The sequence below is a fragment of the Fibrobacter sp. UBA4309 genome (assembly GCF_002395745.1).
Taxonomy (GTDB): domain Bacteria; phylum Fibrobacterota; class Fibrobacteria; order Fibrobacterales; family Fibrobacteraceae; genus Fibrobacter.
Genome location: NZ_DGUN01000046.1, coordinates 1 through 57671, shown reverse-complemented (window position 1 = coordinate 57671; position 57671 = coordinate 1). Strand labels below are relative to the sequence as shown.

The following is a 57671-nucleotide window of genomic DNA, read 5'->3' as shown; positions in this document are numbered from 1 at the left end:
TACGGCTGGCGTGGTGCGAACATCAAGATTATCCGCAACTTCCATCGCGACTTTGCCCCGGTGACGATTGTAAAGCTAGAACGCAACTACCGCTCCACGAGCAATATCGTGAAGGGCGCGGGCTCCGTGATTGCGCATAACATCCGCCCCGCCGAAATGGAGAAGAAGGTCTTCTCGAAAGAAGAGGCGGGCGACCCGATCCGCGTGCGCCACATGATGGACGACCGTACCGAAGCCCAGCAGATAGCGGAATTCATTCGTAATGCGGGTGTCGATAATTACGCGAAGACGGCAATCTTTTACCGTACCAACGCACAGTCCCGCGTGATTGAAAAGGCGCTTAACGACGTGCGCATACCTTCGGTCATTTTCGGTGGCACCCGATTCTGGGACCGCAAGGAAATCAAGGACATCCTCTCTTACTTACGTCTGCTCGCCAACGAAAAAGACGATGCTGCCCACCTGCGCGTCATCAATACGCCGCCCAGGGCTATCGGCAAGACATCCGTCGAGACGGTCCTTTCTCGAGTCCGTAACGGCGAAGGCAATTTCTGGCAAGTGCTTTTGGCCGAGGCGAACGGTGCGGGCCGTGCTGCCCCGAAACTCAAGGTATTTACCGACTTGATCCAGTCGTGGAAAGAATTGCTGAAGGCGGGCGAGACTCCGCTCCCGATTCTTGCCGAGCGGATTATCGCCGATACGGGCTATAAGGAATTCTTGCGCAAGGATGACGAACTCACTGCCGACGAGCGCATCGCGAACATCGACGAAATGGTGAACGCCATCCGTGAATTCGACGAAGATCACCAGGATGCGACCCTGGACGCCTTCTTGCAAGATATCTCGCTCTTGACCGATGCCGACAAGAAGGTCGACGATTCCAAGGGGGCGGTGACGCTCATGACCATCCACATGGCGAAGGGCCTGGAATTCAATACCGTGCATATCGCCGGCTGTGATGACGGCATTTTCCCGCTCATTCGCGAAACGTCGATGCTTTCGCCCAAGGAAGGCCGTGAACAGCTGGAAGAAGAACGCCGCCTGTTCTACGTGGGCTGTACCCGCGCCGAAAAAAAACTTTATCTGTACCATGCGGAACGCCGTTTCTTCCAGGGGACTATCCGCCCGTTCGCCCCGTCGCGGTTCCTCAAGGAACTCGACCCGTCGGTGGTGGAGTTCACGCCGTGCATCGATACGCGCTCGAACGATACCTACATATCTTCTTCCGGATTGCGTTATAACAAGCCTCCGCAGATGGGACCCCGTTCTGGTGGTTTCAGCCGTCCCGCTTCGGTGCCGCCGTCCATACGCAAGAACGACCAGCGCATTGTCTACCGCAATCCCATCAAGGTTACGCCCCCCAAGCCCGCTGTCCCGAGCGGCCCGCGCATCGTGTACGACGAGTATAGCGAGAATCCGTATCATCCGGGAGTGCGCGTACGCCATTTCAAGTATGGAGTGGGTACGATTGTCCGTTGCAGCGGGACTGGCGACAATGCCCGCGTGGACGTGCGCTTCAACGGCGATAATGCCGTAAGGACGATTATTTTGAAGTACGTTTCCCTGGAAATCGTCGGATAATTTGCTATCTTGTTCTTGTAACTAACGAGGAATTATGCTCGAACGTGAAGATGTTTTGAAACTGGCGAAGCTTTCGAGGCTCGAAGTCGCCGACGGCGATATCGATTCCGTGAAGGGGCACTTGGACAAGATGCTCGACCACATGGAAGCCCTGAAGGCTCTCGATCTGTCCAACGTTGAACCGATGACCGCCGTGGACAACGGCGCCACCATCCTCCGCGAAGATGTCCCCGTGCAGGGATTCTCCCTGGACCAGGCATTCGCGAACGCCCCCGCTGTCGAAAACGACCATTTCGCCATTCCGAAGGTTATCGGCGGCTAAAGCACGGCCTTTGCGCCCTTATTGATTTTATGACTGCAGTTCACTGCATCGTACCCGCACGTATGGGGTCTTCTCGGTTTCCTGGGAAGCCCCTTTTTAGACTGTGCGGCAAGGAAATGATTGTCCGGACGCTGGAACGAGCTGCGCTTGCCGGCTGTTTCGAAAGCATTGTCTGCGCTACGGACAGTGAAGAGATTGCCCGTGTCGTTACCGCCGCCGGGTTCCGCGCCGTCATGACCGGCCCTGCCGCCACGGGGTCTGACCGCGTGGCCGAGGCGGCCCGTATTTTGAATCTCGACCTGGTGGTGAACCTCCAGGGGGACGAACCCCTGGTGGAGCCTGCCGTGCTCCGTGCGGTGGCACAAGACCTTGCCGCGCACCCGGACTGCTGGGTGACGGTGGCCTGCCCGCTCAATCCGGCGGAGGCCGGGCTCAAGACGGTCGTGAAAGTCAAGGTCCAGGATGGCCTTGCCGTCGATTTCACCCGCGTAGTTCCCCCGGAGGAGGCTCTGCGCTGGTTCCAGCATCAAGGGATTTACGCCTATTCCAGGCGCTCCCGCGATGAATTCTCCTCCTTGCCGCAGTCCCCGGTGGAACTGGAGCGCTCGCTCGAGCAGATGCGCATCTTGGGCCTACGCCCCATACGCATTGTAGAAAGTTCTTACCCGAGCATCTCTGTGGACGTGCCATCCGACGCGGAAGCGGTGGAGGCCTTGATACATGAACGTAAGCTAGAAGGATAAATTCCATGATTTATCAAAATGCAAGGCTTGCTTCTTGTATGCTACATCCGGTACGAACCTTGTTGAAGGCGGTGCCGGATGAACTCTGCTGAGAAGAATGTCCTGTTTATTGCCGTCGCCCTGTTTATCGTGGGGCTTGCCTACCGGTTTATACCGTGGGGGTTGCCCGCTATCGAGCAGGTGGAGGTCGTTACGGCTGCCGAAACCCCTGCCCGTACCGAAATTACAGATAAAGTAATTGCCAGTGAAGAGGTTGTGGCCGGGATCGACGATTCCGGTTCCGTCCAGAAGAAAAAACGCTCCAAGAGGCAAAAAAAGAAGGGCAAGGTGGTCCGCCTTCCGGTCCATATCAATGCCGCCGGGATAGACGAACTTTGTGCCCTGAAGGGGGTCGGACCCAAGCTCGCGGAGAAGATAATTGCCTTTCGGGAGCAAAATGGACCGTTTTTGGGCCCCGGAGACCTCGAAAAAGTGCCCGGAATAGGCAAGAAAAAGGCGGAGGGTATACTCCAGGGGGTAATTTTTGATTAGTTTTAGGGGGTACAACTTTCATAAGTCGTTGAGTATATGAGTGATACGAAGATTTACATGGGTATTGAGGTAGGTGACGCCTCCCTGAAAGTGGCCCTCCTGGACTCCGCCGAAAGGCGTGTCCTGAAGACGGCCGTCCTCGAGACGGAGACGAGCCCCATCGATGACATCTACACGTTCGAGACGGTCCTCCAGACATGGATGGATTCCAGCCAAGTCGAAAACGTGGAGGCCATATCGGTTGCCATTCCGGCCTTCCGCTCCATTATCCGGCAGGTCTATGTGCCGGCGGAGGCGGCTTCGCATCTGGACGAATACCTTCAGTGGTACCTGGGACTTATCACGAATGCCGAAAAAGGTGCGTATGTCGTTGACTACAAAGTCTTAAGCGGTAATTCGAGCCTGGGCCTGACCGTACTTCTTATCGCGGTCCGCCGTCAGTGGGTGGATGCCCTGCGCAAGGGTTTCCGCAGCAAGGCTCTCGCGCCCAAGGCTATGGAAGTGGATGTGCTTTCGTTGTTGAACCTGATGGATGTGGCAGAAGGCATCAAGGACATGCAGTGCGTCATCAAGGCGGACTTCATGGGCGTTACCATGATGTGGCTTTCCAAGGACAACCTGCAGGGCCTGCGTTGCGTGTCGACCTTGCCTCTCGTGAACAAGTCTCGTGAAGAAGCTTACGAACTTCTTGCCAAGGAAGTCATGAACCAGATTAACCTTGCCAAGGACGAGAATGCCGCTCTGGATATCCACCAGATAAACATTTGCGGCGAGCTTGCCCAGGATCCGCTGTTTGTGGAAGACCTTCGCAAGAGCTGCCCGGACTACCAGTTGGCTTTGATGGATTCCTTCTCCAACCTCCGACTTCCGGTGGAGGAACAGGATTCCGCTGCGGTCCTTTGCTGCGCCGGAGCCATTGGAACGGCCCTTAATGTGATGGAGGGTGTATGATTCGCCTGAACCTGATTGATGCTGCAGAACGCGAGTCCCTGATTAGCAACGTGAACCCGGTTCACGTGACGGATGTTTCCGCACAGGTCAAGACATCCAAGAAGAAGGCCTTGATAGGCTTCTTGTCTTTCCTGTTGGTCTTTGTTGTCTTTAGTTGTTTCCTCAGTGTCTTTGGAGTTCCCAAGCCGTTGCATGGCGCTCTCCCGAGTCAGTATCTCGACTTGATCGGTGCCGAAGACCCGAGCCGTTCTGCCTTGACCTTGAGTTCCGGTCAGACGACCACCGCAGGTGGTTCGCTCGAAGCCCAGATTGCCGAAGCGAACGAAGCTATCAGGCGTCGTGAAGCCCTTACGGTAAACCAGGTGGTGGGCGAGGTGAACCCGACTGTGCTGTTTAACAACAAGCGCACGGATTACACGCAGTTCCTTCCGATGGAAAAGGTCTCGTTCCTGCGTACGGCTGTGGCCCAGTTCCTGACATTCTTGAACACGGCGTCTCCGGACGATGTCGGATTCTCGGACTGCGTGTTCCAGGCTCCGAATTTCTACTACCTGCGCGGTGTTGCCGCCAAGCCCACTTCCCAGCGAAACTTCCTGGAACGCGTGAAGACGGTGAGCTCGGAATTCAAGACTCCACCCATACCGGAAAACGCTCCGGCTACCGATATTACGGCGTTCGGCAAGTTCAACGTGACAAACGTGAACATGAATGCGGTGACCCGATTTGTCCCGGCAAAGGACCTGGTCGAAGAAATCAAGAGCCTCAAGGCGTTGGCTAGTTCGAACAAGGTTGTCTTGAATGGCTTGGATAAGCCTGTTGTCGAAGACTTCGGCGTTTACAAGCGCTATGCCTACCAGGTGTCTTCTACCTGCGACTATCCGGATCTCCAGCTGTTCATGGTGGCCTTGGCAGAATCGCCGATCCGTGCCGCCGTGCAGAAGATGGAACTGAAGTTCGTGAAGAAGAACATGCAGACATCGATGCGCATCGAGATGTTTGTCGCTCCGTAAAATATGCCGATTCGCATTACTGGTGGAATGTTAAGGGGACGCAATGTCCCCTCTCCAGAAACATCTAAGACCAGACCGACGGGCTCGCGTACGCGCGAAGCTCTCTTCAATATTTTGCAGGGAGTGGAAGGCTTCCGCATGCTCGACCTTTTTGCGGGAACGGGTATCATGGGCATCGAGGCTTTGAGCCGCGGGGCCGCAAGCGTTGTCGCTGTCGAAATGGCGCATAGCCAGGCACGTCTCGTGTATCAGGCGTATAAGGTGCTGTCCTTGGAAAAGCAAATTACTTTATACGAAAAGAACGCGTTGACACTGGACCGCGAAACTGTTTGCGGGGAAGGCGGCTTTGACCTGGTCTATGCCGACCCTCCGTTCAAGGATATGGAATATCCGGACCTGCGCAAGTTTTGGGAATGGCTGAATCCCGGTGGCGTAGCCGTATTCGAAGCCCCGAGCCGCAATTTGCCCGCATGGGTCAAGGAAGCCTCCGACGCAGGAACCGTGCAGGTCCGCCGCTACGGCGAATCCTCGCTGGTGATTTACAGGGCGCCTGCGACGTAACTATTAACTATATTTAGGGTATGCAAAAAATCGCCGTATTCGCCGGGTCTTTTGACCCGTTTACCGTGGGCCATCTGGACATTGTCGCGCGGGCGTCCAGCCTGTTCGACGAACTGTACGTGCTCCTTGCGGTGAATGCGTCCAAGAAGAACCTCTTTGACGAAGCTGCCCGTGCAGAGATGGCGCGCAAGGCGGTTGAAAATATCCCGAACGTGAAGGTGGATTGCTTTGACGGCCTGACGGTCGATTTCGCGAAGCGTGTCGGTGCGAAGTACCTGGTGCGCGGCATCCGGGGCGCTGCCGATGTGGAATACGAACAGACGGTCGCCTGGAACAACAAGGTGCTTTGTCCGGAAATCGAGACGGTATTCCTGTCGAGCGCACAGGAACATTTGGCAGTGAGCAGCTCGGTGGTGCGTGAACTCTTGAAGGCCGGCATTGCAAAAGATGAAGAAGGCCACAAGTTGCTCGCGAAGTATGTGCCCGAGGCTGTCGTTCCCATGGTTGTTGAAAAATGTAGATGAAGTTGACCTATGAGACCTTTTCGATTCCTACCTAAAATCCTTCGCGTACTGCTGATTGTCAACACAGTGATTTTCGGCCTCGCCTTTGTGGGCGGCAGCCTTCTCGGCCTGCACTTGAATATTCCCGGTTTTGGCGATGCGAACGTACGCGAATACATCGCCTACCTGGGGGCTTTCTGGCCGTTTGCGCCGGAACAGGCTTGGCGTTTTGTCACATACATGTTTGTCCATGTGGATTTCTGGCATTTTTTGTTCAATATGCTGATGCTCTGGATGTTCGGCAGCGAAGTCGCCGACATGATGGGGAGCAAGCATTTTTCGGGAATGTACTTTTTCTGCGGAATCTTTGCCGCGGTGTTCAGCCTTGCAATGTATTGGCTTGGCATGACGAACGCCCCGATTATCGGTGCGTCTGGCGCCTTGATGGGCATATTCGTCGCATACTACAAGTTTTTCCCGAACCGTATGCTTTTGATGTTCTTCTTTTTCCCGATGCGCATCAAGTACGCAATGTGGTTCATGGTGGCGGTCGACGTGCTCATGGCACATTCCAGCGATGGCGTAGCCCACTTTGCCCACCTGGGCGGCGTCGTGGGCGGATTCCTCTACATGCATTTCTATGAACGTACCCTGCGGAACGGGCACGTAGGCATGGAAGGCTTTTTCGATGCAGTCAAGCGCAAGGCGCAGCGCTCCAGGTTCCGCATGGAAGATGGAGGCCGCACTGGCTCTGCCGAGAAAGCACCCGAAGACAGACCTCTGGAAGGCGAAGTCTTTTACGTGGATGAACAGAAGAGGATGGATGAAATCCTCAAGAAGGTGAGCAGTGAAGGGATCAATTCCCTGACCGATGCGGAACGTCAATTTTTACTGCGGGCGGGCGACAAGCTCCGCCGTCGCAGGGGAGGCTTGTGATGAAAAAAGTTTTAGGTATGGGCGCTGCCCTCGTCGATATTCTTGCAAACGTAGATGACGCCTGGATTGAATCGCAGGGCGTGCAGAAGGGCGGCATGAACATGGTTGACTGGCCGCAGATGGAAAAATTCCTTGCGGCGCTCAAGAATCCCTTGCGCGTACCGGGAGGCTCGACCTGCAACACGATGGTCGGACTTTCGCGCCTGGGAGGCAAGGCCGCCTTCATTTCGAAGATTGGTGACGACGAACTTGGCAAGCTTTTCCAGGAACACCTGAAGAACAATGGCGTGGAATCGAAGCTCGGCATTTCGGATGCCGCGACAGGCTGCGTGTTTTCTGCAGTGACTCCCGATGCCCAACGTTCTATGTGGACATATCTCGGGGCGTCCGATTTCCTCGGAAGCGACGACTTTGTGCCGGCGCTCTACGATGGCGTGGGCCTGCTCTATGCCGAAGGCTACCGCGCTTTCAATGCGGACTGTTTCAAGAAATCGTTTACGCTTGCCCGTAGCCTTGGTGTAGAAACGGCTCTCGATTTCAGCAGTTTCGGCGTGGTGGATGCCTGCCGCAAGACTTTCGATGAACTCTTTGAACAGAAAATGATCGACATCATCATCGCGAACGAGGACGAGGCCTTTGCCTATGCGGGCGTCAAGGAAGAAGCCGCTCTCGATGTCCTTGCGAAAAAGGCTAAAGTCGCGGTGGTGAAAATCGGCAAGCGTGGCGCCCTGATTGCCAAAGACGGCCAGGTGACCCGTGTACAGGCTGGCCCCGCAAAGGCTATCGATACCACTGGTGCCGGCGACCTGTGGGCGTCGGGATTCCTGTACGGCTACATGAACGGCTGGGATATGGAACGCAGCGGCAACCTCGGAAGCGTCGTTAGCAACGAGGTGGTGCAGGTCATGGGCGCCCAGATTCCCGAAGACGGCTGGAAAAGAATCCTCGGAACGTTCTAAATCACATTTCGGGGGCTAAAATGCCTCGCGAACTTCCTTTGACGCGTAAATCAGTATATATTTATGGCGTATAAGGAGGTTGTATGCGTTATCTCAAGGTTGCATTTTTCCTGCTGGCCTTTGCGTCGGCGATGGCCCTGGCCCAAGGCTCCGGTGAAGCCACTTTTATCCGCAATGTATGCGATTCCCTGCTGAACACGAAAGTGACCTTGATTGCGAAATCCATTGACGAAAGTAACTGGTACGGCAATCCGCAAGGCAATGTCAACAACTGGAAAACCGATTCCGTTAAAACGAAGACGCATGCTTCTTACAATACTTTGAAATTGGCGCTCAGTGACTATGCGCAATTCACTGTGCCGTATTCTATTACGGCCAATTGCTATGAGACAAAGGGCAATACTTATGATTACCTGACTTGGGAAAGGGACCATTGGTACAGGGATACCATAAAAAACTATGCCACGTATATTTACGACTCCCATAATGTAAAAAGCATCGGGACTTATGATTCTACAAATGCGAACAATTTCTTGGCTATGGCTCAGAATAAGCTCCCGGATGACGATGCCTTTGGCCCGGGAGAAATCCTAGTCTCAAGACCTTTCGAGCTGAATTTTGAATGGTGGTTTGTCGGACTGAGGTATGAACTCGTATACGACTCCATTATAGATGGAGTGACGAATAGGGTTACCCGGTCTAAATTTACCGGAGCTGTGGCGTACGACTCCCTGACCGCCTTTAGGGCGGCCAAAAGCGCAATGGATCAAAAAGCGCCGATTCCCGATACGATCAAGACAATCCGCATTCAGACGGTCAAGGTGACCTTGGTGGATTCCAGGAAATTGAATTCTCCCTCGGAATCTTCGAGTTCCGTAGAACCGCCAAAGTCGAGCTCTTCTGAAACACCGAAATCCAGTTCTTCGGAACCGCCGAAGTCGAGTTCTGCGGACAAGCCGAAGTCCAGTTCTTCGCAGGGCACGAATCCCGGTACCTCGAGTTCTGCGGACAAGCCGAAGTCCAGCTCTTCGCAGGGCACGGATCCCGGTACCTCGAGTTCTACAGACAAGCCGAAATCCTCTTCGGGTGACTCTTCTCCGATTCCTGTTGTCCGGTCCGAAATGGAACGCGACGAGATTGTCGAAGTCCGCCGCCTGGACGGTTCTGTCGTGAAGAATTTCCGGGCCGAAAGGCCGGGAATCTACTACGTGCGTACTGCGGGCGGCATTTGGCTGAAGAAGGTCGTTTTGCCGAAATAGGCTAAAGTGGTCTTATAAGGCTAATTTGCTATATTTAAAGCATGAAAAGAATGATTAGACTTGCTGCCCTGGCGCTGTTTTTATCTGCCTCAGCCGTGTTTGCCGCAGAAGCGGCTCCCGTGGCGGATTCACTTTCCGCAGCCGGACAGGGCCCAGTGGATGTTATGCAACAGGAACTGGCTTTGCGCGACAGCGTGATGCAAGCCCAGGGAAATGCGTGCTCCATGGAAAAGGATTCCCTCCGCGCCGCCATCGAAGTCGAGAAGGCCAAAAGCGAAAATTGGGAAAAGAGCTACAATACCCTCAAGAAAGACAACGAAGTCTGTGCGCAAGCTTTGGGAATTTCGATTGGCGTGAACGAGCAGAAAAACGAAAAGGCCAAGGAAGATCGCCAGCAGGCTGCGATGATGAGCGGCTCTTCGTTCCTTGGCGGTGTAGGCATTGGCCTGTTGATTATGTGGCTGATTATGAAGTGATTCTTTAGGAAATAGTATGAAGCAAAATTCCGCCTTTGTCTTGAGCCTGCTTTTATGTGCGGGCTTTTGTTATGCAAAGCAAAACGCCACGTCGGCCGGCCCGTTCCAGCTGGGTGGCGTATTGACCCCGCTTTCGACGCTATCGATGAAGACGGCCGAGATTTCGGCGTTCATGCCCGCGAAGAAAGTGCTCTTTGTCGTGGGCGATGCCAAGATTGCCGAGGTGGTCGATCTATCAAATCCCGGCATGCCCAAGAAAATCACGGAGAAGCAGATTCCCGGGAACGCCTCGAGCGTGACGGTCTTTGGCGACCTGGTGGCAGTCTCCATGCTCGAAGACGATGCCTGGAAAGATGGCCAGGTGCAGGTGATGCGCTATACGGACAGCCTGGAAGTCGTTGGCCTGTACAAGGTGTGCAGCCAGCCAGACATGATCAAGTTTACTCCCGACGGCAAGAATCTGCTGGTGGCGTGCGAAGGTTCGCCGAGTACGGATTATTCGGAAGACCCTGAAGGCGGTGTTGCGATTCTGTCCGTCGCCAAGGCTGGCGATGCGGAGTTGTGGAAAAATGCGGAACTCACGGTGGCCCGTTTCGACAAGCTCGATACGGCATCTCTCAAGAAGGCAGGAGTGCGTAGCCCCGGCGTGAAGGGCTTTGTCCGCTCACTGGAACCGGAATACATTACGGTGTCGGATGATTCCAGGTGGGCGTGGGTGAGCCTGCAAGAGAACAACGCCATCGCGAAACTGGACGTGTCCGCCAAAAAGATTGCGAAAGTATTCCCGCTCGGTTACGTGGACCACTCCAAATCGGGCAGCGGTCTCGACGCGGTGAGCAACGGCCAGATTGAAATCAAGAACTATCCGCTTCGCGGGTTGCGCCAGCCCGACGGCATCGCTTCGTTTACGGCGGGCGACAGGCATTTCGTGCTTACCGCGAACGAGGGCGCCCCGGTGAACGATTACAAGGCCTGGACCGACGTGACGGCGCCGATGATGTTTGCGGAACAGGGACGGCTGGACAGGAAAGTCTTTACGGATTCGCTTTTGGCGGAACTGAAGGACCTGTCGGTAAGCAACCTTGAAAAGGGCGGCCCCTACATGTACACGTTCGGTTCGCGCTCGATGAGCGTGTTCGATGGAGAAACGGGGCGTCTCGTCTGGGATTCCGGCGAAATCTTCGAGCGTACGATTGCAAAAATCGCGCCCGGGTATTTCAACTGGAATGCCAAGAAGAACAAGCTCAAGATGGACAAGCGCAGTTCCGACAAGGGATGCGAACCCGAGAACGTGACCGTGGGCGAGGTGAACCGTCGCCGCTACGCGTTTGTCGGGCTGGAACGCACGAGCGGTGTGGCGGTTATCGACATTACGGAACCGCAGTCGCCGCGCCTGGCCGATTTCTACCTGGATCCACTTGACCGCGGACCCGAAGGCGTATTGTTCATTCCGGCCGAAGAAAGCCCGATTGCGGACCAGGCGCTGCTTGTCGTCGGGTACGAATACAGCAAGACGCTTACGATTTATACGGTTAAGTAGACCGCTGATTTCTCATTGCTCACCGATCATGACTGCTTCTGGCCACGGGTGCTTGGGGTAGCGTCCGCGCAGTTCCTTGCGCACCTCGGCGTAAGTGTTCTTCCAGAATCCTGTCAAGTCCCAAGTCTTTTGGATGGTGCGGAAGTTCGGGGCGAGAATGTCGTAGCGGACTTTCAGCTTGCCGTCGGCGATTCTGTGCTCGCCGCGCAGCTGCATGAAGTCCTCGATGCGGGCAGAGATTTCGACGAGGACGCCTTCGATACTTTGTACGGATTTTCCGTCGTCGCTGACGGCGACTTCCTGGTAGCTGTAGCGGGCCCGCTTGCCGTTGGGGAGTACGTAATGGTCGGGGAAGGTCTTGTTTAGCCAGGTGAGCATGGACTTGCCGAAGTAATCTTCCACGATGTTCCTGTAACGGCCTTCGTCGATATCGCGCAGCAGGAATTTCCCGTCGGCGAATTCGTCGAAGATGATTTCCATGTCTTCTTCGTTCATCTCGGGGAGTCCGTATTCGGGGTACAGTTTTGCGGCGAGGCGCATCTTGGTCAGTAGCGTCTGCACGGATTCGGTGAGGTAGCGCCCCGACCAGTTTTCCTTCTCGATTTTTTCGCGCCAGGCGTCGACGGTGAGCTTTTTCAGCTCGGCGAGGACCTTAGGCGAGGCTTCTTGCGTGAGGATTTCCTTGCGGGAAAGTTCGGTGACCTCGACACCGATAAAACGTTCCTGGCCGCTCCTCCACAGGAGTTCGTAATGCTTTTCGAGGTTGTCGCCGCCCAGCATGTCCTGGCTTATAGGCGCGTAAAGGTTCACCTTGAGCTCGGACTTGCTCCCGCCACCGGTGCGCAGCATGGTGAGGGCCAAAATTGCGTAGGGCGGCTCGGTAACTTGCAGGCGGATGATGTTCTGGTTTGCAAGCTTGTACGCATTGCCGCTTGGCGTGGCGAGCCTGTCTGGATATGCCTTGAGGAGGCTGCGGAGAGTGAGGAGTGTGGGATGTGGAATGTGGGATGTGGAATGTGACTGGTGCGTCATTCCGTCGCGGTACTCCCGCAGCTGCCGGAACGTGAAACTCACTTCGCGCGGGATGTTTACCGACTTCGACAACGTGTCGGCGGCAAGCGTGAGGACGTCTTGCGGTACCTTGGACTTTTGCAATGCCTCGGTGCCGGAGTGGATCCAGGCGAGGGCGGCCAGCAGAAGGTCGGGGAGGTCTTGCGGGCCGCTTGCCGAGGCGAGGAGCAGTGCGAGCGGGATGCTTGAAACCGGCGTGCGGATGGCCTTGAGCCCGAGCTCCGTGATGGCTCCATTCTGGAACATTCCGAATTTTTCAAGGAGTGCGGTCGCTGTCTTTTCGCGTGCCTCAGGAATCGCCGTGGGAAGTTGCAACTCCGTCATTTCGGCCTTCGACTTTTGCGTCATTCCGGCCTCCGAGCCGGAATCTAGAATTCTAGATGGCGGGGCGGACGTCATTCCGGGCTTGACCCGGAACCGCCATGACGGTGGCTGAGAACTGCTCTCTAACGCGGCCTTCTGCAGCAGCAGTTCCGACGGCTCGATCTGCAATACTTCGGGAACGATTCCTCCGGGCATCCTCTTTTCGGATTCCTCGCTCCACAGGCGGATGGCGCAGCCGTTCTGCGTACGTCCGCTACGGCCGCTGCGCTGGATGGCGTTCTGCATCGAGATGGGCATGGTGCGCAGTACGTTCACCTTCTCGCTGTCGTCGTAGAGGCTTACGCGCTCGATACCGCTGTCGACGACACCCGTGACGTTCGGGACCGTGATGGAGGTTTCCGCGATGTTTGTCGTGAAGATGACGCGCGGGCGTTCCGTGACTTCGAAGATGCGGTCCTGCGTTTCGCGGTCCTGACCGCCATAGAGTTCCAGGAATTCGGCGCAGTTGTTGCCGAGCGCTTCGGCGGCGGCGCTGTGGCAGCGGGCGATTTCGGCCTTGCCCGGCAAAAAGACTAGCGTCGTCTGCCAGATGTTGTTGCGGTATAGCGTCTTGAGCGCCCGCACCACTTCGGCGTCAAGGCCCACGCCCGAAACGAGCGAGTTACCGGTGGCGGGCGTCTGGTTGATAATCTGTACGGGGAACAGCGGATGCCCGAGGCTAAGGCACTTGACGCCGAGAACCGCTTCGAGTTCGTCGCGGTTCAGCGCCGCCGACATCACTGCAACCCTCGGTAAGGTTGGTGAGCCTGTCGAACCAGTCGAAGGGCTGTCTATCTTTCGTCTTTCGTCTACCAGCGCAGCGGTCTCTCGTCTAAAATACGCGAACAGCAAATCCATGTCGGCCTTGCGCTCGTGGTATTCGTCGAACACGACCCAGTCGGCGTCCATCTTGCCGTGCAGCAGTTCCTGCAAGAAGTTTCCGTATGTCTGGAAAAGAATGCGCGTGCCTTCGCTCTTGCAGCTGTCTTGCCTGAACTGGTAACCGACCGTCTTGCCGCAGGGCTCGCCGTGGAGCTTCGCCGAAAACTGCGCAAGCGAGAGCGCCGCGATACGGCGGGGCTGCAGTACGACGACGCGGCCCTTGCAATGCTTGCTTAAAAAGTAGGGGATGAACAGCGACTTGCCCGAACCCGTGGGCGCCTCGATAAGCAGGTTACGCGACGTGTCAAGCGCCGCTTCCAGCTTTCCCTCTTCTTCCGCTAGTGCTAAATCACTGTATTTCATTATCTAGAGTCGGAAGGCTTTCCCCTACTAGTTTTCTAGTAACTCAAAACTAGTAACTGATGACCGCAGGTCACCTCGGGTACTTCAGCTTTTCGCCGGTGGCCATGTCCACGTAGGGCGGCTTGCCTTCGCGGAACTTCTGGTTGATGACGAGATTCTCGATGCGGCGGCGCAGTCCCTGTTCTGTCTTGCAGAAGAAGTACACGACCTTGTTCGTGCCCGGCACGAGGAACATGGCGAGTTTGTATTTCTGGCGCACGGCGCGGCGGAAGAACATCATGTCTTCTTTCTTGGGAATGACGAGATTGCTGTTTTCCTTGGTTTCGCAAATCATGTCGGCGTCGGCGAGCAACGCCTTGGATTTCTGCTTCAGGGCTGCGAAGTTGGGCTCGGAATTCTTGCGGATGGTTTCGAGGTTGAACGCGCCACCGCCTTCCTTGAGTGCCTTGCGGAGACCGCGGAAGGCGAACACGGCGAGCACGATGACGACCAGCGCGATAAGGTAGGGCCAATAATTTGCGAGAAAGTCTAACATGGGGACCTCGATGGTTCTGTTTTACGACTGCAAATATAGAAAAAAGTGGTTGGGGGCTATGAGGCCGCTGTGCCTCTTTTTTTCTATTTTACTTTCTCGTGATAGATCTTGTGAAAAAGACTTGCCTTCTTGTCGGGTGCTGTGCCTTTGCCGCCTTTGCGGATGCGCCCGTAGAAGGTTGTGCCGACGGTACGGTAGTTTCTTCGATTTCTTTCGAGGGCCTCGAGCATACGAACCCGCGCGTGGTGGAACGCGAACTCCTGAACAAGGTGGGCGAACCGTTCTCAGTCGAGAAGTTCAATGCCGAAAAGCTCCGCCTGCAGGACCTGGACCTCTTTACGGAAATTGAGGTCTCTTGTCGCTCTGCGTCTAATTCCGAATTCCGAATTCCGAGTTCCGAATTGACTTACACCCTCAAGGAAATTTTCCGCTGGATTCCCGCACCTGCGGGCAAGAAGACGGACCGCGACGGCCTGATGCTCGGGCTTGCGCTTGCGAACCTGAACGTGCTGGGCGAGGACATCCGCGCCGAGGTGCAGTACCGCACGACGGTCGACCCGTTCTTCGACAAGAACGAGTATGCGTTCTACGCGAGTTCTCCATACTTCCTCGGTTTCCCGCTCGGGTGGAACTTCGAGTTTCTCGTGACCGACAGCTACGACAACATCCGCGGTTTCCAGGAGAACAGCATCTTGCTTGACCTGGATTTGGACTACAAGGTGCTGCCGCACTTGTCGCTGCTATGGACGGTCGCTGGACGCGATTTGCAAGACGCCGCCTTCTTGCCGGAACTGGGAATCGGTTTCGCTTTCGATTATCGCGACAGCAAGCTCGATACCCGCAGGGGCGTGTATTTTGAGTATATGCTCACGCATGTGGGCGAGGGCGACGACAGCGACAGTGATTGCGACGTGTCCAATGGCGAAAGCTGCCGCGGCATGGGTGGCGAGAACTTCTGGGAGTACCTGACGGATGCCCGCGCCTACTTTACGCTCGGCAAGTTCGTGACGGGTGCGACGGCGCTGGTACGCTTGCGTCCGGGAGACGTGAAATTTTACGATTACTATTATCACGGTGGCGCGAACACCTTCCGCGGGCACGAGGCCGATTCGCTCTCCCTCGGCGTCCACGAGGCGCTCCTTACGCTCGAGGAGAGGTTCGTGCTGCTGGAACGCCGCTCGGCCAGTGTCGCCGGGGTGAACTTCTTTTACGGCGTACAGCTGGTGGCCGGTCTCGACGGGAGCCTCCTGTGGGACAAGGGCCACCCTGGCTGGGACGATTACGAGGGTGCCGTCTACGGTGGCCTGCATCTCGTGATTCCGGCGCTCGACCGCATCCGCTTCGAGGTCGGTTACAGCCCCGACAAGGGCGAACCGGTGTTCTACTTCGGGCTCTTCGACAAGGTGACTTCGTCCCGCTGGCGCAGTAGATGAGACCGCTCGCTCGACGTCTCGGGTGCTGAAACCTCCGGTTACTCGCTCGCTCCCACCTAGGTCGCCATGCCCACCTAGGCGCTAAAGCGCCAAGTGGTCAAAGGTAGCCTTCGACCACTCGTCAATACGAGTCGCCTACGGCTCACGACAAGACAGCTCGTCTGGTCACACTTGACTATTTATTATATAAATGTTAAATTTACGTTAACGTATTGAAAAACAAAGACTTAGGCCAAAGGTGGCCTATGGAGTATAAATGGCGATTAACTATCTGGACCTCCCGATTGGACGTAAGTACCCCTACGAAGTTGACTGCGTCGTGGAAATCGGCAAGGACACGAACCTCAAGTACGAATATGATGAACGCCTGCACGTGTTCCGCCTGGACCGCTGCCTGCTGAGTTCCATGAGCTATCCCTGCACGTATGGCTTCATCCCGAGCACCAAGGCCGACGACGGCGACGCTCTCGACATGCTTATCTACAGCCCCGCCTCCATGATGACGGGTTCCGTTTGCACCTGCCGCGTTATCGGCGCCCTCGACATGACCGACGGCGGCAAGAAGGACTACAAGGTCTTGGGCGTGCCCGTATTCAACCCGCGCCCCATCAAGGATATCGGTGACGTGGACCAGATGTTCCTGCGCATCACCAAGAACTTCTTCCAGAACTACAAGGAGCTGGAAGGCAAGGACGTGAAGATTGGTGACTGGCAAGATGCGAACTTTGCCCGTGAACGCGTTATCGCGGCCCACCGCGCCTATTTCCAGAACCAGGTCCAGATACCCGAATCCTTCTACCAGGAACCGGAAAGCGCGGAGCACCTTCCGCCCGAAGAACTGATCTAGTTCCCGCGATAAGGGAATTCGAATAGCCCGGCCATTGCGCCGGGCTTTCTGTATGGGCCGCACTTGCCGTAAAAAAAAGAGCGGGGCTTTCGCCTCGCTCCTTTTGAAACTGTAGAAGCTCTTACCTGGAGTAGTATTCCACGACGAGCTGTTCCTGCAGCTGGACAGGGATCTGTTCGCGGAGCGGGAGCTTCACGAGCGTGCCTTCCATCTTGCCGGCGTCGACAGACAGGTATTCCGGAGCGGCCGGGGCGTTGGCGATGGCTTCCTTGATCTGCACGTGTTCCTTGGAACGTTCGCGCACGGAAATCACGTCGCCAGCCTTCACGAGACGGCTGGGGGAGAAGCTGCGGACACCGTTCACGGCGAAGTGGCCGTGTGCGACGTACTGACGGGCAGCGAAGATGGTGCGGGCAAAACCCATGCGGTAGACGAGAGCGTCCAGGCGGGTTTCGAGCAAGATCATCAGGTTGTCACCGGCAGAACCTTCGCGGCGGTTGGCTTCCTTGTAAGCCTTGGCCAGCTGGGCTTCAGAAATGTTGTAGGTGAAGCGAAGACGCTGCTTTTCGACCAACTGCTGCTTGTACACGGAAGCGGACTTCTTGCGGTTCTGGCCATGCTGGCCGGGCGCGAAGTTGCGGCGATCGAGAGCCTTTTGAGTCTTCTGAGAAACGGCAACGCCAAGGGAGCGTGCTACTTTACCTTTTGGTCCACGGAAGGAGGACATATTTACCTCTTTGAGGAAGCTCTTTGGTTCAGCTTGCAAGTTGGCAGAGCTTGGCGCGACTTGCAAGATTAGGCTCCAATAATAGCAATTTTGGGGCCTGGTTTCAAGATTTACTGCACGATAATGGTCAAAGTATCGCGTTTTAGCGGGTCTGCGAGGCTTTCGGCGATAAGACGGAACGTGCCGCCTTCGGCATCTTCCTGCGGAATCAGCCTGGAAGAGGATATTTCCTGTTCACCCTTCGTGATGAGGTTCCCGCCATTGTCCTTGCAGGACACGTTCTGCACGCTGAATACGGGCACGGCCGTGAAGCCTTCTTCGTCCTCGTGTTCCACGATATCTATGCAGGGGACGAACCATTTGACGCTCGAACCGGCTCCCGAGGTCATGCTTCGGGACATGGCCGACCTGAACTTGAACTTGTTCAGGTAGACGGTATCGCCGGGCACGATATAGGTGGTGTCCAGTTCCTTGTTGTCCTTGTCGCAGAAGAAGAAGGAGCTGAGGGCGCCATAGTAGCTGACGCGTGTCGAGAACTTCAGGGTCTCGTCGGCATTGTCGTTGCTCAGGTAGGGGCAGGTGCTCAGGTAGTGGAGATACACGGCTCCGTCCTTGGTCGCCTTGAAGCGCGGGCTCAAGGGCGTGACGGACCCGAGTTCCTTGCCGTCCTTGTCTATGACCGTATACGACTTGTTGTTCACGCCGCCGAAGTAGCCGATCATTTCTTGCTGCACGTCGATGGAATCGCCCTTCTTCATGTCGGCAAGCCATACGAACTGTTCCTGGCGCAGGTAGTACTTGGCCTGGGTGTTGCGTTCGCGGACCACTTCCAGGGCGTCGCCAATCTTTTCGATGGAGTCGGGGTCGGCCAGGTATTCGCCCTTGCCCAGTTCTCTAGAATTGGTTGTCGCGGTGAACGTGGCGAACGGGCCGGAAAGGTAGTTCTCGATATTTAGCGGCTTGATCTTGAGCGTCCAGCCGGTGGAATCTTCGGGTAGGAGCAGTGCGTCTATCACGGAATCCGAAGCAACGAGTTCCTTCTCTTCGAACAGGTCAAACGAGTTGATCCACTTGCCCTTTGCCGAGAAGTTGATGCTGTAGCCGGTCTTGGAACTGAACTTGACGTTGATTTCCTTGGGAGATGTCCCGATAAGCGTGATGCCGCGGAGCGTGTCCTTCAGGCCGATGACGACTTCGTTGGTGTCGCCGATGTAGTCGTAGTAGGCCGAGTCGACGTTGACCAGCAGGCGCAGATGGCTGGTCCGGTTGAAGTCGGCGTACAGGTCCAGGTAATAGAAGCCGTCCTTGAACACGACGAACTGGTTCTTTTCCGCTTCGGAGTGTCCCGGAATCATGTAGTTGGAGAATACTTCGGTCTTCTTGGTGCTGTCGTAGACGGGGCGGGTCGTCTTGAGGATCTCGCCGAATTCGCTACGGATGCGGAGCGTATCCTTTTTCATGTCGCCGGTAGAAATTTCGACAGAGATCAGGCTGCCCGCCGGGAACTCTCCGAGGAACATCGAAACCTTGCTGGCGTTGGAATCCAGGCAGAGGACGTCGTCGCTACAGGCGAGCTTGACATAGGTCGTGTCCTTTTCCTTGACGGTGTCGAGTTTTGCCTTTTCCAGGTGGATGTTGAGCGAATCCCCGATTTGCAACGTGTCGTTGTAATCGATGTCCAGACGGGTCGTCAGTGAAGAACTCGACTTGAAGGAATCGTCGGCGAAGCTGGCTCCGTCGTTCTCGTCTTCCCAGGAGTTGGTGTGCTTGTTGTCGCTACAACCGATTAAAGCGGCTGCGGCAGAGAGGGCCAAAATAAAAAGCTTGTTGTTAACCATCATTTTTTGACCTGCTAGTTGAGGATGTAGAATTTCTGTTCTGCGGTGAACGCTTCACCGATAATCTTGAGCGTGTACCTGCCGGTGGGGAAGGCCATCGCCTTGAACTTGAAGTGCGTCTTCTTTTCGCCGGGGAGGTCGCGCGCGGCGACGACCAGCATGCGCTTGCCGAACTCGTTCAGGATCTCGATTTGTACGAACTGCGGATAGCCGACAGTCAGGTCGAAGTCGCAGTCCAGGCTGTAGATGTCGATGTTTACCTTCGTGAGCGTGTAACCGCCGTCCATCTCGTCGCCGGTGACGGACTTGGAGGTGTTGAAGTAGCCTACGTAAAGGGCGGGAGCGGAGTTCTTGCCGTCGTTACGGGACTTGATGAGGGTCTCGCCGGGGGCGACTGCCGTCAAGATGAGCGTGTAGAGGCCGGATTCGTGCTTGCGTTTGAAGAACTCGGTGAGTGTCGGCGTGCGGAGGAACGCTCCCAGCGGTGCCTTCGGGTTCACGGTGATGATGCCCAGGTAGTCGGCGTACTTGGTGTCGATGCCGCCACCGGAATTCTTGCGGATGTTGAACTGGCCGCCCGGCTGGTCACGGAGGTTCGCGGGGGCGTTCTCCCAGGTGAGTTCGTCGTCACGCCAGTCGACGCCGAGCTTTTCTTCGCCGAAGTTCATGTCCTTGGACGTTTCCTTGAGGCCGAAGATGTTCAGCTGCACGGGCTTCTTGATAGAATCCGTATCGAATTCCAGCTTGAGTGCTGCATCGAAGAGCGGTCCCGGGAGCGCGGACAGGTCGAACTTCAAATAAATCTTTCCGGCTTCGTCCTTGACGTTCGCAATCCGGAGGTTCGCATCCGAGTTGTGCGGGCTATAGTTGTCGAACTGCGAAATCCACGTATCCATGCCGCGGCCGCTGGGGATGTTGTCGCCGGAGTTGTCGAGAGTCGTGTAGCGCTTGTCGAAAACGTATATCTTGGCGGTGTCGGCACCGACTTCGTACCCGTCGTTGGCGGTGAACGTCACGTTGTACCGGCCGCTAGAGGTGAACGACACGTCCGTTTCGTAACTCGATGTGTCGGAGAACGTGGCCTTTCCGGGGCCGGAAACCTTCTTCCATGCCACGGGGACTCGGCAGAGGCCGTCGCCACGACCGTCGTCTTCGACATCGCCGTGCAACTTCAAGGAGTTGGGCTGGACAAGCAGGAGTTCCTTGGATACCTTGGCAATGGGTTTTTCGTTGGCACCCTGCTTGGGGGCGTACCCTGTATACAGGACCACCATGGATCCACCACTTTCGTTCTTGACCTGGTCTGCGCCCATCAGCGAATAGATGGCGGAACCCTGGCGGGATTCCTCGACAATCTTGGGGTAGGGGTTGCCGCGGGTGAGCGTTTCCTTGAGGCCAGCGATGGAGAGGTGCGAGTTGTCGTTGATGAACATCGGGCGGTTCTTCGCCTTGTCGCTTGCAATCACGTGGACTCCGAGCAGCTCGGCAAAACCCTTGTTGAAGTTCTGCAAGATGGTGTTGCCGTCGCGTGCGGTAAGGCCGAGGATCCACATCGTACCGCCGTTGTTCTGGATCTTGGGACCCTTCGTGTCGCCGCTCATCGTAATCTGGCGGCCCCAGAACTTCTGGTAGTTGATTTGGATTGTCCCGACGGACACGTCTTCCATGTAGACGTCGCCCGTGCCGACTTCGGCGGATTCGAACGACTTGAACATCATGTTCTTGAGGAGTACCGCACGGCGGGATTTCTGGATGATGCCGTTGCCGAATTCGGAGAAGCGTTCGATGGTAAGCTCGTTGAAAGCACCCTCTTCGATAATAAACTTACCCTTGCCGTCGATGCGGCCTTCGGTACCGATAAGCCTGCGGACGCGGTTGCGGATATAGATGTCGCGGTTGATGGTCCAACGGCCTCCGGGCGGGAAGTAGATGGTTTCGGCGCCGTCGTCGATAGCGTCCTGGATGGCCTTGGCGTCGTCGGAACCGGTGTTCATCTTTCCGCCGTAGTCGCCGGCGATGGTCGTCCAGTTGTCGGCCCTCTGTTCGGCAAAGCTCGGAGTTTCGGCCACGGGCACGCGCATGGACTGCTTGGGACTGTGGCAGAGCTGCTGGCTGGGCTGGGTGGCGAATTCGATGATTTCGTTGCCGACAAAGGATTCTCCGTAGGCTTTCTTGGTGCTCTTGATTTTTGTCTGGAACTTGCTGGTCATCACCGAGCGTGCGAATAGCTGGCTTTCGTTCACGATGGCCGAGGTCGGTTTGGATTTTTCACCCTTGGCGGGCGAGTATTCCAGTGTCGCGTCGACAAGCACCATGGATGCGTTCTTGCCGCGGTTGTACACGGCAGGGACAGCCCCCTTGAATCGAAGTCCGCGGACGGCGAGCGTCTGATTGTCGTTCATGAGGCCGTATTTTTTCTGGCCTCCCAGGTTGACATGCTCGAAAGTCATGCCGTTCATTTCGCCTGCAGTGTAGACGCCGACGTTGAAACCACTCACTTCGACATTCTTGAGGAGCAGGGGGCCGATGTTTTCGGTAAAGCCCATGTCGATGCCGTACACGCCCGAGCTGTCGCCGGAATGGACCTTCACGTTGTTGATGGTTCCCTGGATGCCCGCGTTGAAACGGATGCCGATAGCGCCAGCGTTGCCCTTGCCGGTACGGATGGTGAGGTCGCGGATAGAGTTTCTCTGTTTTACTTTCGGTCCCTCGCCGGTCATGATGACGGGCATGGGGAAATCTTCGTTGTCAAATCCTTGGCAGTTGTCTTCGAGCTTGATAATGGTGCCGCCGATGCTTTGACCCTGCAAGATGGTGCGCTTGAAGGATTCTTCGGGCTTTTTGCCTTCGGGCCAGGTCAGCGTGTTCGAAATTTTGTAGATGCCGTGGGGGAGGTAGATGATATAGTCTCCGTTCGGGTGGTCGTTCAAGGCTTTCTGGATGGCTTCCGTATCGTCGGTCTTGCCATCGCCCTTGGCGTTATAGGGGGCTTTCTTGACATTTACGACCTCGGAGCCCAGCGGAAATTCCACCTGGGCGAGCGCCTGGCCGACAAAGAACGCAAATATGAAACACGTTAAAAAGCGGGTACGAAACATTACAACCTCTTTTTGGGGGTCCTATATAAGAAAAATACCTTTTTCCAAACAAAAACGGGCTTGGAGGTTGCAAAAAACGTGTCTAAAACTACATTTGTGAAATGAAATCCAGAAAAGTTCGCAAAGAGCTCCTTTTGGCCTCCCTGATTGTCGTTTTCGCAGAGTCTGGGGCCTTGGCAGCATCTCCGGTGCTCTCTCCGGAAAACACGCGCAACCTCCGCACACTCGAAATGGCTCCGATGTTGTTCGAATACCACCGCCAGACGGTCGGTGACGAACGCCAGTTCTTTACTTACCCCAGGCGCGACACGACTTTCCGCAAGCAGTTCCAGTCTACCGAGGGGAACGCCCTGCTCTATTACGACAATGTGCTGGGAGCGTCCCTTTCTGGACACGGGAACGATTATCGCTGCGAGGCGAACGATACCGCCTGTATTGCCCGGGTGAAGGACCTTTACGCGAAGGACCCCCGATTCGGGATTGCGGCAAGCCTCGTCGGTGGCATGGACTACCGCGGTGGCGAAACCCTGGGCGATACCATATGGCCGGGCATGGACGGAGGCCTTTACGTTCGCGGCTTTGCCGATTCCGTGGACTTCGTGCTCGATGCCCGCATCTACAGCGAGGGACATTCCGCCGAGTCCCCGCGCTCCTGGGACCGCGAATTTTTGGAAATCCAGAAAGAAGAGAACAACTCCGGCGTGGAATATACGAGCTATGCGCGCTACCGTACGCACTTTGCGTTCAACCACGATTGGCTCCGTCTTGATTTCGGCCGCGACGTGATGCATTGGGGCCCGGGCTATTACAACAACCTGACGCTCAACCAGTTTGCGTTGCCGTACAACATGATGAGCCTGGACTTGGTCATCGGCCCGTTCCGCGTGATGAGTTTCTATGCCGATCTTCGCATATTCAACAATAGCATGAGCGACAAGAACAAGGATGACCGCAACGTGTTCGGCCATCGCTATGAACTTGCCGTTGGCAATGCGACGTTTGGCGTGAGCGAACTCCAGGTGCAGTATGATAACCTGAAGCCCTGGCTGTTTATCCCGACGGCGCCCTTGTTTATGGAAAAGGGGAACTACAGCGAAAGCACCAATAACGGGTCGCTCTCGTTTGATTTCAACTACCGCATCGAGAACATGGCCCGCGTCTATACGGAATTTTTCCTCGACGACATGGAATCCCCGATAAGCCTTGTCAAGAACGACAATATCGAAGCCAAGTGGGCCTGGATGGCGGGCTTGCAGGCCGGGCATGACTTCTTTGTCGGGAACCACAGGATAGAGGCGGGAACCATTGTGGAATACGCCCGCGTTGAACCGTACGTCTATAGCCATTTCGTGGAAAATACGGCGCAAATCGCTAATCTAGGCTATCCGCTTGGCAATCAGGGCGGCCCGAACAGCAGGACTGTGGACTGGACCTTGTACGGTCGCCTGGATGGGCATATCTTTGCCGGCCTCCACAATACCTGGTTCTGGAAGGGAACCGATTACGGCTCTGCGATTAACGATACGACGCCCTTGCGCAACCACATGAAAATTCACAAGAAGTTCCTGGATGGCGCCAAGATGCAATACACACTTTCGCCGGCGCTCAGTTACGAGGGGCAGTTCGTAAGCTTCATGGGTGAGCTTTCGCTGATCGACGACAAGAAGGTCTACCTCCGTGCAGGATTCAAGTGGTGATGACTAAACCTGAACTTTTGGCTCCGGCGGGTGACTTGACCCGAATGAAATACGCGTTTGCCTACGGTGCAGATGCCGTGTATGCGGGGCAGCCCGCCTTTAGCCTCCGTTCCCGCGAGAACGGGTTCAAGAACCTGGACGACCTTGCTCAGGGAATCGCCTATGCGCATGAACACGGCAAAAAGTTCTACCTGACAAGCAACGTGATTGCCCGGAATACGAAGGTGGAATCTTTCCAGAAAGCCTTGCTGGGGGCCTTGGAATTGAATCCCGACGCCTTGATTGTTGCCGACCCCGGCTTTGTCGGATGGCTGCGCAAGGTGTCACCGAAAACAGAAATACATCTGTCTGTGCAGGCGAATACGACGAATTACCTGACGGCTCAATTTTGGCACGACCTAGGTGTGAAGCGTATTATCTTGAGTCGTGAACTTCGTTTGTCTGAAATATTGGAGATAAAAGAACGCATTCCGGACCTTGAACTGGAAGTGTTCGTCCATGGTGCTGTCTGTATGGCCATGTCCGGACGTTGTATGTTGAGCAACTGGGTGACCCACCGCGATGCGAACCAGGGAGCCTGCGACAACAGCTGCCGGATGCCTTACCGCTTGTACGCCAACGAGGGCCCGCAGTGCGAGGACTACCATGAACACGAAGGCAATTTCAGTTTGCAGCGCACCGACCGCCCGGAGCTTCCTCCGGTGGCCCTGGACGAAGATACGTGGGGCACCTATTTTATGAGTAGCCGCGATCTGTGTGCCCTGGATGTCGTGCCGGAGCTTGTCTCGGGAGGCCTTGATTCGTTCAAGATAGAGGGCAGGACGCGCTCCGTGTATTACTTGAGCCAGGTGGTGCGTGCTTATCGTATGGCAATTGATGCTTGTTGTGATGCGCTGTCGTCGGGAGTGGAGTGCTCTACGGCTCTTGTTCCAGAAGAATCACGCCGGGCCATCAGTTTTGTCGACGGTCGTGGCTTTATGCCCGGCTTTTTGCGCGGCCCTTTGCCGCAGAACTACGAAAGTACGCACGTGGCGGCCGAAGGAGGCTGTGTCGCAGCCCAGGTGATTCGCTATGATGCCGATACGGGTTCCTTTGTTGTAAATGTGAAAAATCCGTTCTCCATGGGGGATTCGCTGGAGTGGATGAGTCCGGCGGGAATGGTGCCTTGCGAGGTTACGGAAATGAGGGATTTTAGGGGTGCAGCGGTGGATAGGCTCAATCCGGGGACGGAAGGCCGCGTATTCCTTGCTTCGGGTGTGTCCGGGAACACGGAAAACATGGAATTTGCGTTCCTTGTGAGAAAGAACACTGAAAAAAAATGAAGCAAAACATAAATTTGGGCTATGGCAGTTGATGAAGCGACAAAAAAGAAAGACGAACTAGAACTTTACCAGATTGATGACAAAGCGATTGTTCCTTTTTTCAGGGATCATCTTGAAGACCTGAAACGCTTTCTACAGGAGCACAAGGAACAGAACTTGTCTCTTCTGGTAATGCTCAAGCAGTTTATTCGTACTTACCGCATGCCGTTCAACATGCAACGTTATATGGAAGTGCAGCGCACTTTCATCCAGCAGAGCATTCACGAAAAAATGCAGGACCGCCAGGCCGCGGTCAGCCACTGGATTCAGGAACATGCGGGGCGTCACCGTGACCGCATGATACAGCTCCAGTGCCTGTATCTGGACAAGGTAAAAGAGAAGCTGTTGCCCGAAATCGAGGCCCTGCTGGATCGCCGTATCGAGGCGCTTCAGTCGAAGAAAGAAGATAAATAAAAATTTACATTCAAGAAAAGAAAGCTAAATCGTTGTCCAATATCACATTTTTCAGTGGAATTGGGTTTTTGGCCGATATTTTTGTTTTTTTTTTTCTTTATAAAAATATATATTTCAGGAAAATTAGTCTTCTTACACCAAGGGGTAAAAAAATGAAAAAACGTTTAGGTCTAGGCTTGGGCTTGCTCGCGGTCTGCACTATGGTCGCCTGTAACGACTCTAGCGATTCCGTGACGACTCCGTCCTGGGGCAATGGCCAGCAACAGGGCACTGCCAACAATGGTCAGATTAACGAGGATTCTTTGCGTCAGGCGATGTTGGATTCCATCAACAATGCCTTGAACCAGTTGTCTTCGGCATCTGTGGATCTTTTTAGCTCTGCATCGAACCTCCTGCAGTCTTCGAGCTCTGGACTGGTATTGAGCAGCAGCCAGATTGCCGGTTTGTCCAGCTCGTCGCTGGGCTTGTCCTCCCAGGGCACGGTACCTCCGTCTTCTTCTTCCACTGTGGCGCCCAAGTCCAGTACGACGGTCCCGAAGAGCTCCGCGACAGTTGTGGATGACGGTACCATCAAGCTTGAATTGTGGGATGGTTCCGAAGCTCATGTGCCGGTTGGAAATACGAAAGGTGGCTGGTGGTACACCTATGACGATAACGAAAGCGGTGGCGCTTCCGTGATTGCATGGAAGGCTGAACCGGGTGACGATGGCGATATGACTCCGGTCATTGAAGCTTGCGGTGGCGGAATCTGCGGTTCGTTCTCCCTCGATCAGGGCGCTTACGAATGGGATCCGTTCGTTGGCTTTGCCTTCGGTTTCGGTGCGAACAACGCCTTCTCCGGCGACGCTAGCGCACTTGGCGGTATCTGCGTGACCTACTACTCCGATCAGGACATCATGCTCGAACTCGGCCTGACTGGCCCGACCGAAAAGAAGATCGGTTATGCGAACCCGTTTGCCACGCTGGCCGCTTCTGGCAGCCCCACGACGGTGAACCTCACTTGGGCATCCTTCAAGCAGCCGAAGTGGTACACGGATGATGAAACCAAGACCGTGTTCATTACTGGTGCCGAAGCTGCAGAAGAACTTTCCTCTCTCAAGTTCAAGATTACCGGCGCTGATGGCGACAGTGGTGACTTCGGTGTCTCCATGGTCGGTCCTCGTGGCAAGTGCAAGTAATTGCATTTTGAACGAATCTTAAAAAGACGCTCCTTCGGGGGCGTTTTTTTTATGGCACGGGATTTACTTGAAGCGCCTGCAGTAGGAGCAGGACTGGCACAGGGGGTGGCGCAGTTCGTGTTTGGCAAAGCCTTCGCGGATTTTGCGGGCTAGCGGGGACTCGAGAATTTCGGAAAGTGCCCGTGTATTGATGTTGCCGAGTTCGATCTGCCCGCTGTGGTCCAGACAGCAGGCGACAACGCGCCCGTCATGGAGTATGGCGACATGCGTGTCGAGCGCATGGCATGTCCCGTGGGTGTTCGGAACTCTTGTGCCGGGAGCGGACTGCGCAGGCCATTCAAAACGGGAATCTTCGTGCAGGTAGAGCCTGCCCGTGATGTTGAAACTCTTGTGGCGGCTGCAAAAGTGGTGCGGTGCGACAGATACGCCGAAGGTGTCGGCAATGCCGGCGAGCACGGTGCGGTTCCAGGGACCGGAACTTTCTTGCGAGCCTATGTTCCAGAGCCGCAGGTTTATATAGAGGTCCGGGCGCATGGCTAGCGCGAGCTTGCAGAAGTCGAATACGTTTTGCAAGTGAAACTGTGCGGATTCTGCATCGAGTTCCGCGTAGGCGTGCAGAGAAAAGTTCACTTGACGTACGGCAGGGCTTTCGACAATGGAGCGCCCTGTGCGGGCGATGGTCGTGCCGTTCGTGGTAAGCGTCAGCTTGAGCGGCGTGGGCTCGAGCTTCTTGACGAAATGCGTGAAGCCGGGGTGAATTGTGGGTTCGCCGAGTACGTGGAAAAAGACGTTCCTGGTATCGGTTTCCAGGGCGTCCGCGATGCATTTTTCAAAGAGCTGCGTCGGCATGAATTCACGGGGGGCGGCGGAGACTGCCGTTCCGGGGTGCTTGCCGCACGGGCAAAAACTGCAGTGCAGGTTGCAGGCGTTCGTGATTTCGATGTAGACGCTGTCCAAGGTGGATTCCTCGGGACATGCCCGGTTATTTGCCCAAGGCCTTCTTTAATGCGCGAATGGCGTTCCCGCGATGGCTGATGCGTTTTTTTTCTTCGAGTTCCATCTGGGCGAAGGTGCGCGTCTCGCCGTCCGGGACGAACAGCGGGTCGTAACCGAATCCCATGTCGCCTACGGGAGCGTAGTTGATACTGCCGCGGCATTCCCCTTCGAAGATCTTGGGTTCCGAAATGGTGAACTTGCCGTCTTCGCCGGCAGAAACGGTCTGGTACGAAAGCGCACAGAAATAACGTGCCTTGCGGTCTTCGATGCCTTCCAGCTTTTGCATCAGCAGGTCGTTGTTGGCGTTGTCGTTGCCATGGTCGCCGCTGTAGCGGGCGCTGTAGATGCCCGGTTCGCCGTTCAGGGCGAACACCTCGAGGCCGGAATCGTCGGCGAGGACTGTCGCTTCGATGTTGCGGGCGGCAAGCCACCTGGCGGTCGTATCCGACTTGATGATGGCGTTTTCGGCAAAGGAATTTCCGTTTTCGATGATTTCTCCATCGAAACCGATGTCCTTGAGAGTCTTGAATTCGTAATGGTCGGTGCCCAGGATATGGGCAAAGTCCCTGATTTTTCCGGCGCTTGATGTCGCGATGACGAATAAATGTTTCATTGTATTGAATGCGGGGCTGCTTATTGCTAGTAATGCTCTGGCTTGAACAAGATGATGATGGCGTCTACGACGACTCCTACGCCGAGCAGGCCTGCCGTGCAGAGCCACAGGATTCCTGTCCAGATTTTTCCTTCGTAAAAACGGTGTATTCCCAGGTATCCGAGAAGGATACAGAGGGCGAGAGCAATCCACTTGTTGTGTTCACCTTCGGCGGCCATAAATTCTCCTTTTTTGAAGGATGTTTCTTGCAAAAAATTTAGAAAAATAAATGTGCATAGAGTAATTTTTATATGTTTACCGAAGGTTGGTGCAATCGGAGCCAGGAATATGAAATATTTATCCATGAAGTCTTTTTGGGGCATGTCCGTCGTGGCATTGTCTATTTCCCTTGGAATGGTAGCTTGTGCATCGTCACAGAAATCGGCGGAACCGGAATCGGCGCCGCCGGCGTCGAAGGCTGCCGTCCAGGTGTTTTCAGTACAGGTCACCGGTTCCGATAAACAGGTGCGAACGGTCGAAAAGGCAACGCTTGCCGCATTGGATTTCGCGGCCTATTATGCCAATCCCATCCGCATGGCGGGCAAGGAAGAGACCCCCGAAAACTATGCGGGCAAGATGGCCCAGGCCAAGCTGGAAGATTATCCGTTCCCGATGCTGGAATCGCTTTCTGCAGCAGAACCTGCGGCAGTGGCGGGCGTGTCGCCGCTGGCCTGGGAGCCGTTCTCGAAGATTCTCTATGCGCAAACGGGGGCCGATTCCCTTTCGCAGGTGCTGAATTCCGTAGAGGCGGTCAAATGGGATGAACCCGAAGTGTTTCGCGCCTTCCAGACGGTATCCAAACTCTGGGGCGTTCCCCAGACCGCTGGCCCTGTCGAGTGGTGGGTAGAGGTGACGCCTGCCCCGTGGACTGGCCGCAAGCCCTTTTACGGCAAGCTGAAATTCACTTCGGGGGGCGAAACGGCCGAGGTCCTCAACTTCTACCTGACGGCCGAGATGAACGCCGAAGAGGCGATGAACTGGGCCCGGACGCTTTCGTCTTACTGGTACCCGACATTGAATACGGATTTGGAACCGCACGCTCCGGGAGATATCTGGCCCGAAGGCTCCACGGGCAGGCCTTTTGCGGTTATGCGCGGAAACCCGATGGGGACGCCCATGTGGGTGGCATTCGACGTGCCTGCGTTCCGCATGACAGACGAGCAGATTCGTGCGAAGGCGGTCGCCGATTCCCTGGCGGCGGCGGGGGAAGTAATCCCGGTGAACCGCGTACTCGATACGAGCTCTACGGTGCGTCTTGAAACGCTCGCGGCAATGGAAAACAGCTGCCCGGCGAACGAGCAGACGGACAAGTTCCGCAAGGCGCTTGCCGCCCAGATGGAAAAGCTGCCGAAGGAACAGAACTCTTGGGCGTCTGCCGATGCCAAGGCCGAAGAAAAATTCCTGTGGTTCCGCCGTAACGCGAATTACCTGTTGGCCGACAAGATTTCTGGTCAGGACAGCCTTCACAATCCGCTGCCGCGCATGGTGGAACTGAAAAAGTACCTGGATTCGTTGAACATCCAGCTGCTTGTGGTGCCGGTCCCCGTGAAAGAAGAAATCTACGCCGACAAGCTTGTGCCGGGGACGCCTGCGGATTTGTGTGTCAACGTGAACGGCCGTGAATTTGTACGTGAAATGCTTGCCGCCGGCATCGATGTGCTGGATCTCTATCCGGCGCTTATGGCGGCCCGTGCCGGCGATGAGCCGCCGCATTATAGCTATCAGCGTTATGATACGCACTGGGCGCTGCCCGGAATGCTTGCCGCCATGGAACTGCTGGCCTCCCGCGTGACGCAGTACAGCTGGTATGCGGAATCCGGGGCTCAGCCGGGAAGCCTTTCGATGAAGGATACGGTCGTACTCCGCGAAGGCGACCTTGTGGCCCACCTGCCGGACGCAGAAAAGTCCAAGTATGCGGCGGATACGCTCGCCGGCATGAAGATCTATAAGGGCGAAGAACCCTACAAGGGCGGCAAGAATGCGCCGATTCTCTTGATGGGCGATTCCTTTACGGGTGTATTCGAGTCGGTGGACCAGAAAAGCGGTGGTCCGGGCTCGCTCCTTGCCTATGCCACGGGCCTGGACGTGCAGGTGGCGACAAGCTGGGGCGGCGGCCCCGGCGTGCGTTCCCGCATGATGAAAATGAAAAAGGATATGCAGAGCAAGCGTCTTGTCATCTACATGATGACTGCTAGGGATTTTTGGCAGTCCCCGATGGAATGGGATGGCTTACAGCTGAATTAGGAATGTATGCCGTTCTCTCGTCTGTTCTGGCCCGTATTCTCGCTGTTGCTCCTGGCTGCCTTTGCTTTTGCTCTGTGGAGCGGCCAAAAGAAAAACGTCAGCTACCGTGAAATGGCGTGTACGTTCGAGGAGCGTGCTCCCGGTTGCCTGGATTCCGTGAGGGAATGGGCGCAAGGGCTTTCTTTTTTCGATAGCGCCTATGCCGTAAGCGGGGATGCGCTCGCTTCTTTGAAATCCTTGCTCTGGGATTATTGGAATATCGAATTTGCGGGTGCCGGCGATGCGGCCGTATCGCACGATGCGGTGCTTCCGCTCAAGGTTCTCGAGAATCGGACCGGCGGTTGCGTGGGAATTTCTTGGCTCGCCCTGATGGTTGCCGAGGCTAGAAACTTGCCGCTCCATGCGATTCTGTTGCCGGGCCATGTCTTTTTGCGCTATGGGCAGGACGATGGCCGGGGACAGGTCGGTTTCGCCCCCAAATGGGTGAACCTGGAACCGAATCGCCGTGGCTATACGTATACAGACGAGGAGTATCGCCAAAAGTATAGGGAAGGGCGCTGGACTGGCCTGGAATTCAGGCCGCTTTCACCGCAATCTTTTGTAGGACTTGCCGCATTTGATCTCGGAAACCTCTATTTGGAGCGGGAGCCCCAGCATGCGCTTCTCTGGTATAGGCTCGCAGAGGAATTTTTCCCGGAATATCCGGGAATAAAGGCCAACCAGGACGCGGCCAAGAACAAGTTATAGCATCTTGTCCAGGGCGTTTTTTTTATATTGAACATATGCATTTCGGGCTTGGACATTTGGTGCGCAAGACGGTTGTAGGAGGCGTGGCCTTTTTGCTGTCTTCTATGGTCTCGTGTAGCGATGGTGAAGGTTACGATGACATTATCACTGTCCCGGAAGATTCCGCGGTAAAAGTGCGCGAAGGAAGGGTTCCCGGCTTTGTAGATGTGCTTTCGGCCGGAGCGCAGGTGACTCTTGGCACGCAGATGAAAGCCCGGTTCGATTATGATTTTTCTATCGGGTATCACGAAATTACTTGTGGCGAATTTAACCGGGTAGTCGAAGCGGCCGGGTTGAAGTTGACGCTGGAATGCGAAATCGCCGATATGCCGGCCTCGAACCTGACGTACTACGATGTGGTACTTTTTGCCAATGCCAAGAGCGTCGCTTCGCAAAGGGATTCCGCCTACACCTACGATGCCGCATTCTTTGACAAGTCGGGTCATTGCATCAGCATGGAAAAATTCGCATTCCGTCCGGAATCGGAAGGATTCCGCTTGCCGACAGAGGCGGAATGGACGCTTGTGGCAAAGCAGGGCTGGAATACGATGTTCTCGTGGCATGCTGGCAATTCCGATTTCAGGAAACACGAAATCTGTTCGTTGCCGGCCAATAAGGCGTATGTCTGCGACATGGCGGGCAATGTGATGGAATGGGTGAACGACTGGATGGTCGCATTCCGTGACACCGTGGTTGAAAATTACGTGGGCGCTTCGGTAGGGAACGCCATAGGTGAGCGTGTAGTAAAGGGCGGCAGCTACCGCAACGATGCCGCCGTCATCAATACGGAAAGCCGTGGTGACGTGTACACGGTGACTTCTTCGACCCATGCTGATTATATCGGGTTCCGCCTTGCTTACGGAAAAATTCCGGATGCAGCGTGGCTGGACCAACCCGGAGAATCCGTTGCGTCTCCGGTATCGCTCCTTACGGATGCCCAAACGATAAGGGCCTCCTTGGGTACGTCGAAATCCAAGCTCGTGTTCCGCAACGAGGTCTCGGGAAATCTCGGCTATATCGATTTTTCGGAGCCTATGCCGGTTGCCCGTGAACTGAAGGCTTCGGTCGATGCCTATCATCCGGATGTGTCTCCCGACGGACGCCTGGTCGCCTTCTCTACCAAGATGGAAGGCCTTACCGGAAAGTCGGCTGTTTATGTGAGAACTTTGAATTCGTATGATACGAACTTGATAAAGCTGGATGTGGAATCGGCGACGATTCCGCGTTGGCGCGTATTGGATAATGGCGATACCGTTATCGTCTATGTGACGGATTCCGGAAACAACGAGGACGAGTCCGTATTCATGGCGAAATCGACATGGCTCGTTCCCTTTATGGGGAAAAAGTTCGGGACGCCGCAGAAACTGTTTGACGGCGGCTACCATGGCGGTGTAGACATGGAAAGCAAGTTTGCCGTTACGGGATCGATAAAACTACGGGCAAGGGTTCCGGATGGGGAAACTTTCCGCGATACTGTTTGGTACGACAGCAACCAGGCTTGCAACGTGAGCCTGGCAAACGACGGTAGCAAGCGTACGGCCTTTTTAGATTTCGGCGGCGCTCCCGGGCGTGAATTTGCAAAAGAAAAGTACGGCGTCCACGAACGAATCCTGATTGCCGACAGTACGGGAAAACTTGTCCATAGCGTCAAGGCCCCGGCGGGATTCTCCTTTGACCATGTGGAATGGGCAATCCATTCGGCATCGGGCGATGTGCTCGTGGCGACACTTTCCAATACGGACGGATTCCACAAGAAAATAGTCCTGGTAAATCTCGACGATGACAGCGTTATGGATATCGCCGCCGGCGAAGAACTTTGGCATCCAATTCTATGGTCTAAACAGTCTCGCGAGAATTCTGGCGGGGCGTCCCTGAATCTGGATAGTGCCGGAGTCTATTTTGCCGAGGTCGGCAGCGAAGCGGAAGTCTTTTACAGGTACAAGCTGGAACTGCTCTGGAGCTATTGTGGCGTCGCCCGCGTTGTCGCTCTAGGTTCTTCCAGGATGCTGAACGGATTTAATCCGCTCCTGATGGGAGAATCCCATCCGTCCGTCAATCTGGCGACGGTTCCGAATACGATGTACACGTCGATGTTCCTTGCGGAAAACTATGTCTTGCCGCATGTGGAAAACTTGAAGTTCCTGCTCGTCTCGCTGGATATGGACTTGTGGTACAAGAATGATTCTGGGGATAATTTCTTCTATGAAGACTATCGCCGTTTCCCGGGATTTGTCTACGACGAGAATCACGGATTCTGGAAAGACGGCGTTCCCGACGGAATGGCCGATGCCGTTGTCGACGCTCCCGGAAACGACTATTACAAGATGGTGCTCACGACGGAAAAGGGCTTCTACGCGAACGAGTCCGGCAATTGGGGAGACGGGGACCTTGTCAATTTTGACAGCACATGGCTGGATTCCTATAAGCAGGAGTTCGAAAATGCGTTTGACCATCTTGTCCGCATAATCGAAATGGCGGGGGAAAAGGATGTCACCGTTGTCGGAATCGTTTTCCCGCAGAGCCCGGATTTCCGCAAGACGGGTTCGTTCGGTCGCTATGGAATCCGTCGCAGCGAGATGGGTGCGATTATGGAACGCCTGGAAGGCCTGCAAAAGAAATTCGGCAACTTTGTCTTGCTTGACGAAAACAAGATGGGCCAGCACGATTATCCTGCCGCTATGGCATCAAACCAGGACCATTTGAACCGCAAGGGCGCTGCGCAGTTGACGCATAGATTGGATTCCCTGCTTACGGGGATGGAATAGGATTTATGTGGCTTGCGCTTTTATTTGCTTTTCTGCTGTGGGGATGTTCCAATTCCGAAGACGTGCCTTCGCCAGAAACTCCTCATGCTGAATACTCTTTGCTGGATTCGCTTCCGGGAATGGTGCATATCGTATCGACGGATTCCAGTGTCGTGATTGGCACGAACGATTCGTTGGCAAAACAAAACGAACGTCCGCAAATGACTGTCGAATTTGATTATGATTTTGCCATTTCTAGGAACGAGGTGACCTGCGCGGAATACAACGCCCTGATGAAAGTCCCGCTTGCTTGCGAGAACGACTCGGTTCCTGCGACGGACATGACTTTCTTCGATGCGGTCTTGTATGCCAATGAATTGAGCAAGAGCGAAGGACGCGATACCGCCTATACGTATTCGTCGGTCAACTATAACTACGAAGGACACTGCACCGGCCTGGAAGGATACGCGTTCCACCCGGAAGCGAATGCCTACAGGTTGCCGACAGAGGCGGAATGGGTCTATGTCGCCCGCCGCGGCTGGGATGCCAGTGATGGCTGGACTGCGGAAAATTCGGATTATGTTCTTCACGAGCCTTGTTTAAAAGGGACGAACCTTTTGGGCGTGTGCGACATGCTCGGGAATGCGGCAGAATGGGTTAACGACTGGCTTGGTGCTTTCCTGGATACAACAGTCGTCAACTTTGCGGGGGCACCCGGCACGGAGGGCGTCGGCGAAAGGATTATAAAGGGAGGGAGCTTCCGCAATAACCGCGCAAATATCAAGATTTCTAACCGCGGTGACGTGTACATGGTGTCTTCTTCCACAAAGACGGATTACGTCGGCTTCAGACTGGCATTCGGTAATATCCCGAATCCGGCATGGATAGACTGGGCTGAAGGCGGCAATGAAGCGAAGATTGTTCCCGTGACAAGGATGGACGGAAAGCTTGTGTTCAGGAACGACTTGACTGGAAACCTGGTCTATATCGACTTTACCAGGCGCGGGACTCCCTCGGTCGTTGAATTCAAGGATGGCATTGACGCGTATCATCCGGATATTTCGCCAGACGGGAAATGGGTCGCTTTCTGTACGGGAGTCGAAGGAATTCATTCGATATCGCGCCTCTTTGTCCGTAGCTTGGAATCCGATACGGCGAAACCCGTAGAACTTGATTTCCCGACGGCATCAATTCCCCGATGGAGGGTTCTCGATTCCGGGGATACGGTGATTGTCTTTGTGACGGGAGCCGACAATAACGAAGACGTGTATACGTTTATAGAATTGACCACATGGCAGGTGCGTTTCTCGAATGGGGCCTTTGGAACGCCCGAGTTGCTGCTGATGGGGAATTTCCATGGCGGTATAAGTGACGATAACCATCTGGCGGTTACCGGATCGACTCTTTTGCGTGTCCGCTATGCAGATTTCCAGTCCGATATATTCAATGCCTTTATCGATGATGTTTGGTATAACGGGGAACAGGCTTGTAATGTGAGCCTTTCGAAAGACGGGACAAAAAGGACTGCTTTTCTGGATTTTGGCGGAAAGACCGGACGCGAATTTGCGGGAGTGCGTTATAGGACACACGAACGGTTGCTGATAGCAAACAACAAGGGCGAACTCATTGAAAGTATCGGGTCCCCTGCAGGCTACAGTTTCGACCATACGGAATGGGCCGGGAAGGGAATTGTCGGGACTCTTGTCGATGCGGGCGGCAATCACGGGAAAATTGTCTATATCGACCTGGAAGATTCCTCGATCGTGACCCTTGTCGAAGGAAAGGACCTTTGGCATCCGGCGTTTTGGGTCGTGGAAAGGGATATCCACTATGATTCTCGGCTGGACCTGGATAGCGCGGGCGCGTATTATAACGAAAATTCCGAAGATAACGCGTTTGTGCTGCGCGAAAAAATGCAGCGCTTCTGGGAACAAAAAGATTCCGTGACGCTTGTGGCGTTGGGTAGTTCCAGGGTGATGTTTGGTATCTATGGAAAGGCGATTCCGTCCCAGGTAACTTTGAATATGGGATTCCCCAAGGGTGATCTGCACGATGCCAAGCATTTGTTCGATGGTTACATGTTGAACCATCTCAAGAAACTGAAGTACCTGGTTATCGAAATTGCTCCGAACATGTTCTACAGACATGAGGCTGACAATTGGCTTCGCATATACAATAACCAGAAGGGATACCCGTACGATGCCAACCATAATTTCTGGAAGGACAGTATTCCGGATGGCTTTATAGACAGGGTGGCTTCGTGCATGAGCTATCGTTACAAGGAATATCTGCCTTATGATCCGGAAACGTTTATGTACCCGCCAAGATCGTGGGGACATGCCGACATACTCAGTGATTCCTTGCTGGCAATAAATCTCCAGGATCGTTTCCATGAAAATTATTTGATGTTCAAGGAAATGGTGGACAAGGCCGAAAATGCCGGTATAAAGGTGATTGGCATTGTTTTCCCTGTTCACCCCGAATACAAGAATACGGGAACTTTCGGTGCCTATGGCCCGATGCGTTCTGTCGCCAAGGCGGTGATAGATAGCGTTTCGAAATGGAATATTGTCGTGATGGACGAAAATAAAGACGGAAACCACGATTACACCGACGAGATGGCCTATGACTATGACCATCTGAGCATCCTCGGCGCAGAACAGGTTTCCCGCCGTCTGGATTCGCTTATCGTAAGCCTTGAAAAAGGAAAAACAGGTAAATGAAACGCGAATTCGTTTTGATAAAGAGATTTCTGCTGTTGCCTGCAACGTTCCTGTTGGCGTTGGCCTTGTGTGACTGTTCCAATTCGGCGTCGTACGGCGATGACGATTCTACAGAATCTGCTTCTAGCAGGTTTGTCGAAAGCGAAAATGATACGCTGGAAGACATGGTTCGTATCCATGCCAAGGGCGATACCGCTATTCTCGGGACAATGGAGAAAGATGCCAAGCAGAACGAGAAGCCCCTGATGCAGGTCGTCTTTACGTATGATTTTTCCATTGCCCGCCGGGAAGTCACATGCGACGAATACAACAGCCTGATGGAAAAGAAGGTCAAGTGCCTGGTGAGGAATCTGCCTGTTACGAACGTGACATACTATGATGCTGTTCTTATGGCAAATGCGAGGAGCAAGAAAGAGAATTTCGATACCGTCTATACGTATGAAAATGCCCGGTTCGATTACGGCGGCCACTGCGTCGGTCTTGACGGCTTCTCGTTCCATCCCGAAATCAATGGGTACCGCCTGCCGACCGAGGCGGAATGGAATCTTGTGGCGATGCAGGGATGGAGCTATACCAAGGCGTGGACTGTCGAGAACTCCAGCTACAGAAAGCATATGGGGTGCAAGTTCCCGCCGAACGGGGTCACTGTTTGCGATATGGTCGGCAATGTGATGGAATGGGTGAATGACTGGCTGGGCTATTTCCGCGATACGACTGTCGTGAATTTTGTCGGCGCTCCTGACGGCGGCGGTGTAGGCGAGAGAATTGTAAAGGGCGGCAGCTATCGCGATGTCGGCAAGTCTATTGTTCCCAGCTCGCGGGGCGATGTGTATATGGTGTCGTCGGCGACCAAGCAGGAATATATTGGATTCAGGTTGGCGTTTGGCGCCATCAATAACCCGACATGGATGGACCGCTCCGGCGCTTCCGTTACCAGCAGGGTTGTTCCCATGGCCAGCACGTCTGCATTGCTTTCGGCGACGGGAGCGAGCAAGGCCAGGCTGGTCCTCCGAAACGACATGACGGGAAACCTCGTATACATCACTTATACCAGCGCCTTGCCGACAGCGTATGAATTCGAGGACAGTATCGATGTATACCATCCGGATATTTCTCCCGACGGCAAATGGGTAGCCTTCTGCACGGGTGTGGAAGGAATCACGGGGCAGTCCGAAGTCTATGTCCGCAATCTGGATTCCGTGAAAGATCCCGCTATCAAGCTGGATGTCTCGAATGCAGCCATCCCGCGCTGGCGCGTCGAAAATGGCGATACCGTAATCGTGTACGTATCGGATGCGGGCAACAATGCCGAACAGGCGACCTTCATGCAAAAGTCCACATGGAAGGTCCCGTTCCATGGCGGGAAATTCGGGACTCCCCAGAAGCTTTTTGATGGAGCCTATCACGACGGAATCAGTTCGGATAACCGCCTCGCCGTTACGGGCTCGACTCTTTTGCGGGCGCGCATAGCCGGATCGGAATCGTCGCTTGCCACCGATACCGTTTGGTACGGCGGGGAACAGGCCTGCAACGCGAGCCTCGCGAAAGACGGGAGTAACCGCGTGTCGTTCCTGGATTTCGGCGGCGAGACGGGAAGGGCGTTTGTCGGCAAGAGGTATGGCACGCACGAAAGGATCCTGATTGCGGACAGTACGGGAAAACTTCTGCGGACTGTTGCGGCCCCGTCGGGTTCGTCTTTCGATCATAGCGAGTGGTCCGGAGACGGTCTCGTTGCCGCCCAGGTCAATGCGAACGGGGCGCATACGAAGGTCCTGTACATCAATTTGCAGGACAGTTCCTTCACGACGCTTGCCGAAGGGGACGAAATTTGGCATCCGTGCCTTTGGCTGAAAAAGAGCGCTTCGCCGAATGGGAATACGATATTGGACTTGGACAGCGCTGGAGCCTACTATAGGGAAACCTCGGAAGATTACGTGTTCGTGTTCCGCGAGAAAATGGAACAGTTCTGGACAATGAAAGATTCCGTAACGGTTCTGGCCCTGGGCAGTTCCAGAACGATGTTTGGCCTGTACTACAAGGAAATGCCCTCCTGGGTGGTGCTGAACATGGCTTATCCCGGAGCCGACATGTACGATGCCCGCTATATATTCCTGAACTACATCCTGGACCATGTGAAGACCTTGAAGTACCTGGTTCTGGAAGTCGCTCCGGACATGTTTTACAGGCAGGCCAAGGATCACTGGATCCCGATGTATGCGGCTGTTCCGGGAATTGCCTACGACGCCCATCACGGCTTTTGGAGGAATGGCGTGCCAGAAGGGTTTATCGAGGCCGTGAAAAATTGCCCGTCGTATGCGAACAAGGATGTTCTGCCTTACGACGCCGATTTCATGTATCCGGCAAAATCATGGGGGAACGCCCCGTTGGTGGTGGATTCTACGCTTTCGACGGATTCTACCGCGCTGGAGTGGGTCGAAACCAGCTTTGCTGCGTATACCGAAATAGTGGAGGCCGCGTTGGATGCGGGAATCAAGATTGTCGGAGTCATCTACCCGAGACATCCGGATTACAGAAAGACCGGATCGTTCGGGGCGTACGGGCCTAAACGCTCTTATGCGGAAAAATTGATAAAAAGGGTTTCTAAGTTCGACATGGTTATTCTGGACGAGAACAAGTGGGGCTATCACGACTATACCGATGAGATGGCCTACGATTACGACCACTTGAGTATCGAGGGTGCCAAGCAGCTTACCCGCAGGGTGGATTCGCTATTGAAAACGTTGGAGTAGATGAACGCGTTGCGCTTGATGATACTTCCCTTGGCCGTGATGCTTTTTTCCGTTTTCCCGCTGACGGATACGGATATATGGTGGCATTTGGCGTGTGCGCGGGAGTGGGTTGTGACCTGGACTCCAGTCAGAGGAAACATCGTCAACGTGCATGAGTTTTTCCAGCAGGTTGTATCGTTCGTCTACACTCTTGGCGGGGCTCCGCTTCTTGTTGCTTTCAAGGCGCTGCTGTGGGGAACCGTTTTTCTGTTGTTCCTGCTGCCGCTGAGGCGAAAGACGTTCGGCCTTGTTCCCGTGGCGGTGCTCGCGGCAGCTCTTTTCTGCTTCCGGTTCCATTTTGAACTCCGTCCGGTCGTCTTTTCGATGCTGTTCCTCGGAATCTACTGGAATCTGGTCCCGCGCATTTTCGATAGGGAAGGCTTCCGCAAGATTCCGATAGTCCTGCTACTGCTTTGCTTGCAGTGGCTATGGTGCCGGTTTCAGGGACTCTACATTTTGGGGCCTGTTCTTGTGGCGGTGTTCGCCGCGGGGGAGTTCGTGCGCAAGAACCATGGCGGCAAGGGCTTGGCGCTCCTGGTCCTTCTGTTCTTGGCGATGCCGTTCTTGCATCGAGATGGACTGGAACTGTTCCTTTATCCGTTCGGGCTTCTTGACCGCCTTATGGGGCTGACAGAATCGGCGGTCGTCTTTGCCGGCGGTATTGCGGAAAACCGTAGCCCCCTGACTCTCTTGATGGAAGGGGAGAATGTCCTTGCCGATATCCTGGCCATCCTCTTTGCGGTTGTTTCGCTGGCGCTTGCCGTGCGTGGAATTGCCAAGTCTCCGCGACGAACCGAACCGACAACGGCATGGCTGTGCATTACGGCGGTTCTAGCCCTTGCGGCAGAACGCAATATCGTACTTTTTTTGCCTGCGATGTGTTATTTTGTCCTGAATTTGGAACGTCCCTTGAATATGCCTTGCCACGCCCGTCGTCTTGGAATGTACCTGCCGGTTGTTCTGCTCTTTGCGGTACTGGGCGTATGGTGCAGAAGCCTTTTGCCGTATGACCGCACGATGGTCTCTTCGTTGCGCGTTCCGGTAGCGGCTGCGCAGTGGATGAAATCCAATCCCCATGAAGGAAGGCTTTTCAACGATGACCGCGCCGGGGGCTATCTCGCCTTTGAGAATCCCGGGGATTCCACCTATATGGACGGGCGCTTCATCTTGAAGTCGGCGGAATTCTTCGGACGTTATCTGGAGTACCCCGAAAAACCGGAAACGTACATGCACGACGTGGATTCCCTGGGAGTGGATCGCGCCATATTCCCGCTGCGCTACTATGCACGCTGGGATGGCGTCATTTCGGCGATGCTCCGGTCCGGAAAATGGGGGGCCGTTTATGTGGATAGCGGTTTTGTTGTTCTTGATAGAAAAAACTTAAGATAAACTTACTCCATCTGTATTACTATCAATAACTTACGCTTTTTTTTCTCCGAGAAATGCCGTTTTTTTTGATAAAAAAGCGGTTTTTTCTTTTTTGCATAGTGTATTTTTGTGCACTAATGTTCTTGTCAAGGGATAGTTGAAAATTTTCCTGTTGATATAATGTGAAATCTCTAGGGGGATGGGTTGGATTCTTACGTGGTTAAATATGTGCATTTCAAGGAAAGATTTGGGAAAATAAAAGTATTTCCGACAAATTGGCCTTTTTGACCTGATTTTGAACATTTGAAAAAAAAATTCCCCGTCCCGATTTTTCGTCGCCTCCCTTTACTTACTTTTTTAGCTCCAAACGATTTTAGATCTTACCTGTTTTTTTGAGTTTATAGTGGAAAACATTGTTTCTTTATTAGATGTAGTTGCGTCGCCTTGGCAGATGGTGCTGAAGTGCGTCCGTGCGGAATGTAATGATTTTGGCATGGCTATATTCGACGCAGTAGGCTACGAAGGTTTTTCTGACGGCATTGTCAATCTTACTGTACCCGATACTTTCCGCGAGACCTGGCTCAACAGTCATTACGGCGATTTGCTCCGCAGGGCTTTCGGCGAAGTGCTCGGCCCCGAATTCAAGGATTACAGGATTCGCCTGCTGGCACCCTCGAATCCAGTTCCCGAAATGAAGTTTACTCCGCGCGTGGCGCGCGTGATGCCCCCGGTAAAAAAGAATGTCGTTGCCCCGAAACGCAAGAAACTTAGTTTGTATGCAAACTATACGTTCGAGACGTTCGTCGAGGGCGAATGCAATTCTACCGCACTCCGTGCCTGCGAAACCGTCGTGGAGACTCCGGGCGACATGGGCATGAACCCGCTGCTGGTCTACGGGGCTTCCGGATTGGGGAAGACCCACCTGCTGCAGGCTATCGCCGCGAAGCTGCAGGCGACAAGGCCCGGCATCAAGATTGTCTACCGCGCCGCTTACGATTTCTTGCGCGATTCCGTTGCCATGGCGGAGGCTTCCTATGCCGGCAAGAGGGCTCTGTACCAGGAACTCAAGGAGAAGTTCAAGGAGAACTATGCGGATTGCGATGTCCTCCTGGTGGACGACATCCAGCTTTTGGAAAAGGGCGTGAAGTGCCAAGAGAAATTGGCCATGCTCATCAAGATTTTGCGGAGCCAGGGCAAGCAGGTCGTGTTGAGCTGCGACCGCCATCCGTCTGCATTCAAGAAACTGCAAGACGGCGAATCGCCTGCCAGGGACGCGAAGATTCCGCAGCTTTCCGCGAACTTGCTTTCGCATCTGGAAAATTGCGTGGCTGTCGGCCTGACGGAACCCGATTTGAATACTCGCATGGGCCTTATCCGCGAGAAGTCCAAGAACATTCCGTTTAATTCAGACGACCGCGAAGAAATCTGCAGGTTCCTTTCTATTCCGCCGCGTGCGAACGTGCGCCTTATCGAAGGGACGCTGAACTGGCTGCGCGCCATGCATACCATGAATGGCGTGGAACTCAGCCTGAGCTGCATAAAGCAGTTGCTGGTATCTCCGAAAAACGATGGCGCTGTCCTGACGCTCAAGAACATCAGCGAAACGGTTGCCGCTTCGTTCAAGGTCGATACGGTCGTGCTTTCTTCCCGCCGCCAGGACAAGGGGGCTTCGCTCCCGCGCAAGATTGCCATGTTCCTCTGCCGCGAACTCACGACCGAGTCGTTGCAAGAAGTGGGCAAGGCGTTCAACCGCGATTACGCTACGGTGATTGCCGCCATACAGTCCCTGGTCGCGTTGATGGGGAAGGATGAATCTGTTGCCCGTCGGGTACAGGACATCCGCTACATGCTGGAAACCTGATGAAAGCCTTGATTACAGGCGGAGCCGGCGTCGTAGGGAGGGCGCTGTGCAGGGAGCTTCAGGAAAGAGGCGTGCAAGCGAGGGTCCTGACCCTTCCGGGCGATCCCCTGGCAAAGACGCTTCCGCCGGAGGTGGAAGTCTTGTATGGCGACGTGGCGGATTACGCGTCCATTCGCCCGGCTTTCGATGGTGTCGATGTCGTCTTTCACCTGGCGGCCATCCTTCTTTCTACCAGGCGCGGGGAATTCGAACGCATCAATGCGGGCGGCACGCGGAACGTGGTTTCGGCCTGCCAGGATGCCGGAGTCCGCAGGCTTCTGTATGTTTCGAGCATCTCGGTGACGTATCCCGTGCTGACTCCGTACGGGGCGAGCAAGCTTGCCGGGGAATCTTGTGTCAAGGATTCGGGACTGGACTGGACTATCGTTCGCCCGACTCTTGTGATAGGCGATGGCGGCGGCATTGAATACAAGATGTTCGAACGTTACGTGACGCGTTTCCCGGTTTATTTCTTGCCGGGCGGCGGTATGTCGAAAAAACGCCCGGTGAGGAGCGTAGACCTGGTCAAGGGGATTGCCGTGGCCGGCCTCTCTCCGGAAGCCCTGGGCAAGACATACGCGCTTGCCGGTCCTGAAATCCTGAGTATGGCGCAGATGGCGGAACGCATCTTGAAGAATGCGGGGAAAAAACACTGGATGGTTCCTCTCCCATGGTGGATTTCCAGGCGTCTTGCCGTATTGAAAAACTGGATAGGCGGTAATCGCGTGTCGGCGGAGCAGGCTCTTGCCGGATTCCTCTACGATGCGGTTCCCGGTATAGAGGATGCTGTCCGGGATTTGGAATATGCCCCAAAAGAGGCACTTTAGCGTGATTTTTGACGCATTTCCTTGAATATCTCTGCTACAGATTGATTTTTTCCCTGTAATTGGAGTATATTATGGGGAAAAAAGAGGATATATATGAAACATTCTTTCCTTTTGGCTTTTACCGTAGCTGCCTCGCTTTCCCTGTTTGCTTGTGGCGACGATAGCAGCTCTTCTCCGAACAATGTGGACAAGGACTCCATCGAATCTTCTGCGGATAACGACAATCCGGATTCTTCGGATGACAAAACCACCAGTTCTTCTTCTGCAGAAGAACCGGAATCTTCTTCGTCTGACGAAAAGAAGGATGGCGTCCGCGAAGCGACCCTGGAAGACTTGCAGAAGAACATGACCATCAAGGACCTGTTCGGCACGGAAATCACGTTCTCCGCCGGCTCCAAGAATGGCTTGTTTGCGTTCTTCCTCCCCGGTCCGGATTATGACTCCGCATGGGTCGTCGTCTATTCCGACTTTAAGAAGGGAACCATCGAATTCAACTCGTCGAACGCATCGTATGCGACCGTCGGTTCCGAAGGTACGGTCAAGTCCATGAAGGAACTCGTGACCGAGAAGGCCAAGATGTCTTTTGTTGTCAAGACTGTCGAAGAAGACTCTACGCTGCTCTGCGTATTCCAGGGCGATACCCTCGAAGTCCAGACGACAAAGGTCAAGGTCAATACCAACATGATTTCGGACGGAACGGCCCTGAAGGGCAAGCGCCTCTCCTGCAAGGGTAACAACCTGACGGAAGCCTTCTCGTTCTTCGACGGCTCCTTTGTCAAGTTCCAGATCAAGGAATCCGATACGACCCACTGGAATGCCGGCCGCTACGACATCTTGCGCGGCAAGTTCATGGCCCTGACTCTGAATTCAGATACGGCGACGGCAATGCTCACGACGGCGGACCTGTCCAATTCCTATGCGATGACGTCGGTTTCTGGAACCAAGTCCGAATGTAGCGAATCGGAATTCAAGTACACCGGAATCGATAGCGACAAAATTGCCTCCGAATGGGATGCCTCCGAAGGCGATCTCAACTGGACGATGAACCTGAAGGATGACGGAACCTATGCCATCCGTGCCAATGAAGGCCGTACCGAAATCCTCAATGGCGATTGGAGCGTCTTTGGCGATTACCTGGTGCTCCAGAACAGGGAATGCTCCAATACCGCCTGCAAGCCGCAGATTATCGGCCAGGTGACCGATTTCGATGCGGCAAAGGGATTCACCTATTCTCACTGGCCGTCTTTCTCTACCGATGGAGAAAATAAGGGTAACGAGTTGCCGTCCGAATGGAGCGCTGCCGTTTACGAATAGCCCGTAACGACAATGGACTATATGCGCCGCTTGCCGTTGTGCAGGTGGCGTTTTTATATTTGGCAGGGAAGGTCCTAAAGAAGGTCGTATATGAAAGTCTATTTAGTCCAGATGGAAGTAATCCCGGGAAAGCCGGACGAGAATCTCAAGAAAATCAAGGCCGCCGTGGCTCGTGCGAAAAAGGCGGGCGCCAAGGCGGTGCTATTCCCGGAAAACGCCATTTCGGGAGATTACAGCAAACTTGGTTCGAAACAGGATGAAGTCGGATTCCAGATGAAGTGCCGCGATGCGGAGTATGCCTTGGAAAAGCTCTCCAAGGGCATTGAAATCCTGGTCGGTTCCAGTATCATGTACGATGACTGCATGTACAACCACTATGTCAACGGTAACATGGACGGCTGGGAAAACGATTTCGAAGTCGTTTCCGATTTCCAGGAATACGTCCTGGACAAGGAAGAGGATGTTGCCGAATTTTGCACAGGCTTCGTGAAAGAAAACAAGAAACCGGTTGTCTATATGGGCGCGGTCGGTACGGAAAATTCCGGCAAGAACATCTATGCGCTCGATGGCGGTTGCCGCGTTTACGACAAGGCGGGCAAGGTTGCCTACCGCATGCCGCAGTTCCGTGAATGCGAAGCGCTGCTGGATATTGCCAATGGCCGCGTCAAGTTCGTTTCGGGCGAAAAGTCCGTGAAACCCGCCGAGCCGATCGCGGTACTGCACGATGCGCTCGTGTACATGATCCGCGAGAACCTGAAGAAGTTCCATATCGAACGCATGGTCATCGGGGCGAGTGGCGGTATCGATAGTGCCGTTTCCGCCGTGCTCTATTCCGAGGCTATCGGCGCGAAGAATGTCTATCTCGTGAACATGCCGACCAGGTTCAATTCCGATACGACGAAGAATGCTGCCCGTGACTTGGCGGCGAACCTGAAGACGCCTTACATGGTCGCCCCGATTTCCGACATGCTCGATGCCGTTTGCGGCAGCCTCGCCAAGTGCTCCTTTGTGCGCAGCGACAAGAAAATCAAGATAGAAGGGCTTGCCTACGAGAACCTGCAGGCACGTACGCGATCTTCGTCGGTACTGCTTTCTATCGCCTCCGTGCTCGGCGCGGGAATCACCTGCAACGGCAACAAGAGCGAGGCGACCACCGGTTACTGCACGCTTTACGGTGACAGTTGCGGCGTGATGTGTGCCCTGGGTGACCTGTGGAAAACGCAGGTGTACGAACTGGCCCGCTATATCAACCGCAAAAAAGAAATTATTCCGGTGGCGTCCATCGATGTCCCTGCCAGTGCGGAACTGAGTGATGCCATGAACGTGGACGAAGGCAAGGGCGACCCGATCAAGTATCCGTACCACGACAGGCTTTTTGCCTACTGGGTAGATGAAAATCACGGTCTGGACGAAACGGAACAGCTACTGGAGAAAGGGAATCTCTGCAAGGTCATCGGTGCCGACGAGAAGTATTTCAAGAAGCTGTTCAAGACGAAGGCCGATGCGCTCGAAGACATGCGCGCCTGGCATAAGCGTTTCCGCGGCTTGGCCCTTGCCAAACGCGTCCAGTTCCCGCCCATCCTTTCGGTGAGCGGTTCTGCATTCGGTGGCGAATACACCGAATGCCAAGGCTAAAGGCAAAAATTATTTGTCGATGACGCCCGAGGCGACGACGCCGTCGCCGTCGTAAACGACGAGAATCTGTCCCGGCGTAGAGGCGAACTGCGGTTCGTCGAAGGCGACCGAGATGTCTTCGTTGCCGATGGCGGTGATGTGCGCGCTTGCACCCTTGTGGCCGAGCCTAATCTGTGCAGAAAGCGTCTTCTTTAAGATGGGGGAGTCGCGGTCGACCATCAGGTTCAGCTTGATGGCGTGGACTTCGTTGCACTGCAATACGCTGCGCGGTCCGAGAACCACGCGGTTCTTGGCGGCGTCGATACTCACGACGAACAGCGGTTCCGGCTGCCCGCCGATATTGAGCCCCTTCCTTTGCCCGATGGTGTAGTGGATGATTCCCTTGTGCTTGCCGAGAACCTTGCCGTTTATGTCCACGAAATCGCCGGGGACGTTGTCGCTTTCGTCGAAGAGTACGGAGTAGTCGCCGCATTCCAGAAAGTCCTGGCTTTCTTTTTTGTCGGCGTAATCGTTCCAGCCGAGTTCGCGGGCGAGATTCTTGACGTCTTCCTTGATCATCCCGCCGAGTGGGAAGATGACGGTGGAAAGCTGGTCCATGCTGAGGCGCGAAAGGAAATACGACTGGTCCTTGGAATTGTCGGTGGCGCGGTACAGGAACGGCTTGTCGGAACTCTGGAAGTCGAGCCTGGCGTAGTGGCCGGTGGCAAAGTAGTCGAAGCCGATGCCCATCTGGCGGGCGGTGTGCAGGAGCGCCCCGAATTTGATGGTCTGGTTGCAGCGGACGCAGGGGTTGGGAGTGCGCCCGGCCCGGTATTCGCTGCGGAAGTAGTCGAGCACCTGGCGGCTGTATTCGCCGGAGACGGGGACGGTGTAGTGGGGGATGCCCATGCGCTTGGCGATTTCTTGCGCCTCGGCGATGCTTTCGTCTTCGTTGGGACCGAAGCATCCGGACTTGCCTTCGATTTTCGGCATGTTGGGGATGGAGTTGTCCCACGTGGACATGGTGATGCCCACGACGTTGTAGCCCTGCTGCTTGAGCGTCCATGCGGCAAGGGAGGAGTCGACGCCTCCCGAAAGGCCTACCGCAACCGTCTTGTTCTCTATTTTCATACCAAAAATATAGAAAATAGGCGCGGGAGTGAATATTAACTGGACTTTTGCGCGGTTAGGAATATATTTTAGTGTTATGGTGAAGAAACTTTTGAATGCGCTCGATTCGGTGCTGTTGGGCAAGCGCGAATCTATAGAAATGCTCGTGATGGCCCTGCTCGCCGATGGGCACGTACTTATCGAAGATGTCCCCGGCACCGGCAAGACAACTTTGGCCAAGGCGCTCGCGGTGGCCATTGGCGCCGATTTTTCGCGAATCCAGTTTACGCCCGACTTGCTTCCGGCCGACGTGACGGGAGGCGCCATATTTAAGGCGAACACGGGTGATTTCGAAATCCGCAAGGGCCCCGTCTTTACGCAGGTGCTCCTGGCGGACGAAATCAACCGCGCCTCCCCGCGCACGCAGAGTGCGCTTTTGGAGGCGATGGAGGAACGACAGGTGAGCCTTGAGGGCGAGCGCCATGCGCTCCCTGAACTCTTCATGGTACTGGCGACGGAGAATCCGGTGGAGTTCCACGGGGTTTTCCCGCTGCCCGAAGCGCAGATGGACCGCTTCATGGTACGGCTTTCGCTCGGCTATCCGTCCGACGAGACGGAATTGCAGATTTTGCGGAGCCACCGTGAAGGCCGTCCGCTGGATAGCCTCGCCGCCGTCACGAATGTAGGCGAAGTTCTCGAAGCCCGCAAGGTTGTCCGCAAGATTCACGTGGACGAGTCGCTCGAACGCTATGCGGTTTCGCTGGTGCAGGCGACGCGCGTGAGTCCCGATGTCCGCCTTGCCGCAAGTCCCCGTGCGGGAATCAACCTGCTCAAGATGGCCCAGGCCTCGGCGTATGTCGCGGGTCGCGATTTCGTGAATCCCGACGATATCCAGAAGGTGTTTTTCCCGGTAATGGAACACAGGGTGTTCGCGAAGGAATCTGCCCGCGGAGCGTCGCGGCAAATTCTCGAAACCATCGTGAAGCAGACCCGTATCCCGAAATAAGTTTCCCGGCGCAAGATGCTTTCGACGGTCAAGTGGCTTCTGGATGCGATACCGAGGTCCCCGAAACGGGCCGGTCTCCTGATGCGCCTCTATTACCGCTGGCAAGAAAACTTCACGGCGGCGGGGCATGCCGCGGCGGCGTTGCTGCCCTTTTCGATGTTTGCCGGCATGGTTCCCGGATTCTGGGCGGCGTGGATTTTTGGCGGTCTCGACTTCCTGTTCTTCCTGACGCTTGTCCCGAGTCTCTTTTTGACGGCGAAAAAGAACCGGCTCGTCATGGGCGAAATCGTTGTTCCGCCGGTGTACGAAAAAAAACGCGTGGTGCTGTCGGTACAGGTGACGGCATTGAACCGGATCGATTCGGTCTCGGTATACTGTTCCCGCATGCATCCGTCCATAAAGTGTATCGGGCAAGAACCACGTAGCGTTGCTGCGGGGGAATCGGTACGCCTGGAATGCGAACTGCTTGTGGGCGGCAGGGGCGTGTATTCGGTTCCGAAGGTTTCGCTGGCCGTTCCCGAAATCAAGGGAATGCTCCGTGCGCTTGTCGCCTCGGCTCCGGCGGAACTTGTCGTGTATCCGGAACCCGTGAGGGTCAAGTCTTTCGGCTTCTTGACTGCGGGCGGGAGCGGAATGGCCTTTGCACCGCTCCTGATGCCGAACCTTTTCCGCGGAATGGAATTTGCGGGAGTCCGCGAATACCGCGAAGGCGATTCCCTGAGGGACTTGCATCACAAGGCGTTCGCCCGTTACGGGCGGCCGTTCACGAAGGAATTCGAAACCGAAAGGGGTTCCGGTTGCGTACTCGTCCTGGATGTCCGTGCATCGGGACTCCGCGAAAAGTCCCTGGTGGAACCGCTCATACGTCTCGCCGCCGGCGTAGGAATCTGGTTGATAGAGCGCGGCGCTTTGGGACGCTTTTTTGTAGGGGATGACGAAATCCCGGAAACGCATAACGTGGATTCCTTCCTGGAAGCCCTTGCGAGAATCCCGCACAAGGTCAAGAGTCAAAAGCTCTGGTCGCCGTCCGCCCGCCCCACGGGTCCCGTTCTCCGCCTGGGGCTCCGCCCGGTCGCCGACCCGCTTGTGCACAAGCAGGTCGTCGTGACGGCTCGCGCCGAAGCAAACGCCCATGCCGACGAAACCTATTTCGTGAATCTGGGCGGGAATCCTACGGAGGTCTCCCTATGAAACTGGACCTCCGCAAAGTTTGCAAGACACTTTTCCTCTGCATCGCCTCGGTGAATCTCGGGGTTTCCAGCGGGCTGGAGCTCTTCGGAATTCTCCTTGCGCTGCTGTTTGCCTACCTGCATTACCGGGAATGGAAAAAGCCGGACGCAGTCCCGCGTTACAGGAAATCGGTTGCCTATCTATCGGTAATCCCGTTTGCCGTCTGGTGGGTCATGGTCCCGTCTGTCGAATACGGAGTATCACCTTACGTTGTCTATATTCCCGCCTGGTACCTGTTGCTCTTGGCATGGCTCCAGAAGCGCAGCGTGGGCAACGGTGGATTCGAGGCCTTTGTCGCCTTCAACGGATGTGCCGTGCTTCTCCTGGGGCTGTATAACGCCCCCCGCTTCTGCGTGGCCCTGGGAGTCGTGGGAATTCTCCTTGCGCTGCAGGCTTACGCAAGGCCGCGGACGGCCGTATACAAGCATTTGCTTTTCGTTTTGCTCTTTGCAGCCATGGGCTGCGCTGCCTACGGCGGCTGGCAATATTGGAAACATCATCGCGGTGACGGAGGACGCTGGGCGCAGGACTACTACGATCGCACCCGCGTGATGGGATTCAATCCCGTAGTCTCCCTGGGGTCGTTCAGGAGCAACTATGTCTCGCGCTACAACAACCAGGTGGTATTGCGCGTGTGGGATCCGCTTGCTCCGGCATACTTGCGTGCGGCGGTTTACGAAAAGTATGTGGGAGGAATCTGGAAACTTCCCCGCGCGCCGGCAGCGACGCTTTATCCATCGTATTACCGCGTCGATTACGCCGTTTTCGAATCGGCGGATTCGGCGACGCGCTCCCTGGACAGCGTTCCCGTATGGGTGCAGGCTTCCCTGGACAACCTGGGATTCTTTTTCGCCCCGTTTGGTGCGTCGGGTATAGCCGTGAAGAATGCGGACTCTCTGGATTACTATTCGACGGGAGTATTTGTCGGCGCAAACGAAAAACGCGGGGACTGGTACTACTTTAGGCCGGGCGCCTTGGCTGCCCCCGAAGTCGCCGGAGTCCCCGATTCCACGTACCTGCAAATCGGCCGCCAGTACGGGGCGTTCCTCGATTCGGTTTCCCGGCAGATGGACCTCGACGGGTATGAAGGGGCCTCCGTCCTGAAACAAATTTCGGGCTATTTTGTAAGGCATTTCCGGTATTCCCTGCAGGTGCCGGGCATGCTCGCCAGGCACCGCTCGGCGGACCCGCTGGTCCTGTTCTGGAACGCCAAGCAAGGTTATTGCGAATACTTCGCTACGCTAGCAACGCTCCTGCTCCGCCATCAGGGAATTCCCGCACGCTACGTGACGGGATTCGCCCGTCCCGAACGCTCCGCATCGCGACCCTATGCCGTTTATCGGAGGTCGGGCAGCCATGCCTGGGTAGAGGCTTTTGTCGACAGTTCGTGGGTCCAGTTCGACCCGACCCCTCCTCTCTTTGCCGTGGCCCGGCCGCAGCCGTCCTGGCTTGCCGAAAGGTGGGAAGGTCTCGTTGGACGCCTGAACTTTTTCCTGCATGTCGTCAGGGAGGGGGAATGGCGGCGCGCCATCGACAGCCTGCAACTGGATCTGGAGGATTTCTTGACGGGCAAGTTCTATGCGGCGCTCCTTTTGCTTGCCGCCGTGGCCGCTGCCGTGGGACGGTTCCGCCGCAAAAAGCAATCCCGGTTGCCGGAATCACGCCGGAACGTGCAGAAATGGATTGCCGTTCTGGACCGGGCGGAACGTCGGCTTTCCCGCCTGGGATTTACGCGCATGCCCGGGGAAACAGTCGGCGCCTTTGTAGAACGCCTCTCGCGGAAGTCCCGGGATGAGCACTTACAGGACGGGCGCTTACGGGATAAACGCCCGCATGATGAACAAAAATACGCGGAAGCCCTGAAGGACCTCCGCGAGTACGAATCCGTTCGATGGAAATGAGAATCGGTTCCTGCTGGACTATTGTTCGCTGATGTAGAAAATTTCCGTGGTGCGGCCCTTTTCGGCGAGGTCCGCATTTTCCATTTCGGAATTCAAGAAGAATATCCCGTGGATGTTCAGCTCGACATTGCCCTTGGCGAACTTGATGGTGGCCTTGTCTTTCCAGGTTTTCGGATAGAAGCAGGTGTTTCCGATGGTAGTCTTCAGTTCCAGCATGCCGCCGGATATCTTCCAGGAGCCGCGGGTCGTACCTTCATAGCAAGAGGCCAACATGGTGCTCTGCGGCGGGTACGTAAACGTGAAGCTATGGTCTTCGCCAAAGAATAGCGTGGCGGGAGGATTGAATTTGTGGTTTGCGTTGATCGTGTAGAGCGTGTCGCCGTCGAAATCGGTAATTTCCGTGGCTCCGTCCATCTTCCATGTGCCCCCGGCAAGGCATTCGTCAGAAAGGCCGGTCTTGCAGAGCTCTCCACGGGTCGGATCGGATGCCGCGTCGTCGCTACAGGCTGCAAACAGGCAGAAAGAAGTCAAGGCCGCCAAAACTAAGATTTTCTGTTTCATTTCATTCCTCGTTTGTTTGTCTGTTTGGAATATAGGTTTTTCGTCTTCAAAAGTATAAAACCGGGGAAAAAAAATATGGGAAAAGCGCTTTTTGCCCCCAAAACCGGTCGTTTTAACCTTTTTGGTAATGGAAAAAAGCTTACGCGATTTTTTTTTGCGTGAAAATGCGGTATTTTTAAGATACGGACAGTTATTCTGTTTGGTTGTTTTGGTTAAGGAGTAAAAAATGAATTTTAAGATATTTGGCGCTATTGCCATGATGGCTGCCGCGGCATATGCGGCGCCGGATCCTAACTTCCACATCTATCTCGCGTTTGGCCAGTCCAACATGGAAGGCCAGGGCGATATCGGGAATCAGGACACGACGGTTGACAAACGTTTCCAGGTTCTCTGGGCGGCCGACAACGGCTCATGCTCCGGCAAGACCAAGGGCAAATGGTCTACTGCCGTGCCTCCGCTGGCGCACTGCCAGGGTGCGAAGCTTGGCCCCACGGACTACTTCGGCCGCACGATGGTCGAAAAGACAGACCCCCAGATCAAGGTGGGTGTCATCGTGGTGGCTGTCGCGGGGTGCAGTATCGACCTGTTTGACAAGGACAACTACGCAAATTATGCGAGGACGCAGCAGAGTTGGATGACCCAGCGAATCAACGCCTATGGCGGCAATCCCTATGGTCGCATGATCGAGATGGCCAAGAAGGCCCAGGAAGACGGCGTCATCAAGGGCATCATCTTCCACCAGGGCGAAACGGATGCCGGTAACGGCCAGTGGCCTTCCAAGGTCAAGAAGGTCTACGACAACATTATCAAGGACTTGGGCCTCGGTAGCGACATTCCGTTCCTCGCTGGCGAAGTTCTGCGCACCGGCGTAAGCAGCGGTGCCAACAACAACATTGCGAAACTCCCGCAGCAGTCCAAGAACTTCTACGTAGTCTCTTCCGAAGGCTTCAACCAGGCTCTGGGTGATGGCCAGAATGTCCACTTCACCTCGCAGGAATACCGCGACTTCGGCAAGCGCTACGCCGAAAAGATGATCGAGGTCCTGGGTGACAAGGTCAAGCCGGCTGTAGCGGAGTCCAGTTCCAGCAGCGAGCCCCCTGCAAGTTCCGCTAGCGTCTCCTCCAGCTCGACTGTTTCTTCTAGTTCCTCTCATCGTCACCATTCTTCTTCGTCCGCGGTTGGACCTGTGTCCAGTTCCAACGTCGTTGGCCCGAAATCGTCTTCGACCGATGTCATCGATATCGTGACGGGCGTGTCCCTGAATATCGGCAAGGCTGTATTCGAAAGCGGCCGCGTATCCGTTCCGGTCAAGGTGAATGGAACCAAGGTGGTAGCGAAGGTCTACAGCATGCTCGGCAAGGAAGTCTTTGACTTCAGCAGCAGCTACAGCAACGGAACTCTCGGGTTCTCTGCGACCAGCCTGTCCCAGGGCTATTACATGCTCTCTGTCCAGGTCGGTTCGGAACATTCCGTGCAGAAGGTGCTGGTGAAGTAAGTTTCCCCGAAAAATCTTCTGGGCCTCTCGGTGTTAGCCGGGGGGCTTTTTTATTCGATGGAAACGACGGTCAGGGTGTCGCCAGACACCTTGAACTTGATTTCCTTGCCGGCGAAGGCGAAGCCGTAGGTTCGTTCCGGGTCGTCTTGGTAATGCGGGCGCGGGTCCTGGGCGAGGATTCCTGTGAGGGTGTCCCGTTTTTCGGGCGGGAACTTGGCGAGAATGTTCTCGTCGATTTCCACCTGCAGGCAGTCGTACCGCTTGCTTTCCGCAAAACCGCCCGCTGCATCCGGGATGCTGTCTGCGTAGGGCAGGTACGGCTTGATGTCTACGATAGGGGTTCCGTCCATCAGGTCGGCTCCGCTGACGACTATTTCCGGGCCGTTTTTACCGGCGGTGCGGATTTCTTCTATCTTGACGCAGCTCATCGCGATCGGGTTCGGACGGAAGCTGCTGCGGGTGGCGAATACTCCCAGGCGCTTGTTGCCCCCGAGGCGGGGAGGCCGCACGGTCGGCGACCATGTCTCGCGCACGTTCTCCGAAAAAATCCAGAGAATCCACAGGTGGCTGAAACCTTCCAGACCGCGCAGCGCGTCGGCGTTCTGGAATTCCTTCTCGAACCGGATTGTCGATTTCAGGGTACGCAAAAGCCCGCTTTGTCGCGGAATCCCGAATTTTTCGGGAAAGTCGCTTTCTATGCGGGCTATGACTTTAAACGTGTATTCGTTCATATCCGGATTATTCGAATCCGTTCGCGATGCCCTTGACGGCGTAGGCTCTTCTTTCGCCTGCGGCGTTGACGATGATGGCTGCACCGGAAACATAGTTGGCCCAGCGGGGTCTCGGCGTAATGGTCATGTCGTAGATGCGGTAGTTGATGGCCTTGTCCGTCAGGTACGAAACGAGCGGGACGATGAATTCGTCGTGGGAACAGACGACGCGGAAACGCGGCATTTCGGCATAGGACTTTGCGAGGTATGTCGAAATCATTTCTTCGCTCTTTTCGGCGAGGTCGTAGAAGGCGTCGGCGAAGTTCCCGGTAAAGATCCATTCAGAAATGACCTTGCTGGAGCTGTAGCCTTCGGCATGGTTGTATTCGTCGCGCTTGTCGGAATCCTTGACGAACCATCCTGCCTGGAAGACGTCATTGGTGTCGTGCGGGAACGTTGTCTGGCCTCTGCCGATAGCGATGTTCAGGCAGGTCGCTTCCGTGCGGACGAAATTCGTGTGGGAGAAGGTGAAGTTTTCAGGGCCGACGAGCTTTTTCCCGACAGTCTGGGCCTGCTCTATGCCTTCTTCGGTGAGGGCGCTTTCCTGGGTCACGTAGGGTTCGCGTTCACCGTGTCTCAGCACGAAAACGACCTTCTCGTCGCAGCGGACGCTCTGGAACACGTTGCCGATATCGGCGAATCCGTTCGTGTCCGGCACGACCTGGACCGGGTCGCCGTCGACGCAGGGGACGGCCTGTTCGCTGGAGACCGGCACGGTTTCGGAACTGCTGGAAGCGAGCGAAGGGTCGGTTGCAGAAGAGATTAGCGGGTCTGTCGCGGAAGAAAGGAGCGAACCGTCCGCAGACGAAAGGTCCAGGGTCGCCGAAGATTCCGGAATGACGGTCCCGGAGGAAACGGCGGGCGTTTCTTCTGGAGCGGAAGAGTTGGAATCGTCCGAACAGGCGGAAAGGACGACGGCGGTAGCTAGCGACAGGGTAATTCCGGCAATTCTTTTCATGGGAAAACCTTTCTGATTTGAGTGTTTTTTCAAAAAATATCTATTTACGGATTTTTATCAAGTAAATATTTATCAAACAGTCCCTTTTGTGCCTGTTTCGGATGGCTCGTTGTTGTAGTTGACCTCGTTCCGACGCTTGAGTTCCTTGTTCAAGGGAACGTAGATGGCCGAAAACAGCACGTAACCGCAGAGCAGGACTATCCAGTGGTTCAGGTGGAATTCCGTCTCGAGGTAGCGCATCTCGATGAACATGAAGGGCGCGCCGATCAGGAACAGCGGTAGCTGACGGCACTGGTCGCCCAGCGAGTAGCGGCTCTCGTAGCTCACGATGGAATTCATCATCGGGAAGCTCGTGCAGAACCCGCCCATGAGGCGCTTGATGAACATGAGCCCGGTCACGACGCCCGCGATGGCCGGCGCCTTGATGTAGACGGGGAGGGGAGTCTTGTAGCGCACGCCGGACTTGTACTTTTGCGTCTGGAACAGGAATACCCCGACGGCGAAGTCGAAGGCGCAGACTCCGAAGAACCAGGGCTCGGTGTCGGGAATTCTCGGCATCAAGAAAACGCCGAGCGCTACAAAGAAGGCGAGCCCGGCAACAATGCTCGGCACGATAGGGAGCTTTGTGCGGTAATGCAGTATGCGGACGATATGCACGTAGAGCAGGCACATGAATCCCGAAATGGCGTTTGCAGTCCCGATGGGGAGCCCGACGGCGATATAGGCGAATCCGAATGGGATAGGGATTGTCGCCGTGACGGCCTTTAGCTGCGGGTCCTTCAGGTAGGCACTCAGCGTACCGAGGGCCGTGACCATGAATACGAGCAGCCAGTCATAGAACGAAAAATGGAAATTTAGGGCAGAAAGCATTCCAATTGACAAAGATAGCAATTTCCTGACAAATTTCCGTAGCCCGGTTTTAGTAGAAAATATTTATATTGTATCAATAAAATAGTAAATCCTTCGCAAAGGAGCCCGGTATGGATTGGCATAAGAAAACAGGTATCATGGCAGGGGTGCTGTTTGCATCTCTTGCCGCTTTTGCTCTGACCGCTTGCGGCGACGACGACAGCAGTTCCGCCGAAGAAACAAAAACGTCTTCTGGCCCGGCCACGGTCGAATCGTTCGACGACCTGGCGCACTGCACCAAGAGCCACTACGGCGAAATCGTGTTCGTCGAAGAAGAAGACGCCTATTTCGAATGCACCAGCGAGGACTGGGTCGAGGTGGATTCCGCCAAGGTCGACAGCATTCTCACGGCAAGCTCCAGCAGCGAGGGTACGAGCGAAGCTGCCAAGTCCTCCAGCAGCGTGAAGGCGGACAGCTCCGAAGTCGCGAAGGTCGAAACCAAGAAGGTCGATTCCGTGACCGTATCGGGCCTCGCGCAGAAGGGCCCCTACGCAAGCGGCTCCGCAGTGACCGTGTATGGCCTAGACAGCGCACTCGAAGTGACCAAGACCAAGTTCACCGGGAAGGTTTCGGGCGATTCCGGCGCCTACAAGGT

47 protein-coding genes (1 of these 47 running past the window's edge) are annotated in these 57671 nt (G+C 55.1%); 34 read left to right on the top strand and 13 right to left on the bottom strand.

Annotation, left to right across the window (positions count from 1 at the left end; genetic code table 11):
- From B3M32_RS05590 to B3M32_RS05530, 13 genes are all read left to right on the top strand, one after another.
- A protein-coding gene (locus B3M32_RS05590) for an ATP-dependent helicase (protein ID WP_290744101.1) crosses the window boundary here: on the top strand, positions 1-1581 show its 3' portion. 831 nt of this gene lie to the left of the window's left edge; 1581 of the gene's 2412 nt are visible here — the last part of the coding sequence; its start codon lies off the left edge, out of view; it ends in the stop codon at positions 1579-1581.
- Positions 1582-1615: 34 nt separating this feature from the next.
- Entirely contained in the window at positions 1616-1903 is a 288-nt protein-coding gene (gene gatC, locus B3M32_RS05585) for an Asp-tRNA(Asn)/Glu-tRNA(Gln) amidotransferase subunit GatC (RefSeq protein ID WP_290744100.1), read from the top strand.
- Positions 1904-1932: 29 nt separating this feature from the next.
- A complete protein-coding gene (locus tag B3M32_RS05580) occupies positions 1933-2646 on the top strand; it encodes a 3-deoxy-manno-octulosonate cytidylyltransferase (protein WP_290744099.1) in 714 nt (237 codons plus the stop codon).
- 78 nt (positions 2647-2724) lie between these two features.
- Positions 2725-3177, top strand: a complete 453-nt coding sequence (locus B3M32_RS05575) for a ComEA family DNA-binding protein (protein ID WP_290744098.1) — start codon at positions 2725-2727, stop codon at positions 3175-3177.
- A gap of 57 nt (positions 3178-3234) precedes the next feature.
- Positions 3235-4128, top strand: coding sequence for a hypothetical protein (locus tag B3M32_RS05570; RefSeq protein WP_290744097.1), 894 nt, complete (start codon positions 3235-3237; stop codon positions 4126-4128).
- The gene (locus B3M32_RS05565) at positions 4125-5138 is read left to right on the top strand and encodes a hypothetical protein (protein WP_290744095.1); all 1014 of its coding nucleotides are present in this window, start codon (positions 4125-4127) and stop codon (positions 5136-5138) included. Before B3M32_RS05570 ends, B3M32_RS05565 begins: the two co-directional genes overlap by 4 nt.
- A gap of 3 nt (positions 5139-5141) precedes the next feature.
- A complete protein-coding gene (gene rsmD / locus B3M32_RS05560) occupies positions 5142-5699 on the top strand; it encodes a 16S rRNA (guanine(966)-N(2))-methyltransferase RsmD (RefSeq protein ID WP_290744094.1) in 558 nt (185 codons plus the stop codon).
- A gap of 20 nt (positions 5700-5719) precedes the next feature.
- Positions 5720-6223 (top strand): pantetheine-phosphate adenylyltransferase, encoded by a 504-nt coding sequence (gene coaD / locus B3M32_RS05555; protein ID WP_290744093.1) that lies wholly within the window; start codon positions 5720-5722, stop codon positions 6221-6223.
- 9 nt (positions 6224-6232) lie between these two features.
- The gene (locus tag B3M32_RS05550) at positions 6233-7138 is read left to right on the top strand and encodes a rhomboid family protein (RefSeq protein WP_290744092.1); all 906 of its coding nucleotides are present in this window, start codon (positions 6233-6235) and stop codon (positions 7136-7138) included.
- Positions 7138-8097 carry an adenosine kinase gene (locus B3M32_RS05545; protein ID WP_290744091.1) on the top strand — a complete coding sequence of 320 codons (960 nt, stop codon included), beginning with the start codon at positions 7138-7140 and terminating at the stop codon, positions 8095-8097. Before B3M32_RS05550 ends, B3M32_RS05545 begins: the two co-directional genes overlap by 1 nt.
- Before the next feature lie 83 nt (positions 8098-8180).
- Entirely contained in the window at positions 8181-9356 is a 1176-nt protein-coding gene (locus B3M32_RS05540) for a hypothetical protein (protein WP_290744090.1), read from the top strand.
- Positions 9357-9397: 41 nt separating this feature from the next.
- Positions 9398-9832, top strand: coding sequence for a hypothetical protein (locus tag B3M32_RS05535; protein ID WP_290744089.1), 435 nt, complete (start codon positions 9398-9400; stop codon positions 9830-9832).
- A 16-nt stretch (positions 9833-9848) separates the two neighbouring features.
- A complete protein-coding gene (locus tag B3M32_RS05530; protein WP_290744088.1) occupies positions 9849-11372 on the top strand; it encodes a choice-of-anchor I family protein in 1524 nt (507 codons plus the stop codon).
- A gap of 12 nt (positions 11373-11384) precedes the next feature.
- Here the strand turns inward: B3M32_RS05530 and B3M32_RS05525 are convergent, their stop codons facing one another.
- Both B3M32_RS05525 and B3M32_RS05520 read right to left on the bottom strand, forming a co-directional pair.
- Positions 11385-14051 (bottom strand): ATP-dependent helicase C-terminal domain-containing protein, encoded by a 2667-nt coding sequence (locus B3M32_RS05525; protein ID WP_290744087.1) that lies wholly within the window; start codon positions 14049-14051, stop codon positions 11385-11387.
- Between the two features lie 70 nt (positions 14052-14121).
- Complete coding sequence (locus B3M32_RS05520) at positions 14122-14586, bottom strand: hypothetical protein (protein ID WP_290744086.1); 465 nt, start codon at positions 14584-14586, stop codon at positions 14122-14124.
- 98 nt (positions 14587-14684) lie between these two features.
- On the opposite strand from B3M32_RS05520, the gene B3M32_RS05515 reads away from it, so the two are divergent.
- Entirely contained in the window at positions 14685-16019 is a 1335-nt protein-coding gene (locus B3M32_RS05515) for a BamA/TamA family outer membrane protein (RefSeq protein WP_290744085.1), read from the top strand.
- Positions 16020-16275: 256 nt separating this feature from the next.
- A complete protein-coding gene (locus B3M32_RS05510) occupies positions 16276-16866 on the top strand; it encodes an inorganic diphosphatase (protein ID WP_290744084.1) in 591 nt (196 codons plus the stop codon).
- Between the two features lie 121 nt (positions 16867-16987).
- Here the strand turns inward: B3M32_RS05510 and rpsD are convergent, their stop codons facing one another.
- The 3 genes from rpsD to B3M32_RS05495 form a co-directional block, all read right to left on the bottom strand.
- Positions 16988-17593, bottom strand: a complete 606-nt coding sequence (gene rpsD / locus B3M32_RS05505; RefSeq protein ID WP_290744083.1) for a 30S ribosomal protein S4 — start codon at positions 17591-17593, stop codon at positions 16988-16990.
- 110 nt (positions 17594-17703) lie between these two features.
- Entirely contained in the window at positions 17704-19434 is a 1731-nt protein-coding gene (locus tag B3M32_RS05500) for a hypothetical protein (RefSeq protein ID WP_290744082.1), read from the bottom strand.
- An 11-nt stretch (positions 19435-19445) separates the two neighbouring features.
- On the bottom strand, positions 19446-22529 hold the full coding sequence (locus B3M32_RS05495; RefSeq protein WP_290744081.1) for a glycosyl hydrolase family 28-related protein: 3084 nt from the start codon (positions 22527-22529) through the stop codon (positions 19446-19448).
- 101 nt (positions 22530-22630) lie between these two features.
- On the opposite strand from B3M32_RS05495, the gene B3M32_RS05490 reads away from it, so the two are divergent.
- The 4 genes from B3M32_RS05490 (at position 22631) to B3M32_RS05475 (ending at position 27179) form a co-directional block, all read left to right on the top strand.
- On the top strand, positions 22631-24226 hold the full coding sequence (locus tag B3M32_RS05490; protein WP_290744079.1) for a hypothetical protein: 1596 nt from the start codon (positions 22631-22633) through the stop codon (positions 24224-24226).
- Entirely contained in the window at positions 24226-25548 is a 1323-nt protein-coding gene (locus B3M32_RS05485; RefSeq protein WP_290744158.1) for a U32 family peptidase C-terminal domain-containing protein, read from the top strand. Before B3M32_RS05490 ends, B3M32_RS05485 begins: the two co-directional genes overlap by 1 nt.
- Positions 25549-25569: 21 nt before the next feature.
- Entirely contained in the window at positions 25570-26001 is a 432-nt protein-coding gene (locus B3M32_RS05480; RefSeq protein ID WP_290744078.1) for a hypothetical protein, read from the top strand.
- A 152-nt stretch (positions 26002-26153) separates the two neighbouring features.
- The gene (locus B3M32_RS05475; RefSeq protein ID WP_290744077.1) at positions 26154-27179 is read left to right on the top strand and encodes a hypothetical protein; all 1026 of its coding nucleotides are present in this window, start codon (positions 26154-26156) and stop codon (positions 27177-27179) included.
- 63 nt (positions 27180-27242) lie between these two features.
- Here the strand turns inward: B3M32_RS05475 and B3M32_RS05470 are convergent, their stop codons facing one another.
- Genes B3M32_RS05470 through B3M32_RS05460 form a run of 3 tightly spaced genes read right to left on the bottom strand, consistent with a single transcriptional unit; the run spans position 27243 to position 29006 of the window.
- Entirely contained in the window at positions 27243-28136 is an 894-nt protein-coding gene (locus B3M32_RS05470; protein ID WP_290744076.1) for a radical SAM/SPASM domain-containing protein, read from the bottom strand.
- 25 nt (positions 28137-28161) lie between these two features.
- The gene (rdgB, locus tag B3M32_RS05465) at positions 28162-28788 is read right to left on the bottom strand and encodes an RdgB/HAM1 family non-canonical purine NTP pyrophosphatase (RefSeq protein WP_290744075.1); all 627 of its coding nucleotides are present in this window, start codon (positions 28786-28788) and stop codon (positions 28162-28164) included.
- Positions 28789-28814: 26 nt separating this feature from the next.
- Positions 28815-29006, bottom strand: coding sequence for a TM2 domain-containing protein (locus B3M32_RS05460; RefSeq protein ID WP_290744073.1), 192 nt, complete (start codon positions 29004-29006; stop codon positions 28815-28817).
- A gap of 109 nt (positions 29007-29115) precedes the next feature.
- Between B3M32_RS05460 and B3M32_RS05455 the strand changes: the two genes are divergently transcribed.
- The 10 genes from B3M32_RS05455 (at position 29116) to nadE (ending at position 47157) form a co-directional block, all read left to right on the top strand.
- Positions 29116-31071 carry an alginate O-acetyltransferase AlgX-related protein gene (locus B3M32_RS05455; RefSeq protein ID WP_290744072.1) on the top strand — a complete coding sequence of 652 codons (1956 nt, stop codon included), beginning with the start codon at positions 29116-29118 and terminating at the stop codon, positions 31069-31071.
- A gap of 6 nt (positions 31072-31077) precedes the next feature.
- Positions 31078-31818: a transglutaminase family protein gene (locus B3M32_RS05450; RefSeq protein ID WP_290744071.1), complete on the top strand. Its 741-nt coding sequence runs from the start codon at positions 31078-31080 to the stop codon at positions 31816-31818.
- Between the two features lie 104 nt (positions 31819-31922).
- Positions 31923-34622 (top strand): TIGR02171 family lipoprotein, encoded by a 2700-nt coding sequence (locus tag B3M32_RS05445; RefSeq protein WP_414655175.1) that lies wholly within the window; start codon positions 31923-31925, stop codon positions 34620-34622.
- Positions 34623-34627: 5 nt separating this feature from the next.
- Positions 34628-37324 (top strand): TIGR02171 family lipoprotein, encoded by a 2697-nt coding sequence (locus B3M32_RS05440; protein WP_290744069.1) that lies wholly within the window; start codon positions 34628-34630, stop codon positions 37322-37324.
- On the top strand, positions 37321-40074 hold the full coding sequence (locus B3M32_RS05435) for a TIGR02171 family lipoprotein (RefSeq protein WP_290744068.1): 2754 nt from the start codon (positions 37321-37323) through the stop codon (positions 40072-40074). The genes B3M32_RS05440 and B3M32_RS05435 overlap by 4 nt, the downstream gene beginning before the upstream one ends.
- A gap of 39 nt (positions 40075-40113) precedes the next feature.
- Positions 40114-41502 (top strand): hypothetical protein, encoded by a 1389-nt coding sequence (locus B3M32_RS05430; RefSeq protein ID WP_290744066.1) that lies wholly within the window; start codon positions 40114-40116, stop codon positions 41500-41502.
- 472 nt (positions 41503-41974) lie between these two features.
- Complete coding sequence (locus B3M32_RS05425) at positions 41975-43342, top strand: DnaA ATPase domain-containing protein (protein ID WP_290744065.1); 1368 nt, start codon at positions 41975-41977, stop codon at positions 43340-43342.
- Positions 43342-44208 carry an NAD-dependent epimerase/dehydratase family protein gene (locus B3M32_RS05420; RefSeq protein ID WP_290744064.1) on the top strand — a complete coding sequence of 289 codons (867 nt, stop codon included), beginning with the start codon at positions 43342-43344 and terminating at the stop codon, positions 44206-44208. The genes B3M32_RS05425 and B3M32_RS05420 overlap by 1 nt, the downstream gene beginning before the upstream one ends.
- Positions 44209-44301: 93 nt before the next feature.
- Positions 44302-45522, top strand: a complete 1221-nt coding sequence (locus tag B3M32_RS05415) for a hypothetical protein (protein WP_290744063.1) — start codon at positions 44302-44304, stop codon at positions 45520-45522.
- 90 nt (positions 45523-45612) lie between these two features.
- On the top strand, positions 45613-47157 hold the full coding sequence (gene nadE / locus B3M32_RS05410) for an NAD(+) synthase (RefSeq protein ID WP_290744062.1): 1545 nt from the start codon (positions 45613-45615) through the stop codon (positions 47155-47157).
- 9 nt (positions 47158-47166) lie between these two features.
- Here nadE and mnmA read toward each other — a convergent pair whose 3' ends face one another.
- Positions 47167-48267 (bottom strand): tRNA 2-thiouridine(34) synthase MnmA, encoded by a 1101-nt coding sequence (mnmA, locus tag B3M32_RS05405; RefSeq protein WP_290744061.1) that lies wholly within the window; start codon positions 48265-48267, stop codon positions 47167-47169.
- A gap of 76 nt (positions 48268-48343) precedes the next feature.
- Between mnmA and B3M32_RS05400 the strand changes: the two genes are divergently transcribed.
- Genes B3M32_RS05400 through B3M32_RS05390 form a run of 3 tightly spaced genes read left to right on the top strand, consistent with a single transcriptional unit; the run spans position 48344 to position 52383 of the window.
- Positions 48344-49252 carry an AAA family ATPase gene (locus B3M32_RS05400; RefSeq protein WP_290744059.1) on the top strand — a complete coding sequence of 303 codons (909 nt, stop codon included), beginning with the start codon at positions 48344-48346 and terminating at the stop codon, positions 49250-49252.
- A gap of 15 nt (positions 49253-49267) precedes the next feature.
- On the top strand, positions 49268-50443 hold the full coding sequence (locus tag B3M32_RS05395; protein WP_290744058.1) for a DUF58 domain-containing protein: 1176 nt from the start codon (positions 49268-49270) through the stop codon (positions 50441-50443).
- A complete protein-coding gene (locus B3M32_RS05390) occupies positions 50440-52383 on the top strand; it encodes a transglutaminase-like domain-containing protein (RefSeq protein WP_290744057.1) in 1944 nt (647 codons plus the stop codon). Before B3M32_RS05395 ends, B3M32_RS05390 begins: the two co-directional genes overlap by 4 nt.
- Positions 52384-52401: 18 nt before the next feature.
- Here the strand turns inward: B3M32_RS05390 and B3M32_RS05385 are convergent, their stop codons facing one another.
- Positions 52402-52944, bottom strand: coding sequence for a hypothetical protein (locus tag B3M32_RS05385; protein WP_290744056.1), 543 nt, complete (start codon positions 52942-52944; stop codon positions 52402-52404).
- A gap of 226 nt (positions 52945-53170) precedes the next feature.
- On the opposite strand from B3M32_RS05385, the gene B3M32_RS05380 reads away from it, so the two are divergent.
- Entirely contained in the window at positions 53171-54439 is a 1269-nt protein-coding gene (locus B3M32_RS05380; protein WP_290744055.1) for a sialate O-acetylesterase, read from the top strand.
- A 50-nt stretch (positions 54440-54489) separates the two neighbouring features.
- Here B3M32_RS05380 and tsaA read toward each other — a convergent pair whose 3' ends face one another.
- The 3 genes from tsaA to B3M32_RS05365 form a co-directional block, all read right to left on the bottom strand.
- Positions 54490-55170 (bottom strand): tRNA (N6-threonylcarbamoyladenosine(37)-N6)-methyltransferase TrmO, encoded by a 681-nt coding sequence (gene tsaA, locus B3M32_RS05375; RefSeq protein ID WP_290744054.1) that lies wholly within the window; start codon positions 55168-55170, stop codon positions 54490-54492.
- Between the two features lie 7 nt (positions 55171-55177).
- Positions 55178-56167 (bottom strand): histidine phosphatase family protein, encoded by a 990-nt coding sequence (locus B3M32_RS05370; protein WP_290744052.1) that lies wholly within the window; start codon positions 56165-56167, stop codon positions 55178-55180.
- Positions 56168-56239: 72 nt separating this feature from the next.
- Positions 56240-57037: a hypothetical protein gene (locus B3M32_RS05365; RefSeq protein WP_290744051.1), complete on the bottom strand. Its 798-nt coding sequence runs from the start codon at positions 57035-57037 to the stop codon at positions 56240-56242.
- A gap of 110 nt (positions 57038-57147) precedes the next feature.
- Between B3M32_RS05365 and B3M32_RS05360 the strand changes: the two genes are divergently transcribed.
- The coding region (locus tag B3M32_RS05360; RefSeq protein ID WP_414655173.1) for a hypothetical protein at positions 57148-57671 on the top strand (524 nt) is incomplete at its 3' end.

Excerpts from the sequence above, each read along its gene's own strand:
- B3M32_RS05390 (WP_290744057.1), top strand. The coding sequence starts at position 50,440 with ATGAAACTGGACCTCCGCAAAGTTTGCAAGACACTTTTCCTCTGCATC.
- B3M32_RS05485 (WP_290744158.1), top strand. The coding sequence starts at position 24,226 with ATGACTAAACCTGAACTTTTGGCTCCGGCGGGTGACTTGACCCGAATG.
- rsmD (WP_290744094.1), top strand. The coding sequence starts at position 5,142 with ATGCCGATTCGCATTACTGGTGGAATGTTAAGGGGACGCAATGTCCCC.
- B3M32_RS05510 (WP_290744084.1), top strand. The coding sequence starts at position 16,276 with ATGGCGATTAACTATCTGGACCTCCCGATTGGACGTAAGTACCCCTAC.
- nadE (WP_290744062.1), top strand. The coding sequence starts at position 45,613 with ATGAAAGTCTATTTAGTCCAGATGGAAGTAATCCCGGGAAAGCCGGAC.
- B3M32_RS05575 (WP_290744098.1), top strand. The coding sequence starts at position 2,725 with ATGAACTCTGCTGAGAAGAATGTCCTGTTTATTGCCGTCGCCCTGTTT.
- B3M32_RS05395 (WP_290744058.1), top strand. The coding sequence starts at position 49,268 with ATGCTTTCGACGGTCAAGTGGCTTCTGGATGCGATACCGAGGTCCCCG.
- B3M32_RS05565 (WP_290744095.1), top strand. The coding sequence starts at position 4,125 with ATGATTCGCCTGAACCTGATTGATGCTGCAGAACGCGAGTCCCTGATT.
- rpsD (WP_290744083.1), bottom strand. The coding sequence starts at position 17,593 with ATGTCCTCCTTCCGTGGACCAAAAGGTAAAGTAGCACGCTCCCTTGGC.
- B3M32_RS05535 (WP_290744089.1), top strand. The coding sequence starts at position 9,398 with ATGAAAAGAATGATTAGACTTGCTGCCCTGGCGCTGTTTTTATCTGCC.
- B3M32_RS05445 (WP_414655175.1), top strand. The coding sequence starts at position 31,923 with ATGGTCTCGTGTAGCGATGGTGAAGGTTACGATGACATTATCACTGTC.
- B3M32_RS05365 (WP_290744051.1), bottom strand. The coding sequence starts at position 57,037 with ATGCTTTCTGCCCTAAATTTCCATTTTTCGTTCTATGACTGGCTGCTC.
- B3M32_RS05380 (WP_290744055.1), top strand. The coding sequence starts at position 53,171 with ATGAATTTTAAGATATTTGGCGCTATTGCCATGATGGCTGCCGCGGCA.
- B3M32_RS05455 (WP_290744072.1), top strand. The coding sequence starts at position 29,116 with ATGAAATATTTATCCATGAAGTCTTTTTGGGGCATGTCCGTCGTGGCA.
- B3M32_RS05480 (WP_290744078.1), top strand. The coding sequence starts at position 25,570 with ATGGCAGTTGATGAAGCGACAAAAAAGAAAGACGAACTAGAACTTTAC.
- tsaA (WP_290744054.1), bottom strand. The coding sequence starts at position 55,170 with ATGAACGAATACACGTTTAAAGTCATAGCCCGCATAGAAAGCGACTTT.
- B3M32_RS05400 (WP_290744059.1), top strand. The coding sequence starts at position 48,344 with ATGGTGAAGAAACTTTTGAATGCGCTCGATTCGGTGCTGTTGGGCAAG.
- B3M32_RS05385 (WP_290744056.1), bottom strand. The coding sequence starts at position 52,944 with ATGAAACAGAAAATCTTAGTTTTGGCGGCCTTGACTTCTTTCTGCCTG.
- B3M32_RS05440 (WP_290744069.1), top strand. The coding sequence starts at position 34,628 with ATGTGGCTTGCGCTTTTATTTGCTTTTCTGCTGTGGGGATGTTCCAAT.
- B3M32_RS05460 (WP_290744073.1), bottom strand. The coding sequence starts at position 29,006 with ATGGCCGCCGAAGGTGAACACAACAAGTGGATTGCTCTCGCCCTCTGT.
- B3M32_RS05500 (WP_290744082.1), bottom strand. The coding sequence starts at position 19,434 with ATGATGGTTAACAACAAGCTTTTTATTTTGGCCCTCTCTGCCGCAGCC.
- B3M32_RS05525 (WP_290744087.1), bottom strand. The coding sequence starts at position 14,051 with ATGAAATACAGTGATTTAGCACTAGCGGAAGAAGAGGGAAAGCTGGAA.
- mnmA (WP_290744061.1), bottom strand. The coding sequence starts at position 48,267 with ATGAAAATAGAGAACAAGACGGTTGCGGTAGGCCTTTCGGGAGGCGTC.
- B3M32_RS05545 (WP_290744091.1), top strand. The coding sequence starts at position 7,138 with ATGAAAAAAGTTTTAGGTATGGGCGCTGCCCTCGTCGATATTCTTGCA.
- B3M32_RS05425 (WP_290744065.1), top strand. The coding sequence starts at position 41,975 with ATGGCTATATTCGACGCAGTAGGCTACGAAGGTTTTTCTGACGGCATT.
- B3M32_RS05520 (WP_290744086.1), bottom strand. The coding sequence starts at position 14,586 with ATGTTAGACTTTCTCGCAAATTATTGGCCCTACCTTATCGCGCTGGTC.
- B3M32_RS05420 (WP_290744064.1), top strand. The coding sequence starts at position 43,342 with ATGAAAGCCTTGATTACAGGCGGAGCCGGCGTCGTAGGGAGGGCGCTG.
- rdgB (WP_290744075.1), bottom strand. The coding sequence starts at position 28,788 with ATGAAACATTTATTCGTCATCGCGACATCAAGCGCCGGAAAAATCAGG.
- coaD (WP_290744093.1), top strand. The coding sequence starts at position 5,720 with ATGCAAAAAATCGCCGTATTCGCCGGGTCTTTTGACCCGTTTACCGTG.
- B3M32_RS05490 (WP_290744079.1), top strand. The coding sequence starts at position 22,631 with ATGAAATCCAGAAAAGTTCGCAAAGAGCTCCTTTTGGCCTCCCTGATT.
- B3M32_RS05540 (WP_290744090.1), top strand. The coding sequence starts at position 8,181 with ATGCGTTATCTCAAGGTTGCATTTTTCCTGCTGGCCTTTGCGTCGGCG.
- B3M32_RS05495 (WP_290744081.1), bottom strand. The coding sequence starts at position 22,529 with ATGTTTCGTACCCGCTTTTTAACGTGTTTCATATTTGCGTTCTTTGTC.
- B3M32_RS05430 (WP_290744066.1), top strand. The coding sequence starts at position 40,114 with ATGCTTTTTTCCGTTTTCCCGCTGACGGATACGGATATATGGTGGCAT.
- B3M32_RS05580 (WP_290744099.1), top strand. The coding sequence starts at position 1,933 with ATGACTGCAGTTCACTGCATCGTACCCGCACGTATGGGGTCTTCTCGG.
- B3M32_RS05450 (WP_290744071.1), top strand. The coding sequence starts at position 31,078 with ATGCCGTTCTCTCGTCTGTTCTGGCCCGTATTCTCGCTGTTGCTCCTG.
- B3M32_RS05570 (WP_290744097.1), top strand. The coding sequence starts at position 3,235 with ATGGGTATTGAGGTAGGTGACGCCTCCCTGAAAGTGGCCCTCCTGGAC.
- B3M32_RS05530 (WP_290744088.1), top strand. The coding sequence starts at position 9,849 with ATGAAGCAAAATTCCGCCTTTGTCTTGAGCCTGCTTTTATGTGCGGGC.
- B3M32_RS05475 (WP_290744077.1), top strand. The coding sequence starts at position 26,154 with ATGAAAAAACGTTTAGGTCTAGGCTTGGGCTTGCTCGCGGTCTGCACT.
- B3M32_RS05435 (WP_290744068.1), top strand. The coding sequence starts at position 37,321 with ATGAAACGCGAATTCGTTTTGATAAAGAGATTTCTGCTGTTGCCTGCA.
- B3M32_RS05415 (WP_290744063.1), top strand. The coding sequence starts at position 44,302 with ATGAAACATTCTTTCCTTTTGGCTTTTACCGTAGCTGCCTCGCTTTCC.
- B3M32_RS05370 (WP_290744052.1), bottom strand. The coding sequence starts at position 56,167 with ATGAAAAGAATTGCCGGAATTACCCTGTCGCTAGCTACCGCCGTCGTC.
- gatC (WP_290744100.1), top strand. The coding sequence starts at position 1,616 with ATGCTCGAACGTGAAGATGTTTTGAAACTGGCGAAGCTTTCGAGGCTC.
- B3M32_RS05550 (WP_290744092.1), top strand. The coding sequence starts at position 6,233 with ATGAGACCTTTTCGATTCCTACCTAAAATCCTTCGCGTACTGCTGATT.